Source organism: Pseudoalteromonas sp. S3260 (assembly GCF_005886925.1).
In the GTDB taxonomy this organism is placed as follows: Bacteria; Pseudomonadota; Gammaproteobacteria; order Enterobacterales; family Alteromonadaceae; genus Pseudoalteromonas; species Pseudoalteromonas tetraodonis.
Genome location: NZ_PNCV01000031.1, coordinates 1 through 40,597, shown reverse-complemented (window position 1 = coordinate 40,597; position 40,597 = coordinate 1). Strand labels below are relative to the sequence as shown.

Sequence of the window (40,597 nt, the reverse complement as noted above, 5' to 3'; positions counted from 1 at the left end):
CCCCCCCCCCCCCCCCCCCCCCCCCCCCCGCACCCCCCCGCCGCACACTGATTTTTGCAAGCTGACCGCTGACCGCTGACGCTGACCGCTGACCGCTGACCGCTGACCGCTGACCGCTGACCGCTGACCGCTGACCGCTTTAGCTTTGTGGCGTTCCATAAATTTGCTCTGCTCGATTAAACAAAACCCATGAGGTTAAAATATACTTATCGTTTGATACTGGCTTATTGCCTCTATGTGTATGCGTAAAGTAGCCTGGGGCAATTACCATGCTGCCTTTTTTAGGGGCTATTTTACGATTTTGATAATAAAACTCGGTTTCTCCGCCTTCTTCAACATCATTTAAATAAAACATAAATAACAACACCCGATGCAGTGCTTCATTATGCTGTAGCTGCGGATACACCTCACTGTGCCAATACGGATAACCGCCTTTATTTACTTCGTATTTTTGCGCTTGAATATTACCGAGTCTAAAAATTTGCTGCACCAATAAGGGGAGTTGTGGTTTACCTACCTCGTCATAGTTGGCGTGAGTTAAATCTACCGGCTGGCCTGTTTTTGGGTGATACACTTTTAAACCAAATGCCCCAATCATCATAAAAATATGTTCTTCGATGTATTTAAAAACATACTGTGCAGTGGTTTGTTGAATATGTTTTAATTGATCTGCGTATTCAGGATGATTGTTTAAGTGCAGGTCGTGGCTATCTTTTTTATTAAGGTCAACGCCGCCCGATGTCATCCCTTGTTTAATATGCGGGCTTTGAGAAAAGGTAGTGATAAAGTTATCACAAAAGTCACTGCTGAGCGCGTTGTCATACACGCGGATAAAGTCCGTCATGAGTTACCTGTTTAATTATTATTGGATTATTATGTTTACTGAAAAAGTGATACCGCGTTTTAGCGAAACGGATGCACTCGGACACATCAACAATACCGTACTCCCCGTATGGTTTGAAGCGGCCCGAGTACCTATTTTTAAATTTTTTACGCCAGATCTAAATCCACACAACTGGAAGTTAATCATTGCTAAAGTTGAAGTGTCGTTTGTTGGCGAGCTATTTTATGCTCATGAGGTGACAATTAACACCAGCATAGAGCAGATTGGCAATAGTTCATTTGTGATCCGCCAAGAAGCATTGCAGCAAGATAAGTGCTGCGCCATTGGTAAAACGGTGATGGTACGTTATGACTTTACTAGCAAAACAAAGCAACCACTTTCGACTGATGAAAAAGCCGCATTAACACAGCACCTTGTAGCAGTTAGTTAATCGCAGCTTAACTATGACGAGCTGGATGTTTAGTTAAATATTGCCCCAAGGCAATGACTTGTTTTTCTGAAAAGCGCAGCCCAAGCTTTGTTCGTCGCCAAAGTATATCTGCGCTGGTTCTTGCCCATTCATGGTTTACTAAGTAATCAACTTCTTGCGCATACAGACCATGACCAAAGTGATAACCTAAATCGCCGATTGCTTGGCTGTTCCCCAGTAATTGATAACTAAGCGTGCCATAACTGCGAACCATACGTTTTAAGGTGTCGATTGCCAGCCAAGGGTAGCTGCTTTCTAACTGTGCGCTAAGGTATGCTTGGTTACTAAAGTCACCGCCTGGTAAAGGGGCATCTTTCGTCCATGAGCCACTAATTTGTGGGTAAAAAGGCGCTAACTTATTTACGGCGTTTTCTGCAAGCTTTCGATAGGTAGTAATTTTACCACCAAACACACTTAATAAAGCGGCATGATCGGTGTCGTTGCTTAATATCAGCTTGTAATCACGGGTGACGGCTTGAGCATCTGTTGATTTGTCATCTAATAGTGGCCGCACCCCACTAAAGCTGTGCACAATATCGGCCGCGCTTATAGTGTTTTTAAAGTAATGGTTAGTGATACTGATGAGATACTGTATTTCTTGCTCACTAATTTTTACATCAGCAATATCGCCGGTGTACTCTTCATCAGTGGTGCCAATCAGTGAGTAATCTTGCTCATAAGGAATGACAAATACAATGCGGTTATCTTCATTTTGTAAAATATAGGCAACTGGCTCATTGTGGAGTCGGGGCACTACAATATGACTGCCTTTCACAAGGCGAATAGTGTGCGGTGTGGGCTGGGTAAATACATCTTCAAATAATGACGCGCCCCATGGGCCTGCGGCATTTACAACACTTTTTGCCTTTATATTTAGGTGCAGCTTGCTGGCTTGTTGCTCTAAAATCACATCCCAATAATCTGCGTTACGCGTTGCTTTAATGCAGCGGGTGCGTGTTGCAATGGTGGCGCCTAAATTATGCGCTGCTTGGGCGTTTAAAATCACTAAACGCGCGTCATCAACCCAGCCATCGGCGTATTCAAAGCCATGGGTTATACTGTTGTTAAGTACACTATTGCTGTCAAATTTAATCGCTTTTGAGGCGGGTAAGGTGTCACGTTTCGCTAGGTGATCGTAAATAAGTAACCCCACACGAATCATCCAAGAAGGACGTAAGTGTGCTTGGTGCGGTAGCCTAAAAGAAAGCGGCCACATAATATGCGGCGCTTTTTTTAATAGCACTTCACGTTCACGTAATGCCTCTCTTACCAATCTAAATTGATAATTCTCTAAATAGCGAAGCCCGCCATGAATAAGTTTGCTGCTATTAGAGGAGGTTGCAGAGGCTAAATCGTTCTGCTCACATAAAAGTACTTTTAAGCCACGACCACTAGCATCGGCAGCAATGCCAGCGCCGTTAATGCCGCCGCCAATAATGAGTAAGTCATATTCGTTATCGTGTACGCTCATAGATTCTTAGTCACTCTCGTCGTCAGTGCTATTAGAAAGTCTAACTTGTGCAATGCAATGTAGCCACTTTGCGTATAAATCGTTGCGCTCTTCACTGCTCATGGTTGGTTCAAAGCGACGATCGCTTTTCCACATGTTGGCAAGCTGCGCAGTAGATTCATATACCCCAGTTTGCAGGCCTGCTAAGTAGGCAACCCCCAATGAAGTGGTTTCGGTCAAGGTTGGGCGTTCGACGCTTGCGCCTAAAATGTTAGCTAAAAATGCCATGGCCCAATTATTGTTTGCCATGCCGCCATCAACCCTTAAAATACTAGGGCGAAGTCCGTCACCCTCCATGGCTTTTTGTAAATCTTTGGTTTGATAACCCACCGACTGTAAGGCAGCTGCCACAATAGTACTAATGCCTGAATCTCGGGTTAGGCCTAAAATAGCGCCTCTTGCATTTGCATCCCAATAGGGCGCTCCTAAGCCAGTAAACGAGGGCACTAAAAACACCCCATGATCTAAGGGAACACCTTTGACAAGGGCTTCACTCTCACCTGCGTTTTCTAATAGTTTTAGGCCTTCTACTATCCATTGCATGGTGGCACCAGCCATAAAAATGCTGCCTTCAATCGCATAGGTGGGTTTGCCGTTGAGCCGATATGCAAGAGTGGTTAATAAACGATTATTTGATTTTAGTGCTTTATCACCAGTGTTAAGCATTAAAAAGCAGCCCGTGCCGTAGGTGCTTTTTGCCATACCTTCTTCAAAACAGGCTTGACCAATTAAAGCCGCTTGCTGATCGCCAGCAATACCACAAATAGGAATTTCACTACCGAACAACTCGCTGTTTGTTAACCCAAAATCAGCCGCTGAGTCCATTACCTCAGGTAACATAGCCAGTGGAATATCAAATAAAGCCAGTAATTCTTCATCCCAGCATTGCTGATGAATATTAAACAGTAAAGTTCGTGAGGCATTAGTGGCATCGGTTTTGTGCACTTTACCGTCGGTTAATTGCCACAATAAGTAGGTATCTACCGTGCCAAATGCTAGTTCACCTGCTTGTGCTTGCTCTTTAGCGCCAGTGACGTTATCTAAAATCCAACGAACTTTGGTTGCAGAAAAATAAGGGTCGAGTACTAAACCGGTTTTATCATTCACCATTTTCGTATGCCCAGCATGGCGTAAACTATCGCAATATTCACTGGTGCGTCGGTCTTGCCATACAATCGCGTTATAAATAGGTTGCCCAGTTTTTTTATTCCACACTAAAGTGGTTTCTCGCTGATTAGCAATGCCGATGGCAATTATGTCGGCGGCAGTTACTTGTTGCTGCGCTAAGAGGTTTTTGACGCTGGTTAATACAGTTTGCCAAATATCTACAGGATCGTGTTCAACCCAACCATTTTTTACAAAATGCTGAGGGAAGGTTTGTTGAGCACTCCCTATCATCTGTGCATCTTTGCTATATAAAATAGCCCGAGAGCTTGTCGTTCCTTGATCAATCGAGAGTAAGTATTTAGCCATAAAAAATAACGTTGTTTAATTTAGATAAAGCTAGCTTGTCTTTAAGCTAAACGAATAGCAATGCTTTTGCACCATAATGGTTAAAATTATAGATTAGCAGAGGGTAGGCGAGGGAAGTGATAATTAAATTTTGGCGCCTATTTAATAGACGCCAAGCAATAGTGATTAATTAGTACTCGTTAATTGTTGATGTAACCAATCTTTTAATACCATTCTGTCGTGCTTTAGCTGCTGCATAGCTTCGTCATCGATAGGTGAGTCTAGTAGTTCAAGTACCCGAATTTCTTTATCGATTTCATTGTATTTTTTTGCTTTAGTAGCAAAGTTTTCATCATTTGCATTGAGTTTTGCAATTGTTTGCGTGTAATCAGGAAAGTCTTTAGTTAATGAATGGTCTTCGCCTAACATAGGTTACTCCTTGTTTATACGTATTTAATGCGCTGTTGGATAATGCAGGTCACTTTACTGATAGACAGTTTATAACTACTGAATTACTCATATAATAGAGCTTGGGCTGATTTAAAATAAATCAACCATTGCTGATTGTAAGCGAGCTATTTGTATTAGCTGAGCTGCAAAACACTGACACCTGCAAAGCCTTCAGTTAGAATATGCATGCAATAACCATCCGCCTAATTACTTTGAGTACTTTAATACATGCTTTTAATGATCGATAACTACGACTCGTTTACCTACAATTTGGTACAGTATTTTCAACGATTAGATCAAGAAGTGGTGGTAAAACGTAACGACCAAATAACGCTGAGCGAAATTAAACAGTTAAACCCCGATCATATTGTGATTTCTCCAGGCCCTAAAAGCCCAAGTGAAGCGGGAGTGTCGTTATCTGTTGTAGAGCAATTTAAAGGAACTTATCCTATATTAGGTATTTGTTTGGGGCACCAAACCATTGCTCAGGTGCTAGGTGGTAAGGTGGTGCGCGCTAAACAGGTTATGCATGGAAAAACATCGCCAATTTATCACCAGCATCAAGGTATGTTTAAAGGTTTACCCAACCCGCTGACTGTGTGCCGCTACCATTCTTTAATTGTTGAAGCACACTCATTGCCTAAGGAACTAGAAGTAACAGCATGGACACAAAGTAAAACTGGGCTGCGTGATGAAATTATGGGATTGTTGCATAACGAGCTCGCACTTGAAGGCGTGCAGTTTCACCCTGAAGCAATTTTGACCGAGCAAGGCTTAGCCTTACTTGATAACTTTTTAACGCGCTTCTAGGCTTATACCTGTAAGCTATTTTCCTTTTTTGCCTTAAGATAGAGTTTATGACCGATACATTGCAGCAACAGCGAATTGTTAACGTGCTACACCAACGAGCGCATGATTTGCTACTGGGTCATAGTTTTGCTAATCAGCAAATAGGCTTTATTCATACCTTAGACTTCAATGACGGTAAACCCGTTAAAAAGCGTACCTTATTAGAAGTTGAAGTGGCCGCTCAGCAAAAGCGTCAACAAAAAAGTACTTCACATCAAAAGTTACAGGCAAAAACCAGTCAAAAATTACATACGGTTATTGAAACCGTGATTGCTAAACGTCTTGAAGACATCGATTTTGTGATTAAAGACACCATTGGCATAGAAGATAACGTGTGCGCCATACTCGATATACTGGCTACTCGCGCCGCCTCGGTTGGCCGTTTAGAGCCGCTAATTAACGATTTAAGTTGGTTGGGGCGAGAGCTGGTTACCTTAGTTAATTTACCTTTTTATCGTAAGCAACGCAGTAAAGGCACCTCAGTCAAAGTAGATACCCCAGCGTTGGCATTACGTTATTTGGGCTTAGACAACCTGCAACTGGTAGTGCCTACTTTTGCAGTGCGTCATTGGATGCCACATAGCACAGAACCATTCACGTTATTAAAACGCAGGTTAAAAGACAACACCATGTCGTGTGCCATTGCAGCGCAAACGCTTGCCCAGCTTAATGGGTTAAATCCCATGCATGCATTTACCTTAGGCATGTTATTAAATGTGGGGCAAATTGCCTTAGTGCGCTTATACTTAAAAGTGTTTGAGCAAGTATGGCAACGCAAAGTACAGCGTGCTCGTGAAGAAGGTGACAAAAACCTACACACTGCGTTGTTAGAGTTAAAACCTGACCCGCTATTTTTAACGACATTGCTGAATGAAAAATCACTGCTTGTTAGCGCCAAGGTGATTGAAACCATGTCATTTAAATACTTACCCTTTAACACTGTTATGCAGCAGTTAGTGAATGGGACAGAAAAAGGTGATAGCTTATTGCCATTATCACAAGTAATTTTAAAGGCTCGCTGCTACTCTCAGTACTTAAATTTAAAAGAGCACCAGCTTATTGAAGACGATGAATTACAAAGCTGGTTTAGCTATTATAAGTTTACAAAAAAAGAGTTAGAGACCTTACAAACAGCTAATTTTACTAATTTGGCACTTCAAATCGATTAAATCTGTTAATTTTTTTGCGACTATTCATTCACTTTAATTCTACTTATTCATGTGCAGTTGGTTTATAAGCGCTATGCTTTTTCGTTGTAGAGGCGCTGACTAAGGTAAATGCACATCATTATTAGCTCTCAAATAGTTATTCACTATCTATGAAATAATATCTTAAGCCCTTTATTTTAAAGGGGTACATGAAAGTTTTTGAAGAGACATAACCCTAAATTTCTGAAATAATGAGCGTCTGAAAATTGAACCACAACGTAGTTTCAGGCAAATACATAGCTATTATTTTTTGCCGACACATTTGGTTATTAACAATAATCACACCCCTATTCTACTGCTTTGTGATGCACACAATTAAGAGGAAATAAAATGACAGTCAATCGCGAATTATTTGATCACGTAATGGTTCCTAACTACGCACCTTCAAGCGTAATTCCAGTTCGAGGCGAAGGTTCTCGTGTATGGGATCAACAAGGACGAGAGTTTATCGACTTTGCTGGTGGTATTGCCGTTAACTGTCTTGGCCACTGCCATCCTGCATTAGTGGGTGCATTAAAAGAGCAGGGCGAAAAAATTTGGCATTTATCAAATGTAATGACCAATGAGCCAGCGCTTCGCTTAGCTAAAAAAATGGTTGATGCGACTTTTGCAGAAAAAGTTTACTTTGCAAACTCAGGCGCAGAAGCAAACGAAGCGGCACTTAAATTAGCGCGTCGTTTTGCGCTTGATAAATTTGGTGCAGAAAAGTCACAAATTATCGCCTTTAATAAAGGTTTCCATGGTCGTACCTTCTTCACGGTTACTGTAGGCGGTCAAGCGGCTTACTCTGACGGTTTTGGTCCTAAGCCAGGCGACATTGTTCATTGTGACTACAATGACCTTGCCGCATTTGAAGCGTTGATTAGTGATAACACCTGTGCGGTAATGATGGAGCCAATTCAAGGTGAAGGCGGTATTATTTCGCCAACTGACGAATTTGCACAGGGCGTTCGCGATTTATGTACTAAACACAACGCATTGCTAATTTTTGATGAAGTGCAATCAGGTGTTGGTCGTACGGGTGAGCTATACGCATACCAAGGCTTAAACGTAGTACCTGACATTTTAACTTCAGCTAAAGCACTTGGTGGCGGTTTTCCAATTGGCGCTATGCTAACAACCACTGAGATTGCACAGCATCTTAAAGTAGGTACTCATGGTTCTACTTACGGCGGTAACCCACTAGCCTGTGCAGTTGCAGAAGCTGCATTTGATACAGTGAACAATCCAGAAGTATTAGCGGGCGTTAAAGCAAAAGCGGCGTTATTTACCGAGCTACTTAATGCGATTAACGAAAAGTACCATGTATTTAGTGAAATTCGTGGCCAAGGTTTATTAATCGGTGCCGTAGTTAATGAGCAGTACAAAGGGCGCGCTAAAGAGTTTTTAGTTGCAGGTACTGAGCATGGCTTAATGTCACTTGTAGCGGGTGCTGATGTGGTTCGTTTCACTCCATCTTTAGTAATACCAGAAGCTGATATTCGCGAAGGTATGGCACGCTTTGAAAAAGCAGTAGCCCACGTTGTAAATGCGTAATTGCTAATTCAACTTCTTTAGGGGCAAACGTAGTTTGCCCTGCAGTTCCTATTTACCGTTATATATAAGGGAGTAAGCGGATTCATGATGATCCTTCGCCCAATCCAAAAAAGTGATTATGCAGCTTTAGTAACCATTGCCGACGAGTCGGGACATGGCTTTACTTCTTTACCTAATAATGAAGAGTTATTACAAAAGAAGATTGCACATTCAGTTAACTCATTTACAAAAACCACGTCACAACCTGGTGATGAAGGGTACTTATTTGTTCTTGAAGATACTGAAACTGGTGAAGTAGTTGGTACTTCAGGTATTGAAGCGGCAGTTGGCTTAGATGACGCATTTTATCACTATCATTTGAGTAAAGTGATTCACTCTTCGCGCACGCTAGATGTGTATAAAGCGGTAGATATTCTCACCCTTTGTAATGACTACACTGGGGCGACAGAGCTGTGCACACTGTTTTTAAAAGACGGTTATCGTAAAAATTGTAACGGTAAGCTGCTTTCAAAAGCACGCTTTATGTTTATAAAACAGCACCAGCAACGCTTTGCACAAACCGTTATCGCAGAAATGCGTGGCGTATCTGACGAAAACGGCAGTAGCCCGTTTTGGCAGTGGCTTGAAGAGCACTTTTTCTCTATGGACTTCCCAACGGCAGATTATCTGACGGGAATAGGGCAAAAAGTATTTATTGCTGAGCTTATGCCTAAATACCCAATTTACGTCAACTTATTGAGTAAAGACGCGCAAGCGGTTATAGGTCAAGTGCATGACAATACGCGCCCTGCAATTCAACTATTAAAAAGTGAAGGTTTTACTTTTAATGGTTACGTTGACATTTTTGATGCGGGCCCAACCGTTGAAGCAAAAGTAGATAACATTGCTACTGTACGTAATGCACAAAACTTTAGTGTTGAAATTGGCGAAATGACAGGCGATACCATGGTGTTGTTAGCCAATGACAAGCTTGAAGATTTTAGAGCAACCGTTGTTCCTATGACATTTGATTCGCGATCAAACAGCCTAGTGCTTACGCAAGAACTTGCTGATGCATTACATTTGAAATCGGGCGATTTTGTTACTGCTACCCCAGTTTAATTTAGGAGAAAGTATATGACTCATCCTGCACAATTTATTAATGGTCAATGGTCACCAGGCCAAGGCACCGAATTTAACTCAGTTAACCCTGCAAATAACGACGTTATTTGGCTGGCATCAGCTGCAAGCGCTGAGCAAGTAGATAGCGCCGTAGCCTCTGCGCGTGAAGCATTTTATAGCTGGGCTGATAAAAGCTTTAGCGAGCGTTTAGAGATTGTAAAAACTTTTGCTGCAACGTTAAAAGAGCATAGCGAAGAGTTGGCTGTGGCAATAGCTCAAGAAACAGGTAAGCCACTTTGGGAAACGCGTACTGAAGCGGGTGCCATGGTCGGAAAAATTGCCATTGCTGAAAAAGCATTTTTAGAGCGTACCGGCGACGTTGAAAACGCGATGCCGCAAGGCCGTGCGATGATCCGCCATAAGCCACACGGTGTTGTTGCTGTATTTGGTCCTTACAACTTCCCTGGGCATTTACCAAATGGCCACATTGTACCTGCACTTTTAGCTGGTAATACCGTGGTATTTAAACCCTCTGAACTAACACCTATGGTGGCTGAGCTAACCCTTAAACTATGGGAAAAAGCCGGTTTACCAGCAGGGGTTATTAACCTTGTACAAGGTGAAGTTGAAACAGGTAAAGCACTGGCGTCACACAAAGGCATTGATGGTTTATTCTTTACAGGTTCTTCTCGTACGGGTCATATTTTACATGAGCAGTTCGCAGGTCAACCAGGTAAGATTTTAGCGCTTGAAATGGGTGGTAATAATCCGCTAATCGTTAAAGATGCAGAAGATACGCTTGCTGTTGTGCACGATATTGTGCAATCTGCGTTTATCTCAAGCGGCCAACGCTGTACGTGTGCGCGTAAATTGTTTTTACCAACAGGTGCTAAAGGCGATGAAATTTTAGCACGCCTAATTACAGCCACTAAAGCAATCAAAGTTGGTAATTATGACGATGCTGACCAACCATTTATGGGCTCTATGATTTCAACGGCCGCTGCCGCTGGAATGGTTAAAGCACAAGATGAGTTAAAGGCCATGGGTGGTGACGTGTTAGTTGAACTTGAGCATACAGCTAACACCGGTTTTGTTACACCGGGTATTATTGAGTGCACAAATATTAAAGACTTCCCAGATGAAGAGCACTTTGGTCCACTTTTAAAAGTATTCCGCTTTGACGATTTTGACCAAGCGATTGATAAAGCAAACGACACTAGCTTTGGTTTATCAGCAGGTTTATTAAGTGATAACCAAGCTGATTACGATCATTTCTTACGTCGTATTCGTGCGGGTATTGTTAACTGGAACCGTCCAATTACAGGCGCCTCAAGTGCTGCGCCGTTTGGTGGTATTGGTGCCTCAGGTAATCACAGGGCGAGCGCTTATTACGCCGCCGATTACTGTGCATACCCTGTTGCTTCTGTGGAACTTGAAAAAGTAACCATGCCAGCAACACTAAGCCCAGGCTTAAAAATAGATTAAGTACTCTGAACAATAGTTAAGTACGACTTAATTAGTATAAAAGCAGCTTCGGCTGCTTTTTTTGTATTGCAATCCCACAAAGCTAGCAATTATTAGTGCTTTCTGCTTAAATTAAGCAATCAGTATTTTTGAGGTAAATAAACGATGGTTTTAAACAGGCAAGGGTACGATGACTTAATAATGTACCTAACTCAGAACTTAGCGTTGTTTGAAAAACCAGGCGAAATAAAGCCAGGTGCGCCAACCGTTATTGAGTTAATTGAAGATGTAATTGCCGAAAATGTCATACGCATTTGTCAACAACACCCAGACCTTTCTACAGAGCAGCGTAGTCAAATTGTACGCGAAGTTGATGGCATTGTTTACGATTTACAAGAAGTACTCAGCAGTGTGACTTCTCACACTGTTACAGTCGAACAGCATGCTTTTATTGATGAGTTTGCAGGGCTAGTCAAAAACTTATTTGATAACGCTATTAGTTAATATTTCCCCCTTTAAAACCACGCTTTATTCGCTATTTAATTTTAAATGCGCGTGAGTGTCTGCGTGTAATGAATATAAATTATTGAGATAAAACAATGCAAGCAAATGTAAAATGGGTTGAAGGTAATACTTACATCGGTCGCTCTAACAGCAATCATAATGTCGTGTTTGATGCGGGCAGTGACGGAGCAGCACCTAGCCCAATGGAAATGGTATTGATGTCGGTTGGTGGTTGTTCATCGGTTGATGTGGTGAGTATTTTAAAAAAAACTAAGCAAGAGTTCTCATCAGTAGATGTGCAGTTAACCGCTGAACGAGCAGAAACAGCCCCGCGCGTGTTCACCAAAATTAATTTACACTTTGTTGTAACCGGTAATAATGTGTCTGAAAAGCACCTAGAAAGAGCGGTTTCGCTTTCGGCAGAAAAGTATTGTTCAGTTGCATTAATGCTTGATAAAACAGTAGAAATTACCCACAGCCATGAAGTTGTTCAAGATCAGGGAAAATAACGCTTTTTCCGTGAGTAAAATTCGTATAAAATCCGCGAACTTTTCATTCTGCAGGTGCAGATTTCACTAATTTATAGGTTGGTTTATATGAACAAACCCTTCGATAAACTTAAACTTCATGGCTTTAATAATTTAACTAAAAGCCTAAGCTTTAGTATTTACGATATTTGCTATGCAAAAACAGAGCAACAACGTAAAGAATATATAGAATATATCGATGAGCAGTATAGTGCAGATAGACTAACCGACATTTTAGGTGATGTGGTTGATATTATTGGTGCCAATATTTTAAATATTGCACGTCAAGATTACGAGCCACAAGGTGCCAGCGTCACTATTTTAGTTTCAGAAGAGCCGGTAGAAGAGCAGCAAAATTATGATGCTGACGAAGCGCCAGGGCCATTACCTGACTCAGTGGTTGCACACCTTGATAAAAGCCACATTTGTGTTCACACGTACCCTGAAGCACACCCTGATGATGGTATTTGTACTTTCCGTGCTGATATTGAAGTATCAACCTGTGGCATTATTTCGCCGCTTAAAGCGTTAAACTTCTTAATCCATAGCCTTGAGTCAGATGTGGTTACAATTGACTACCGTGTACGTGGCTTTACCCGCGATATTAACGGCGTTAAACATTACATTGACCATGCAATTAACTCGATTCAAAACTTCATGACAGAAGATACTAAAGAAGCGTACCAAATGATGGACGTGAACGTGTATCAAGAAAATCTGTTCCATACCAAAATGATGTTAAAAGAAACCGACTTAAATACGTATTTATTTGGTTTATCTACTGATGATTTGTCAGATGACGAAGAAGAAGAGATTCGCTCAAAACTAACACGTGAAATGCAAGAAATATTCTATGGCCGTAACCTGCCAGATACAGAATAATACCAATTGCATTAAATAAAAATGGCGCTCATTGAGCGCCATTTCAGATTGACGATAAACCCTGCTTTTTTGCAGGGTTTATTATTTTTGAGCAGCCGAAGGCTGCGATCGCGATATTTTTCTGTTGCTATTATTATTCTTTGAATTTTAGTGCTGATGTGACTTTTCTTGAATTTACCGCCGTATGACAGGGTTTTAGAGGGCTTTTGAGACTTATTACGCTCATCTTGGGCTATGCTGCCTTCATTAACGCCATTTTCTTCATGTTCTGACAGGCCGCTGCCAATAAGCATTGCGCACTGACATTCTTTATTCCTCTGTATCTACAATAACGATGCCCGTGATGTTGCTTTGCATCCGCGAAACTTCTTTCGACTGTTTCACCTCGTCGTTTGTATCGTTTTTTACCCCCATTCGCTCAGCCGTATTTCATTTGCAGCCTCTACACTTGCTTGCCACACATGCCGTGTAATTACTTTGATATGGTTTTTACTGTTTGTGCATTGCGACCGCACTGGACAGTCTTTACATGTCTTCGGGGTTGAGTGGTATTGCCGATAACCTAGTCTATTCGTGGTGTTATAAATCAGTATTTCGCCTTGTGGGCATGTGTATGTATCGGTGTCTGCGTCGTAGCTGTATTCTCGCTTTGCGAAATAGCCTTTCTTTTTGTTTGGCCGTCGATAACCCAGGACACCAATGAGTTGTCGTTCTTCTAAATTATGGCACACTGCGGCTGTAAAATACCCTGCATCTAATCCTACGGCAATGGGGTTGAGTTCAAACGTATCAAGTACGCGGTCTAAGCGTTGTATGATTGGTTGACTGTCATGCACATTACCTGCTGTGGCATGTGTATCAACGATAATTCCGTGTTTGCCATCCACAACCCTATGGTCTAAATAGAAAAATCCTTTTGGCTTTTCATCACGCACCATAAACCCACTGTCTGGGTCAGTTCGGCTTACTTTGGTTGGTTTTGTACAAGGCTCCTTTTCCTCATACTTCAGGGGCTTTTTTCCTTCGGCTTCTCTGTCATTTATCACTGCTTTATTAAGCTGCTCAACATACACTGAGGGGCTGACTTTTAAGTCTTCAATGTCATAACGGCGCTTATTGGCATTGGCTTTTAAATGGGTGCTGTCTGCAAATAAACTATGCCCACCAATGAGCCCTTGCTTCATCGCTTGACGAACTATATTGTCGAAAATCGATTGATAAATATTGCTGTCTTTAAAGCGCTTTACACGGCTCTGGCTCAGTGTCGAATGATGGATAACGTCATCGGTGAGCCCTAAACCTAAGAACCAGCGGTATGCAACATTCACTTGCACTTCTTTAATAAGGCGGCGCTCACTTTGAATACCAAACAAGTAACCTAAGAAAAGGTATTTAAAAAAGCGGACAGGGTCTACGGCTGGTCGACCATTATTTTTGCAATATAAGTGGGCGACTTCATCACGTATGAATTCAAAGTCGATAGCTAAGTCTACGAGTCGTACTAAGTGGTCTTGTGGAACAAGGTGGTCAATTGCGACCATTTCTAATTCATGTTGTTGCGGGGTTTTATCTCTAAGCATAATGAACTCTCCAAATTCACTCTGCTTATTAGATCAAAGGGCTCGAGCTGTGTCTAGCCCTTTTTCAACAGTCTGAAATGGCGCTCATTGAGCGCCATTTTTGTATGTCTGAGAAAGCTCAAGTAAATGAGCTGGGCTTTTGTAATACATACTTACTTAGCTAAGCATGCTGTACAGTAACGCACACACTGCTAATGAACCGACAGCCAGTACAAATAAGGTACTTAAACGATTACGGTACTTTTGTAAGCTAGGCACTTTGTAAACTGCAATCATTGGCATAATGAATAAAATCATCGCAATGATTGGGCCTGATAACTGATCCATCATATCTAGTATGCTTGGGTTTTTAACCGCGCAGAACCAAATAGCGAAAAACATCAGTACCGCACCCACTTTGTCAGCCACTTTAGGCCTCATGCTTGAGTGTTTAGTCACTAACCCAGTAAAGCTTTCGCGTGCCCCTAAAAAGTGACCTAAAAACGACGACATAATCGCAATAAAGGCAACCAAAGGTCCCAGCGTTGCAATGAATGAGTTTTCTGTAATATTAGCCAAGTAAGATAAAACAGAGACGTTTGCCGCTTTTGCTTCAGCCATTTGGTCACCGGTAAGCGATAACACGCATGAGAAAACAAATAACAAAACAAAGGTAATCAATAATAAGCTAGTGCGCTTTAAAATAGCCTCTGACTTAGAGGTTGCTAGGTCACCATAGTGGCTGCGTTGTTTATTAACAAAGCTTGAAATAGCCGCTGCATGGCTAAATGAAAACACAATAATAGGAATCGATAACCAAAGTGTTTTACTAAAGCTACCTAGCCCAGGCATAGTTGTATCGGGCATTTGCCAGCTTGGGATTAAATACAGAGATAAAAAGAATAAAATACCTACTAGCGGGTACACTAAAATAGCAAAGGCGCGTAGCATTAAGCGTTCACCGCCCATCATTAAGCCAATCATAACAGCAACAAGTACACCTGAAAGCACAACGCGTGACGGCGACTCCATTCCTAATTGATTGACCATAAAGCTGTCTACCGTATTGGTTAAACCCACACCGTAAATGAGCAAAATAGGAAAAATTGATAAAAAGTATAACAAAGAGATCAGTCGGCCCGCGTTTACGCCAAAGTGTTCTTCTACCACATCGGTAAAATCAGCCTCTTTATTTTTTGATGATAATACAAAACGCGCCAAACCACGGTGCGCTAAAAAGGTCATAGGAAAGGCTAAACACGCCATAATAATCAGCGGCCAAAAACCACCAATACCAATATTAATCGGTAAAAATAAAATACCAGCACCCACTGCGGTGCCAAAAAGGCTAAGTGTCCACTGCGTATCATGCAGGTTCCATTTTGATTTAGACGTGTGTGCGTCTTGTGTTGGTGCATTTGAAAGCGTCGCACCTTGAGATGTTGTCATGTGTGTGTATCCATTATTTATCATAATAATTGCGCCGAAGAATATAGTTTTTAACCACACATTTCATGTGTTCTTATGTCTTGGATATAAATTTGTTGTAGCGTATTAGTTACTGACTGTCACGAATATGAAACAGTGTTTAAAAGCTGCGCAATTAGTGCAGGAATGTGCCGCGAAATGCGTGAATAATCATCACTTTTGGAGTTAAGAGTGTGAGGAAAATATTTATATGTATTTGTTAAAGTGCTAAGTGCTTGTTGGATTTCGGCTCGCTCAACTAAACCTGCGGTGTTTAAATTGTCACTGAGATGCTCGCGACTCTAAGCCCGTAGCCCGTAATTTAAGATGCTTGTTGGGTTTTGCTTCGCTCAACCCAACTTACGCTCAACTACCTTTATTCTTCGAGTGCTGATACCACAAAAAATGGATTCAAATACTCATCTTTGGTGTTGTACAAAAGCGGGCTGCCATCAAGTTGAGTGACTTTTGCACCGGCTATTTCGGCGATGGCGTGGCCTGCTCCGGTATCCCATTCACAAGTTGGGCCTAAGCGCGGGTATATGTCGGCACTGCCTTCGGCGACTAAACACAGTTTGAGTGAGCTGCCTTTTGACACCATTTCAACCTCATCAAAGCGTTTTACAAATTCAGCTAAATCAGGAGAGGGGTGCGAGCGGCTACCTACAACACGAATAAGGCCTTTGTTAGGCTTGGTGGTAACTTTAAGCTCGATGCGCTCATCGCCTTTGTCTTTAAAAGCACCAATGGCTTCGGCGGCTATGTACGATACACCTAGCGCAGGGGCATCAACCACAGCTAAAACTGGTTTGCCATTTTCGATTAGGGCAATATTAACGGTAAATTCACCGTTCTTTTTAATAAATTCTTTGGTGCCATCAATTGGGTCAACCAGCCAATAGCTGTTCCATGTTTGGCGTACGTCCCAACCAATGTCGGCACTTTCTTCACTCAATACAGGAATATCGGGAGTGAGCTTTTTGAGCCCTGCACTAATGATTTTATGAGCTGCTAAGTCGGCGTCGGTTACGGGGCTTTCATCAGCTTTGTATTCAACGTTAAAGTCTTTGTTGTAAATACCCATAATCGCGCTTCCCGCTTTGCGGGCGAGAATAAGGGTTTCTTCTAGCAGTTCAGTTTGGTTCATTAGATGGGCCTATAGTATATGCTGATGTTTTAGATACGTTATCAGTTGAGCTACCGATTGGTCTAGGGTGTTTTTACTGGTATCTAAAATTATTTCAGGATTAACCGGCGGCTGGTAAGTTGAATCAATCCCGGTAAAGTGTTTAATTTCACCGGCGCGCGCCTTTTTATATAAGCCTTTTGGGTCGCGACTTTCACACACCTCAAGAGGGGTGTCGATGAATACCTCGATAAATTCACCCTCATCAACTAACTCACGAACCATGTCGCGCTCAGCTTTAAAAGGAGATATAAACGCAGTAAGGACTAACAAACCAGCGTCAACCATTAGCTTGGCGGTTTCGCCTACGCGGCGGATATTTTCAACGCGATCGGCATCACTAAAGCCTAAATCTTTACATAAACCATGGCGTACATTGTCGCCATCAAGTAGGTACGTGTGCGCACCTTGCTGATTGAGTGCTGCTTCTAGTGCATTCGCAACGGTACTTTTACCTGAGCCAGAAAAACCAGTAAACCATAAAATAGCCGGCTTATGCTTTTTTTGTTCGCTGCGCTGTACTTTAGTGGTGGCGTAATTATGCCAAACAATATTGTTATCCATTTGCTGTGTCTCTTTATGCTATAAACGCGGGCATTAAAACGGAAATACCAGCGGGATCAAAGTCAGTACGGTGATTGAATAAATAATAGAAAGCGGTAGCCCCATCATTACATAGTCTTTTAGTCGGTAGTTACCCGCGCTATAAACCATTAGATTAGTTTGATAACCAAAAGGTGAAATAAAGCTGGCTGAAGCGCCAAATGCAACTGCCATAATAAACGGCAAAGGTTCTACGTTAAAGCCAATGGCTAGTGAGTAGGCAACCGGAAACGATAGCGCTGCAGCAGCATTATTAGTGATTAATTCGGTAAATAATACGGTCATTAAAAAGATAGCGATAAACGCGCCATAAGGGCCAAAGTCGCCCAGCACTACAAACATGGCGTCTGATATTTGCCCTGCAAGGCCGGTGCCTATCATCAGCTTAGCTAAACCTATAGCACTGCCCACGACAGCAAGTAACTCAATAGGAAAGCGGCGCTTTATTTCGCTTAGTTTGATAGTACCACACAGCATTAGGCCAATAAGTAACACTAACAAGCCTTTAACCAGCGGTACTGCACCTAAAATACTTAATCCCAGCACACCCGCAAAGCTTAACAATACAATATTTGATTGCTTTGCACTGAGGTGGGTTTGTAAATCAAGCCCTGAAATATACACAAACTCGCGCTTTAAGTTAGTTAAGTCATAAAAGCTTTTACCAGGGGCGAGAATGAGTGAATCACCCGCTTGTAATCGCACTTGCCCAAGCCCGCCTTGTAAACGGTCATGCCCACGGCGAATAGCAATAACGGCCGCATGAAATTGCTCTCTAAAGCGGGCTTCTTTTACCGTTTTGCCAATTAATTTAGACGACTGACTAACGACAACTTCAACGAGGTGTTCAATGTCTTTTTCGTGTTTGTCGTGCACCACTTTTAAGCCATCAAAGCGAGTAAGCAAAGGCACTGACTTTATGTCGCCCACAAACAGCAGTATGTCGTCTTGTTGAATAATATGTTGGGGGGTCACGGCGCAAATACGGTTGCCATCACGAATAATTTCAGCCAGAAACAAGTCTTTTAAGTCGCGTAAACCATTTTCTTCTACAGTACGATTTATTAGTTTAGAACCAGTTTGCACTTTCCCTTCTAGATAAAAAGGCACCACCTCTTGGCTATTTTTACCATTGTCGGGCAGGCATTTTAGCATCACCAAAATAGTAATTAAGCCCACACTAAGTGCGCCCAAACCCACCAAGGTAAAATCAAAAAAGCCCAGTGGCGCCATGCCCGCATCTACTGCAAAGCCATTTACGATTAAGTTAGTAGAGGTGCCAATAAGCGTAATAGTACCCCCTAAAATCGCGGTGTACGACAAGGGTAGCAATAGCTTTGAGGGAGAGTGGTTTGGGTTATCCTTTATGGCGGTAATTAATGAGGCAACTACCGCGGTATTGTTAGTAAAGGAAGACAAAAACGCTGTAGACAGCCCTAATTTAGTTACTGACTTAACTAAACTACCATTGGATAACGATTTGGCTAAACGCTGAATAAGCGTGGTTTTTTCTATCGCTATCGACACTAAAATTAATAACACTAAAGTAATTAATGATGAGTTAGTGTAATTAACCAGCATGTTTTCTAAATCTATTAACCCAGTTAGATAGCTTGTGCCTATGGCACTTACAAATAACCATGCAGGATTAATACGGGTGCCAAAAAGGCACCCGACTAAAAGCAACATAATGCCTGTTAAAATGAGCTGTTCTACCATGCTTTAAATGTTCCTAACAGGCGTTCATTAACGTTATAGCTTTGAAATATCAAGCGCTTGCCAATGCGGGAAGTGCTTGCGTACGAGGGCGTTAAATTCAACTTCAAAGTCGCTGTATTGTCCTGCGTTTTCTTCACTTTGCAGTACCTGTTCTATCATTCCTGCTGCAACCGTTAAGTTTGATAAGCGATCAATAAGAATAAATGAACCGGTTTCATGATTATGATGGTACTGGTCGGCTAAAATAGTCTCGGTCAGCTCCAGTGTCACAATCGCAATCTCGTTTAACTGCAATGAATCTGCACTGCCATGCTCTAGCGTGTTTACATCAATAGTGTGATCAATTTTTGTGACCGTGGCCGAGGTGTTTTTGCTGCAAAGTTTAAGGTTGTAGCTTTTACCAAGCACCAATGGCGACTCGTGCATCCACACAATTTTAGCCTGTAATTGGTTGGTTACTTGAGCTTGCGAATTTGCAGGCACAATAACGTCTCCTCGGCTAATATCTATTTCAGTATTAAGAGTAACCGTAATTGCTTGGCCAGCTTGTGCAGTATCTAGGTTGCCATCAAAAGTAACAATTTCTTTAATATGTGATGTTTTACCTGAAGGCAGTACCTTTACTTCATCACCTACACGTAATTTACCCGATGTAAGCGTGCCTTGAAAACCACGGAAGTTTAGATTAGGGCGTACCACGTATTGCACCGGAAGACGCGCTTCAAAACCGGTGTCGATTTCAGCGGCTGGTGAATCTTCTAACAGCTCAAGCAATGGTTTGTCGGTGTAATAAGGAGTGTGCGCAGAGCGAGTTACTACGTTATCGCCTTTAAGCGCCGACATAGGCACAAACTTAATATTTGATACGTTAAGTTGCTCAGCAAATTTTAAATAATCGGCTTTAATTTTTTCATAAACGGTTTCGTCAAAATCAACAATATCCATTTTGTTAACCGCAACCACGAACTGCTTAATGCCTAATGAGTCACAAATAAAGCTATGGCGCTTAGTTTGTACCTGCACGCCATAGCGCGCATCCACTAAAATAATGGCAACATCACTAGTTGAAGCGCCAGTAACCATGTTTCGGGTATACTGCTCATGCCCTGGGGTGTCGGCTATAATAAACTTACGTTTAGCGGTTGAAAAGTAGCGGTACGCTACGTCAATTGTTATACCTTGCTCACGCTCAGCTTGTAGGCCATCTACTAACAGTGCTAAATCAAGATCTTCACCGGCGTTACCCACTTTTTCGTTATCTTTATGAAGCGCGGCTAGCTGATCTTCATAAATTTGGTGACTATCATGCAGTAGGCGGCCAATTAAGGTTGATTTACCGTCATCCACACTGCCACAAGTCAGCATACGCAATAAGCTTTTATCTTGTTGACGTGCTAGGTAAGCGTCTATACCAATTTCTTTTACTTCATTAAATGTATCGTTATTTAGGTTAGACATTAGAAATACCCCTCACGTTTTTTCTTCTCCATAGAGCCTGCTGAATCATGATCAATCACTCGACCTTCACGTTCAGATGACGATGAAAGCAGCATTTCTTCAATAATTTCGGTTAGATTGCTGGCGGTAGATTCAACTGCACCTGTTAGTGGATAACAGCCTAATGTTCTAAAGCGAACCGACTTCATTTGCGGTACTTCACCTTCATTAAGTGGCATGCGCTCGTCATCAACCATAATTAAAGTACCATCGCGCTCTACTACAGGGCGCTCTTTAGCAAGGTAAAGTGGCACCATTTCGATGTTTTCTTGATATATGTATTGCCAAATATCTAGTTCAGTCCAGTTAGATAATGGGAATACACGAATACTTTCTCCTGGGTTCACTTGGCTGTTATAGGTATTCCAAAGCTCAGGACGTTGGTTTTTAGGATCCCAGCGATGGTGTTTATCACGAAATGAGTAAACACGCTCTTTAGCCCGTGATTTCTCTTCATCACGACGTGCGCCACCAAATGCGGCATCAAAACCGTATTTATTAAGCGCTTGCTTTAGCCCTTGAGTTTTCATGATATCGGTATGTTTACCCGAGCCATGTGTAAACGGGCCTATACCCATTTCGATACCTTCAGGGTTTTTGTGTACGATTAAATCAAAGCCGTACTCTTTAGCTAAACGGTCTCGAAACTCAATCATTTCACGAAACTTCCAGTTGGTGTCTACGTGTAATAACGGAAACGGAATCTTCGCAGGATAAAATGCTTTACGAGCTAGATGCAAAAGCACCGATGAGTCTTTACCGATTGAGTAAAGCATAACTGGGTTCTCAAACTCAGCGGCGACTTCGCGCATGATTTTGATACTTTCAGCTTCAAGTTGCTGAAGGTGAGTTAAAGCCATTGTTGGTCGTCCTACTAAAATGATTAAATTAAAATCTGTTAAATTACGCTACGTCTGTCAGTGGTTGAGCAAAGCTACTGATCTGCGCTTTTTCACCAAACCAGTGTAATTGGTCATGTAGTGAGGCCACTTCACCTATAATGAGTAACGCGGGCGAAATTATTTGATGCTGCTCAATAAGCTGCGCTAATTGGTCTAACTGTCCGGTAACTACGCGTTGATTTTTACGTGTGCCGTTTTCAATAATTGCCACTGGTGTTGTTGCTTCTCGCCCATGTTTTAATAGCTCGGCTTGAATATGCGGCGATTTAATCACCCCCATATAAATAGCCAGTGTTTGGTTTTTTTGTGCAAGCGACTGCCAATTAAGCTCTTGGCCTCCCTTTTTACAGTGACCAGTAACAAATTGAATAGCTTGAGCATGATCACGATGCGTTAAAGGAATACCTGCATAGGCACTACAGCCTGCGGCCGCCGTTATACCTGGCACTATTTGGTAATTTACGTTATTGGCTGCCAGTACTTGTACTTCTTCGCCACCACGACCATAAATAAATGGGTCGCCGCCTTTAATACGACATACTTTTTTACCTTGTTGCGCTAAATCAACTAGCATCTGGTTAGTGTCTTCTTGGGCTACGCTATGATCGCCTAAGCGCTTACCCACACAAATTAAATCGGCATCGCGGCGTACTAATTCCATAATTTCGTCGGAAACTAAATAATCATATACCACCACGTCGGCTTGTTGCATTAGCTGCAATGCTTTTAGGGTGAGTAACTCTGGATCCCCAGGGCCTGCACCTACTACGTATACTTCACCTTCTGGCTCTACTTTGGCATCTAGCATTTTCTCTAGTTGTTGTTCAGCGCCATGGGTATCACCGGTTTGAACTTTGCTTACTACTGATGAATCAAACACGCCTTCCCAAAATTGGCGACGATCAGCAAAATGTTTAAAGCGTTGCTTTACTTTATGGCGAAAGCCACCGACCAAGTTAGCGAGTGGGCCGATATGCTGCGGAATAAGTGCTTCGAGCTTTTCACGTAAGCGCCTTGCTAAAACCGGCGCGGTACCTGCACTTGAAATCGCAATGGTAATTGGGTTGCGATCAACAATAGAGGGGAAAATAAAGGTACATTTAGGTTGATCATCCACCACGTTTACAAACACATTACGCGCATTGGCGAGTTCAAATACGGTGTTGTTTACTTCATCGTTGTCGGTGGCGGCAATAATCAAAATTTTGCCATCAAGATGCGTCTCTTCAAAATAGGCATCTATTAATGTTACTTCATCATTATGCGCATGTTCTTTTAATTCTTCGCAAAACCAAGGAGCAACTAGCGTTACATCGGCGCGTGCTTTTAAAAACGCACGGCATTTTCGCAAGGCAACCTCTCCACCGCCAACAACCAATACGGGTTTGTTGTCGAGTTTGGTAAAGATAGGTAAATATTGCACTGAATAACGCCCCTAAAAATAATAAAGTGTTTAACTGAGAAGCAGAATATAGTGGCTATTGATAAGTAAAAAATAATTAAATCTTAGTTGATATTCTTAAAAGTTATATCAATCATGTTTTTTAGGTCTAAATCGTATTTAGTAAGGGGTAGAGTGACATTTAGTATAAAAAACGCGCTTATAGTGTTTGGTTATGAGCTATAGCAAGTTTAAGCTATGATGCTCTTATATAGGTTAAGGTCACACAATTTCATAGGCATAAAATGACAAACAATACTCAAAACGCCACGCTAGCCGTTAGCTTAATGGACTTAACCAGTTTAAACACTGATGATAGTCAAGCCAGTATTAACGCATTAGTAAACAGTATAAACCCTAAGCTAGGCACGCCTGCTGCGCTTTGTGTGTTTAGTGAATTTGTTGATGACGCTAAAATAGCACTTGCTAATCGCTTATTGAGCCATGTAAAAGTGGCCACCGTAACTAACTTTCCCTCTGGTGATGCGCCACTCAATGAAGTACTCAATGAAACCCTGATAGCCATAGAGCGGGGGGCCGATGAAATTGACTTAGTCATTCCTTATAAAGCGCTTTTAAAAGGTGAAGCAGATACCGTGCTGGAATACGTGAGTGAGAGTAAAAAGGTATGTGGCAGCCGTGCTAAGCTCAAAGTGATCATTGAAACTGGCGAGCTAAAAACGGCAGCATTTATTACTCAAGCAACCGAACTTGCCATCCAAGGCGGAGCTGATTTTGTAAAAACCAGTACAGGAAAAGTAGCTGTGAATGCCACGCTTGAAGCGACTGAAATAATGCTTAAAGCCATCAAAAAATCATCAAAGCGAGTTGGTTTTAAGGCTGCTGGTGGAGTCAAGACCGCAGTAGATGCAAATGCTTATTTGCAACTAGCAACCGAGATTATGGGGCATGATTATTTAGCACCAGAAACATTTAGGTTTGGCGCTTCATCGCTGTTAAATGACGTTTATAAGGTGTTGAATGAAGCGCAGCAGTGATGCCGAAAAACAACAATTAGAGCACGATGCGGCCAAATTGTTTTTGCGATGTTATGAACAACAAACGGGAATTCACATGCGCCATATTTGGCACAATGAACCGAATAGACCCGATGTAAGCTGTTATCAAGAAAATCAGCAACTCGATATAGAGGTGGCGCATTTATACGCCAGTGAAACGGAAGCCATGGCCGTGTTAGGCCGGCCACTGTCGATACAAATGCAGCGTGATTTAGCCGACATGGCGCAACAACCAAGCGAACACCGGTTGCAATCCGCGTTGGAGCGCTTATTAAAGCAAAAAGCGACTAAGCGTTATTATTCAAAGCGTACGTGGTTGTTAATTCGTAACGCTAGTACTATTTGGCATAAGAGCGACTTTGAAGCGGCAGTCAAAAAAGTATGTTTTCCAAATACCCATCAATTTGAACAAATATGGTTACTGTGTGATTTTTATCGCGGTGAGTTATTACGAGTAGATCATTAAAAAAGTGATTTGACTAATACGTATTAAATGTTTCTAAACGGATGAAAGCCACAGGATTAATTTGATTATCAGGTCTATAAACTTATTAACAGTGAAGATTTTATCAGATGACTATCTTTACTCTTGTGTTAATGAATTGCGTAAGTATAATAGGCATCCACTTTGCAGGGGCGTAGTTCCAATTGGTAGAACAGCGGTCTCCAAAACCGACGGTTGGGAGTTCGAATCTCTCCGCCCCTGCCAATTTTTACAAAGTGAATAAAGTCTAGAACTAAAAATCGGTTTGAGAAAGCTTGTTTTTAAGTTTAGATTTTAATGGATTAACCCTGTCGACGTGCAGGGTTGTTGTGTCTGTAGTTAAGGTAATAATATTATGAGCACGAATATAGAAACACCATCAAGTGGGATGGAGTCAGTAAAGTGGTTAGTAGCAATTGCGCTACTTGCAGGCGCAGTCGTTGGTAATCATATGTTTGCAGATCAGTCTGTATTACTACGTGCTATTGGCGTTGTGGTTGCAATAGCGGCGGGTTTAGCTATTGCTTCGCAAACTTTTAAGGGACGTACCTTCCTTGCTTTTGCTAAAGAAGCGCGTATTGAAGTACGCAAAGTAATTTGGCCAACGCGTCAAGAAACAACGCACACGACATTAATCGTAATGGTTGCAACAGTGATTATGGCACTTATCCTTTGGGGATTAGATGGCATTTTATTTCGCGCTGTAGGCTTTTTAACTGGATTGGAGATCTGATCCCATGTCGGATGACAATAACGAAAAGAAACTACGTTGGTACGTAGTACAAGCTTTCTCAGGTTATGAGAAGCGTGTTGCTCAAACATTATTAGAGCACATTAAAATCAAAGGCCTAGAAGATAGCTTTGGTGAAGTATTAGTTCCTACTGAAGAAGTAGTTGAGATGCGTGCTGGTCAAAAGCGTAAGTCTGAGCGTAAATTCTTCCCAGGTTACGTACTAGTACAAATGGATATGAACGATGCAAGCTGGCACTTAGTAAATAGCACTGAACGTGTTATGGGCTTTATTGGTGGTACATCAGACCGTCCTGCACCAATTAGTTCTAAAGAAGCTGATCGCATTCTTAATCGCCTACAAGAAAACGCTGAAGCGCCTAAACCAGCAACATTATTTGAGCCGGGTGAAGTGGTTCGTGTTACTGATGGTCCATTTGCAGACTTTAGTGGTGTGGTTGAAGAAGTTGACTACGAAAAGAGCCGCGTTAAAGTGTCGGTACTTATTTTTGGTCGTTCTACGCCAGTTGAACTTGAATTTGGTCAAGTTGAACAAGATAAGTAATTGATTTAAAGCGTCGCGTTAAAAACTTTTAAATTTTTGGCACGAAGCTTGAAAAAGGCCGCTGATTAACTTATAATCAGCGGCCTTTTTGTATTCAGGGAAAACGGTTGTTTAACTGTTTGCAGAAAGTGAGAAACCAATTTTTAAACTGGGAAGCCGCTAGAGTACGCGTCCTCGCGCGCACAAGGCTAAGACCCACCTAATGAGGTATTTATAATGGCTAAGAAAGTTGAAGCTCTAATCAAGCTACAAGTTGCTGCTGGTATGGCTAACCCTAGTCCTCCAGTAGGTCCAGCACTAGGTCAACACGGTGTAAACATCATGGAATTCTGTAAAGCGTTTAACGCACGTACAGAATCTATCGAGAAAGGCGCTCCAGTTCCTGTAGTGATCTCTGTTTACGGCGACCGTTCATTTACGTTCGACATGAAAACGCCACCGGCTGCTTACTTACTTAAGAAAGCTGCAGGTATCAAATCTGGTTCAGGCCGTCCTAACACTGAAAAAGTAGGCACAGTAACTCGTGCTCAACTTGAAGAAATCGTTGAGACAAAGAAACCAGACCTTACAGCTTCTGATTTAGAAGCTGCGGTTCGCACTATCGCAGGTTCTGCGCGTGCGATGGGCTTGAACGTAGAGGACTAAGATAATGGCTAAATTAACTAAACGTATGCGTACTATCCGCGAAAAAGTGGAAGTAACTAAAGATTACGAAATTAACGAAGCAGTTGCTCTTTTAAAAGAATTAGCGACAGCTAAATTCGTAGAAAGTGTTGACGTTGCTGTTAACCTTGGTATCGATGCTCGTAAATCTGATCAAAACGTTCGTGGTGCGACTGTACTACCTAACGGTACTGGTCGTGACGTTCGTGTTGCTGTATTCACTCAAGGCGCTAATGCAGAAGCTGCAAAAGAAGCCGGTGCTGAATTAGTAGGCATGGAAGATCTTGCTGAACTAGTTAAGAAAGGCGAGATGAATTTTGACGTTGTTGTTGCATCACCAGACGCTATGCGTGTTGTTGGTCAACTAGGTCAAATCTTAGGCCCACGTGGTCTAATGCCAAACCCTAAAACTGGTACTGTAACACCTAACGTTGCAGAAGCAGTTAAAAATGCGAAAGCAGGTCAAGTGCGTTACCGCAATGACAAAAATGGTATCATCCATACTACGATTGGTAAGGTTGATTTCACTGCTGAGCAGTTACAACAAAACCTTGAAGCTCTAATTGTTGCGCTTAAGAAGGCTAAACCTTCTCAAGCTAAAGGTGTTTACTTGAAGAAAGTAACTATCTCTACAACAATGGGCGCAGGTGTTTCTGTTGACCAAAGCACTTTAAGCACAGTTGTTGCTTAATTGAGTGTTTACATGGCGTGAAATTTGTACTATAATTTTGCGCCATTTTGCTGATTAATTTAGTTAATCGCAAAGTAAAGAATTCGGGTTGAAGTCCATAATTTCGAAGCGCCTTCGGGCAACGCGATAAATTGGGCTTCCGTCCAAGACCGTAGGCGGCTTCGGCCTTAATACTACCTACGTAGACGGTGTGAATCCCCAGATAGATTTTTCCTAATCTTCTGGCTCTCGCCGTAAAAAGCATCTCCACCTTTATTGGTGGGGAAGAGTAAAACAGGGAAGCCGATGTACGGTAACCCATTAAACCAGGAGTAACACCCATGGCTTTAAATCTTCAAGGCAAAAAGGCAATTGTTGCTGAAGTCAACGAAGCAGCCACTGGTGCTCTATCTGCAGTAGTTGCAGATTCTCGTGGTGTAACAGTTGGTGCAATCACTGCCCTTCGTAAAGAAGCTCGTGCAAATGGTGTTTGGATGAAAGTTGTCCGTAACACTCTAGCTAAACGTGCTCTTGAAGGAACAGACTTTGAATGCCTATCTGATTCATTTGTTGGTCCAAGCTTAATCGCTTTCTCATCAGAGCACCCAGGTGCTGCTGCGCGTATCTTTTCAGACTTCGCGAAAAAGAATGAGAAATTTGAGCTTAAAACGGCCGCTTTTGAAGGTAATGTAGTAGATGCAGCTATGCTTGCAACTCTACCTACATACGACGAAGCTGTTGCACGCTTAATGAGCGCTATGAAAGAAGCGTCTGCTGGTAAATTGTGTAAAACAATTGAAGCAGTACGTGTACAGAAAGAAGAGCAAGCTGCTTAATTTTAAGCTGTTTAATCCCTTTCGGTGTAAATTTATTTGGACCTTAGAGTCCGTTAATTATTAGGAAATTTGTAATGTCTGTAACTAAAGACCAAATCCTTGACGCAATTGCTGAAATGTCAGTAATGGACGTTGTTGCTCTAGTTGAAGCAATGGAAGAAAAATTCGGCGTAACTGCTGCAGCTGCTATGGTAGCAGGTCCTGCTGCTGAAGCTGCTGAAGAGAAAACAGAATTTGACGTAATCCTTACTGGCGCTGGCGCTAATAAAGTTGCGGCAATCAAAGCTGTTCGTGGCGCAACTGGTCTTGGCTTAAAAGAAGCTAAAGCACTTGTTGAAGCTGCTCCAACTCCAGTTAAAGAAGGTATTTCTAAGGAAGAAGCTGAAGCTCTTGCTAAAGAACTTACTGAAGCTGGTGCTGAAGTTGAGGTTAAGTAATCTAGCTTTTGCTAGGTTCGCTGCCTGAGAAATCAGGCAAGGGCTGGTGATTATTTAATCACCGGCCTTTTTGCGCTATAGAGCGACTATTCTTATAGCGCAAATAAAATCTGATTTATTCTTTAATTTCAACGCTTTATAGTTTGCTAGTGTTGAGGTGGGATTAAGTTGGAACAACAGTTAAATGTTGTACATCTTGGCATAGATGCCAGTTAAGTCTGTTCTTACAAGAACAGGTCGGGTCAAAGATCAGCAAGCTGAGGAACCCCATGGCTTACTCTTATTCTGAAAAGAAACGTATCCGTAAGGATTTTGGTAAACGTCCACAAGTTTTGGATATACCTTTCTTACTGTCGACGCAGTTAGAATCGTTTAAAAAATTCTTAGTCCCGGACGCTGATGGCGATCATGGTTTGGAAGCTGCCTTCCGTTCTGTGTTCCCAATTAAAAGCTACTCGGGAAATTCTGAGCTTCAATACGTAAGTTATCGTATTGGTGAGCCAGTATTCGATGTAAAAGAATGTCAAATTCGCGGTGTGACTTATTCTGCTCCACTTCGCGTGAAACTGCGTCTTGTAGTAATGGACAAAGAAGCTCCAGGCACAGTTAAAGACATTAAAGAGCAAGAAGTTTACATGGGCGAAATTCCGCTCATGACCGATACCGGTACTTTTGTAATCAATGGTACAGAGCGTGTTATCGTTTCTCAGCTACACCGTAGCCCTGGTGTATTCTTTGATAACGACCGCGGTAAAACTCACTCGTCAGGTAAAGTGCTTTATAACGCACGCGTAATTCCTTACCGTGGTTCATGGTTAGACTTCGAATTTGATGCAAAAGATAACTTATATGTACGTATTGACCGTCGTCGTAAATTACCGGCGTCTATCATCTTACGTGCACTTGAGTACACGAGTGAAGAAATCCTAGATATCTTCTTCGATACTACTGCGTTTGAAATTGCTGACGGTAAAGTTCTTATGGAACTTGTACCTTCACGTTTACGTGGTGAAACTGCCGCTTTTGATATCAAGAGCGAAGACGGTGAAGTCCTTGTTGAAAGCGGTCGTCGTGTTACGGCTCGCCACATCAAGAGCATCGAGAAAAAAGGCATTAATCAATTAGAAGTACCACATGAGTACATCATTGGCCGTGTATTAGCGAAGAACTATGTTGATGAGTCAACAGGTGAAATCATCGCGACTGCAAATGACGAGCTAACGCTTGAAATGATGGCTGAATTGGTTAAAGCAGGTCACACTACTATTGATACATTATATATCAATGAAGTGGACAGCGGCGCTTACATGTCAAATACATTAAACATTGACTCGTCAAGCAACCGTTTAGAAGCACTAGTAGAAATTTATCGCATGATGCGCCCAGGCGAGCCACCGACGAAAGACGCGGCTGAAGCCTTATTTGAGAACTTATTCTTCTCAGAAGAACGCTATGACTTATCAACAGTAGGTCGTATGAAGTTCAATAGCCGTGTTGGTTACGATTCAGACACAGGCCCTGGCACATTAAGCAAAGAAGACATCGTAGCGGTTATGAAAGTATTGATTGCTATTCGTAACGGTGTTGGCGATGTTGATGATATAGACCACTTAGGCAACCGTCGTATACGTAGTGTTGGCGAAATGGCTGAGAACCAATTCCGTGTAGGTTTAGTACGTGTAGAACGTGCTGTACGTGAGCGTTTAAGCTTAGGTGACCTAGACGCGATCATGCCACAAGATCTTATTAATGCTAAGCCTATTTCGGCAGCAGTTAAAGAGTTCTTCGGCTCGTCTCAGTTATCACAGTTTATGGACCAAAATAACCCGCTATCAGAAGTAACGCACAAGCGTCGTATTTCTGCATTAGGTCCGGGCGGTCTAACTCGTGAGCGTGCTGGCTTTGAAGTACGTGACGTTCACGTAACTCACTACGGTCGTGTATGTCCAATCGAGACTCCTGAGGGTCCAAACATCGGTCTAATTAACTCATTGTCTACGTATGCACGTACCAATGACTACGGTTTCTTAGAAACACCTTACCGCAAAGTGGTAGACGGTGTAGTAACTGATGAAGTTGATTACCTATCAGCCATTGAAGAAGGTCAGTTTGTTATCGCACAGGCGAACTCAAACTTAACTGAAACCAATGAGTTTGTAGATGAACTTATTCCATGTCGTCACAAAGGTGAATCAACCTTTATGGGTCGCATGGACCAACAATATATGGATGTATCACCACAACAGGTGATCTCTGTAGCGGCCGCACTTATCCCGTTCCTAGAACACGATGATGCTAACCGTGCATTGATGGGTTCAAACATGCAACGTCAAGCAGTACCAACATTGAAAGCGGACAAACCGTTAGTAGGTACTGGTATTGAGTTAACACTAGCGAAAGACTCTGGTGTAACGATTGTTGCAAAACGTGGTGGTGAAGTAATGTATGCCGACGCAAGTCGCATCGTTGTTAATGTACATGAAGAAGAACGCATTCCTGGTGAAGCGGGCATCGACATCTACAACTTAACCAAGTACACACGTTCTAACCAAAATACATGTATTAACCAAAAACCAACATGCATGGTTGGTGAACCGGTTACTCGTGGCGATGTGTTAGCAGATGGTCCTTCGACTGACTTAGGTGACTTAGCCCTTGGTCAAAACCTTCGCGTGGCATTCATGCCATGGAACGGTTACAACTTCGAGGATTCAATCTTACTATCAGAGCGCGTAGTTGAAGAAGATCGTCTAACGACTATTCATATTCAAGAACTACAGTGTATTGCCCGTGATACTAAATTAGGCTCAGAAGAGATCACAGCAGATATCCCGAACGTGGGTGAATCTGCACTAGGCAAGCTTGATGAATCAGGTGTTGTATATATTGGTGCTGAAGTTAAAGGCGGCGATATCCTAGTAGGTAAAGTGACTCCGAAAGGCGAAACGCAATTAACACCAGAAGAAAAGCTACTACGTGCTATCTTCGGTGAGAAAGCGTCTGACGTTAAAGACAGCTCTTTACGTGTACCAAACTCCGTAACCGGTACTGTAATCGACGTACAAGTTTTCACCCGTGATGGTGTTGAAAAAGATAAACGTGCGTTAGAAGTTGAAGACATGCAGCTTCGCGAAGCGAAGAAAGACTTCAACGAAGAGTTCCGTATTTTAGAAGCCGGTGTTTTAGACCGTGCACGCAAGTTACTTGTGGCAGCTGGTTTCGATGAAGACAACTTAGCGTCACTGAATGCTGAAAAGTTACTAACTCAAAGCCTTGCTGAAGAAGACAAGCAAGCTGAACTTGAGCAACTAGCTGCACAGTACGATGAGCTTAAAGCTGAATACGATAAGAAGTTTGAAAACAAACGTCGTAAAATTACCCAAGGTGATGACTTAGCACCAGGCGTACTTAAGATTGTTAAAGTATACCTAGCTGTTAAACGTCGTATCCAACCGGGTGATAAAATGGCGGGTCGTCACGGTAACAAAGGTGTTATCTCGACTATCGTACCAGTAGAAGATATGCCATACGATGACAAAGGTCGTACGGTAGATATCGTACTAAATCCACTAGGTGTACCATCACGTATGAACATCGGTCAGATCCTTGAAACACATATGGGTCTAGCTGCACGTGGTATTGGTGAGCGCTTAGAAGAAATGATGAAAGAGCAACGCGAGCTTCATGAGCTACGCGAATTCATCAAACAAGCTTATGAGATCGGTGAATCTCGTCAGGTTGTGGATATTGCTAGTTTCTCTGATGACGAAATTCGTCGTTTAGCTGAAAACTTGAAAGGTGGTTTACCGATTGCTACTCCTGCATTTGATGGCGCGAAAGAAAGCGAAATCAAAGACATGCTAGAGCTAGGCGGCTACCCTAGAAGTGGTCAGGTTACACTTTATGATGGCCGTACTGGCGATCAGTTTGAACGTCAAGTAACTGTAGGTTACATGTACATGCTTAAACTTAACCACTTGGTTGACGATAAGATGCACGCACGTTCTACTGGTTCTTACAGCCTTGTTACTCAGCAGCCGCTGGGTGGTAAAGCACAGTTCGGTGGCCAGCGTTTTGGTGAGATGGAAGTATGGGCACTTGAAGCTTACGGTGCTGCTTACACGCTACAAGAAATGCTAACAGTGAAATCGGATGACGTGAACGGTCGTACTAAGATGTATAAAAACATCGTTGATGGTAACCATAAAATGGAACCAGGTATGCCAGAATCGTTCAACGTATTGTTGAAAGAAATCCGCTCACTGGGTATCAACATCGAGTTGGAAGAAAATTAAGTCAATTAGATGCTGCAGTTAGCGCTGCAGCATCTGTTATGGCTGAATAGAATGTAGGGACGAGAACATCCGTCCTCAAGATTAACTCCGACAGGAGAGCTAAGGTGAAAGACTTACTTAAGTTTCTGAAGCAACAAAATAAGACCGAAGAATTCGATGCAATTCGCATTGGTCTTGCTTCACCAGACATGGTTCGCTCATGGTCATACGGTGAAGTAAAGAAACCTGAGACTATTAACTACCGTACTTTCAAGCCTGAGCGCGATGGCTTATTCTGTGCCCGTATTTTCGGCCCAGTGAAAGATTATGAGTGTTTATGTGGTAAATATAAACGCCTTAAACACCGTGGTGTGATCTGTGAAAAGTGTGGCGTTGAAGTAACACTCACTAAAGTGCGTCGTGACCGTATGGGTCATATAGAACTGGCAAGTCCAGTTGCGCATATATGGTTTTTAAAATCATTACCGTCACGTATCGGCTTAATGCTTGATATGACGCTTCGTGATATTGAACGTGTTCTTTACTTCGAATCATTCGTAGTAACTGAGCCTGGCATGACAACGCTTGAGCGTGGTCAGCTATTAGGTGAAGAAGAATACCTAGATGCACTTGAAGAGCACGGCGATGAGTTTGAAGCGAAGATGGGTGCTGAAGCAGTATTAGACTTGCTTCGTGAACTCGATCTTGCTCAATTAATTGCAGAGATGCGTGAAGAGTTACCAACAATTAACTCTGAAACTAAGCGTAAAAAGATCACTAAACGTCTTAAGTTAATGGAATCGTTCCACCAATCAGGTAATAACCCTGAGTGGATGATCATGACAGTACTTCCAGTATTGCCACCTGACTTACGTCCATTAGTACCACTAGACGGTGGCCGCTTTGCGACATCTGATCTAAATGACCTTTACCGTCGTGTTATTAACCGTAATAACCGTCTTAAGCGTCTACTAGATTTAGCTGCACCAGATATTATCGTACGCAACGAAAAACGTATGTTACAAGAAGCGGTTGATGCGCTACTTGATAACGGTCGTCGTGGTCGTGCAATTACAGGTTCTAACAAACGTCCACTTAAATCGCTTGCTGATATGATCAAAGGTAAGCAAGGTCGTTTCCGTCAGAACTTACTTGGTAAGCGTGTAGATTATTCTGGCCGTTCTGTAATCACGGTTGGTCCTACACTTAAGCTTCATCAGTGTGGTCTTCCTAAGAAGATGGCATTAGAGCTTTTCAAACCATTCATCTATGGCAAATTAGAACGTCGCGGCATGGCTACGACAATCAAAGCAGCTAAAAAGATGGTTGAGCGTGAAGTAGCGGAAGTATGGGATGTACTAGACGAAGTAATTCGTGAACATCCAGTATTACTTAACCGTGCACCAACACTTCACCGTTTGGGTATCCAAGCGTTTGAACCTGTGCTTATCGAAGGTAAAGCGATTCATTTGCATCCATTAGTATGTGCGGCCTACAACGCCGACTTCGATGGTGACCAAATGGCGGTACACGTACCGCTAACAATTGAAGCGCAGCTAGAAGCTCGTGCGTTAATGATGTCTACAAACAACATCTTATCGCCTGCTAATGGTGAGCCAATCATCGTTCCTTCACAGGACGTTGTATTAGGTCTTTATTACATGACGCGTGACCGCATTAACGCGAAAGGCGAAGGCACCGTATTTAAAGACCCAAAAGAAGCAGAAAAAGCATACCGTAGTGGTAATGCCGACCTTCACGCAAAAGTGAAAGTACGTATTAGCCAATCAGTAGCTAATGAAGATGGTGTTGTAGAAGATACAATTACTATCATTGATACTACAGTGGGTCGTGCAATTCTGTCTCTTATTTTACCTAAGGGTATGCCGTTTGAGTCAATCAACCAAGCCCTAGGTAAAAAGCAAATTTCTAGCTTATTAAATGAGTGTTACCGTCGTCTTGGTTTAAAAGACACTGTTGTGTTTGCTGACCAAGTTATGTACACCGGTTTCCACTACGCAATGAAGTCAGGTGTTTCAATTGGTATCGATGACTTAGTTATCCCACCAGTGAAAGCATCAATCATTGAATCAGCTGAAGCTGAAGTAACTGAAATCAACCAACAGTTCCAATCGGGTCTTGTTACGGCTGGTGAAAAGTACAACAAAGTTATCGATATCTGGTCACGTGTAAATGAAAACTTATCACGTGAAATGATGGCGAACTTGTCAAAAGACACCGTAGTGAATGCGCAAGGTGAAGAAGAAGAGCAACCGTCATTTAACTCAGTGTTTATGATGGCCGACTCAGGTGCTCGTGGTAGTGCCGCTCAGATCCGTCAGCTAGCAGGTATGCGTGGTCTAATGGCACGTCCAGATGGTTCAATCATCGAGACGCCAATCACGGCTAACTTCCGTGAAGGTCTAAACGTACTTCAGTACTTCATCTCAACGCACGGTGCGCGTAAAGGTCTTGCCGATACAGCACTGAAAACAGCGAACTCGGGTTACCTAACGCGTCGTCTAGTAGACGTTGCACAAGATTTGGTAATCAATGAAGACGATTGTGGCACAGAAGATGGCTTAACAATGAAACCGCTTATTGAAGGTGGTGACGTTGTAGAAGCACTTCGCGAACGTGTACTAGGTCGTGTTGTTGCTGAGCCTGTTGTTATCCCTGGTACTAATACAGTACTTGTAGAACGTAACATCATGCTTGACGAAAAACTGTGTGACCTTTTAGAAGAGCACTCAGTTGATGAAGTTCGTGTACGTTCAGTTATCACCTGTGATAACGACTTTGGTGTTTGTGCTAAGTGTTATGGTCGTGACCTTGCACGTGGTCATATCATCAACGCGGGTGAATCAGTAGGTGTTATCGCGGCACAATCAATCGGTGAGCCGGGTACACAGCTTACGATGCGTACATTCCACATCGGTGGTGCGGCATCAAGAGCGTCTGCTGAGAATAATGTACAAGTTAAAACTAACGGTACATTAAAACTTCACAACGCTAAGTATGTATTAAATACAGACGATAAGATTGTTATTACCTCACGTTCTACAGAAATCACTATCATTGATAGCTATGGTCGTGAGAAAGAGCGTTATAAAGTACCTTACGGTGCGGTATTAACAGTGCAAGACAATGCAGAAGTTCAAGGTAACGACATCGTTGCTACTTGGGACCCGCATAGTCACCCAATCGTTCTTGAGCATAAATCAAAAGTATCGTTCAGCGATATCGATGATTCAAACACTGAAGCACAGACCGACGAACTAACGGGTTTAACTCGTGTAGTTGTTAAAGATCTTGCTAAAGCGAATGCGAAAGAGCCGAAACTTATCATTGAAAGTGATGAGCGTGGCTTGCAAGAAACGCGTCTTCCTTCATTCACTACGATTGAAGTAACAGACGGCGCGACTGCAAACCCAGGTGACGTATTAGCACGTATTCCGCAAGAAGGTTCGAAAACTCGTGATATCACGGGTGGTCTACCACGCGTAGCCGACTTATTTGAAGCACGTAAGCCGAAAGATCCAGCTATCTTAGCTGAAATCACCGGTACGATTAGCTTCGGTAAAGAGACTAAAGGTAAGAAACGTTTAGTTATTACTCCAGCTGAAGGCGATCATTACGAAGAAATGATCCCTAAGTGGCGTCAACTTAACGTGTTTGAAGGTGAGCAAGTGTCTAAAGGTGAAGTTATCGCCGATGGTCCAGAATCACCGCATGACATCTTACGCCTACGTGGTGTGACTCATGTTGCTAACTACATTGTTAACGAAGTGCAAGAGGTTTACCGTTTGCAGGGCGTTAAGATCAATGATAAGCACATTGAAACTATTATTCGTCAAATGCTACGTAAATGTATCATTCTAGACGGTGGTGATACTGAGTTCTTAGCCGGTGAGCAAATTGAAGTGGCACGCGTTAATATCGCAAACCGCGACCTTGAAGCTCAAGGTAAGATCCCAGCTAAGTTTGAAATCCAGTTAATGGGTATCACTAAAGCATCACTAGCGACAGAATCTTTCATCTCAGCAGCCTCGTTCCAGGAGACAACTCGTGTCCTAACAGAAGCCGCTGTAAATGGTAAGAGCGATGAACTACGCGGTCTGAAAGAAAACGTAATTGTGGGTCGATTGATCCCAGCCGGTACCGGTTTTGCGTATCATCAAGATCGTATAGCTCGTCGTAAGCAAAAAGACGTTGTTGAAGAGCAAACGGTAAGTGCAGAAGAGGCGACTCAAGCACTGACTGATGCCTTAAACGCGGATTTATCTGGAAATCAATAAACCGAATCTAATCAATAGATTAGAGTTTAGCAAGGTAGTTATCTACTGCCTTGCGAGCGGTTTAGGTTGACAGGTCAATCTTTGCTCATTAAAATTCCGCCACCCATTTACTTGCACGTTTAATACATGCTGGTAAAACAAGGGCGGATTTTTTATTTTTTTCAGTAGTAATTTTAATTTCAGGAGCTATTTAAATGGCAACTATTAACCAGCTAGTGCGTAAGCCACGTCGTAGCAAGGTTACTAAAAGTAACTCAGCTGCGCTTAAAGCGTGTCCGCAAAAGCGTGGTGTATGTACTCGCGTATATACAACTACACCTAAGAAACCAAACTCGGCGTTACGTAAAGTAGCTCGTGTACGTTTAACTAACGGTTTCGAAGTAACTTCATACATCGGTGGTGAAGGTCATAACCTTCAAGAGCACAGTGTAATCCTAATCCGTGGTGGTCGTGTTAAAGATTTACCAGGTGTGCGTTTCCACACTGTACGTGGTGCACTTGACTGTGCAGGCGTAAGCGACCGTCGTCAAGCTCGTTCTAAATACGGTGCAAAACGCCCTAAAGGCTAATTGTATTCCGTTAGTAAGGCCAAGCACTAAATATTATTAATTATTGTTTTGGGTTATTGTTCCAAAAGGACAAACCTGAATAAACCGGAGATACAAAATGCCTAGAAGACGCGTAATAGGTCAACGTAAAATTCTTCCAGATCCTAAGTTCGGATCGGAACTTCTTGCAAAATTCGTTAACATCGTAATGTTAGACGGCAAGAAATCTACTGCTGAAAAAATCGTTTATGGTGCGCTAGACGTGGCTGCTGAGAAATCAGGCAAGTCGCACCTAGAAATCTTTGAAACTGCACTTGATAACATCCGTCCACAGGTAGAGGTTAAATCTCGCCGTGTTGGTGGTTCAACTTATCAAGTACCAGTTGAAGTACGTCCAGTACGTCGCAACGCATTAGGTATGCGTTGGTTAGTAGACGCTGCACGTAAGCGTGGCGAAAAATCTATGGGCTTACGTTTAGCTCAAGAAATCGTTGACGCTGCTGATAACAAAGGCACTGCGGTTAAGAAACGTGAAGACGTTCACCGTATGGCTGAAGCGAATAAAGCATTCGCTCATTACCGTTGGTAATCTGTCCTTAACCTTTAAGAGGATTTTATGGCACGTACAACTCCACTTGAGCGTTACCGCAATATCGGTATTTGTGCTCACGTAGATGCAGGCAAAACCACCACAACAGAACGTGTTCTGTTCTACACAGGTCTTTCTCATAAGATCGGTGAAGTGCATGATGGCGCTGCAACTATGGATTGGATGGAGCAGGAACAAGAGCGTGGTATCACAATCACTTCTGCTGCAACAACGTGTTTCTGGAAAGGGATGGACGCGCAATTTGACGACCATCGCATCAATATTATTGATACCCCAGGACACGTAGATTTCACTATCGAAGTAGAGCGTTCTTTACGTGTACTAGATGGTGCGGTAGTTGTTCTTTGTGCTTCATCGGGTGTACAGCCGCAAACTGAGACAGTTTGGCGTCAAGCGAACAAATACGAAGTTCCGAGAATGATCTTCGTAAATAAAATGGATCGCACGGGCGCTGACTTTTTAACGGTTGTAAGTCAGGTGAAATCTCGTCTTGGAGCAACGCCTGTTCCAGTCCAGCTGCCTATTGGCGCTGAAGACGACTTTAAAGGTGTTATTGACCTTATTAAAATGAAAGCCATTAACTGGAATGATAAAGACCAGGGTATGACTTTCTCTTATGAGGCAATACCGGCAGAACTTCAGGAATTAGCCGAAGAATGGCGCTCTCATTTAGTTGAAAGCGCTGCTGAAGCCTCTGAAGAACTAATGGATAAATACTTAGAAGGTGAAGAGTTAAGCGAAGCAGAAATTAAAAATGCTTTGCGTCAACGCACATTAGCGAACGAAATTGTTCCCATGACCTGTGGTAGTGCATTTAAAAACAAAGGTGTTCAAGCTGTGCTTGATTGCGTTGTTGAATATATGCCATCACCAACACAAGTGAAACAAATCCAAGGTATCTTAGAAAATGGTACTGAGGAAGAGCGTCCTGCTGATGATAAAGCGCCGTTTTCTGCTCTTGCATTCAAGATTGCAACAGACCCGTTTGTTGGCACTTTAACCTTTTTCCGTGTTTACTCTGGTACTGTTAAACAGGGTGACGCGGTATATAACCCAGTAAAAAGTAAGCGTGAGCGTCTTGGTCGTATCGTTCAGATGCATTCAAACTCACGTGAAGAGATCAAAGAAGTCCACGCAGGCGACATCGCGGCGGCTATTGGTCTCAAAGACGTAACAACAGGTGAAACACTGTGTGATCCGAACTCTATTATTACGCTTGAGCGTATGGAGTTCCCAGAACCAGTTATCTCTGTTGCGGTTGAGCCTCGCACAATCGCTGACCAGGATAAAATGGGTATCGCGCTAGGTAAACTAGCGGCAGAAGATCCATCTTTCCGCGTACAAACTGACGAAGAATCAGGCCAGACGATTATCTCTGGCATGGGTGAACTTCACCTTGATATAATTGTCGACCGTATGAAACGTGAATTCAGTGTTGAATGTAACGTTGGTAAGCCGCAGGTTGCATACCGAGAAGCTATTCGTTCAACTGTTGAAGTTGAAGGGAAGTTTATACGTCAATCAGGTGGTCGTGGTCAATATGGTCACGTCTGGCTTAAACTTGAACCGATGGATATTTCGGATGATGAAGCCCCAATTTACGAGTTCGTTAACGAAACCGTAGGTGGGTCAGTTCCGAAAGAATACATCCCTGCGGTAGACAAAGGTATCCAAGAGCAAATGGCTCAAGGTGTACTGGCAGGCTACCCATTACTTGGCGTGAAAGCGACTTTATATGATGGTTCATTCCATGATGTAGATTCGAATGAAATGGCATTTAAAATAGCAGGTTCACTCGCCATGAAGCAAGGTGCGCTAGATGCAAACCCTGCTTTATTAGAGCCAGTAATGAAGGTTGAAGTACTCACTCCTGAAGCAAACATGGGTGATGTAGTTGGCGACCTAAACCGTCGTCGCGGCATGATCGAAGGTATGGAAGATGCACTTGGTGGACTTAAGCAAATTAATGCTGTGGTACCATTATCTGAAATGTTCGGTTATGCGACTGCTTTACGATCTGCAACACAGGGCCGTGCCTCATACTCTATGGAGTTTTTGAAGTACGCTGAAGCCTCTAAACAGGTTGCAGATACAATAATTTCAGCTCGCGCTGTTATATGATTTTAGCTTGTCTGGCTCAATACTGAGTCAGGCTTTAATTTCTTTATTAGGAATTTTTTAAGATGGCAAAAGAAAAGTTTGAACGCGTAAAACCGCACGTAAACGTTGGTACAATCGGCCACGTTGACCACGGTAAAACTACACTAACTGCAGCAATCACTAACGTACTTGC

General features: G+C 42.5%; 36 protein-coding genes and 1 tRNA gene. 24 read left to right on the top strand and 13 right to left on the bottom strand.

The window, feature by feature from the left end; genetic code table 11:
- Nucleotides 1–139: 139 nt before the first annotated feature.
- On the bottom strand, nucleotides 140–844 hold the full coding sequence (locus tag CWC14_RS05335; protein WP_138561713.1) for a 2OG-Fe(II) oxygenase: 705 nt from the start codon (nucleotides 842–844) through the stop codon (nucleotides 140–142).
- Between the two features lie 31 nt (nucleotides 845–875).
- On the opposite strand from CWC14_RS05335, the gene CWC14_RS05330 reads away from it, so the two are divergent.
- Nucleotides 876–1,274, top strand: coding sequence for an acyl-CoA thioesterase (locus CWC14_RS05330; RefSeq protein ID WP_138561711.1), 399 nt, complete (start codon nucleotides 876–878; stop codon nucleotides 1,272–1,274).
- A gap of 7 nt (nucleotides 1,275–1,281) precedes the next feature.
- On the opposite strand, the gene glpD is transcribed toward CWC14_RS05330, so the two are convergent.
- The 3 genes from glpD to CWC14_RS05315 form a co-directional block, all read right to left on the bottom strand.
- The gene (gene glpD / locus CWC14_RS05325; RefSeq protein WP_138561709.1) at nucleotides 1,282–2,784 is read right to left on the bottom strand and encodes a glycerol-3-phosphate dehydrogenase; all 1,503 of its coding nucleotides are present in this window, start codon (nucleotides 2,782–2,784) and stop codon (nucleotides 1,282–1,284) included.
- 6 nt (nucleotides 2,785–2,790) lie between these two features.
- On the bottom strand, nucleotides 2,791–4,296 hold the full coding sequence (glpK, locus tag CWC14_RS05320; RefSeq protein ID WP_138561707.1) for a glycerol kinase GlpK: 1,506 nt from the start codon (nucleotides 4,294–4,296) through the stop codon (nucleotides 2,791–2,793).
- A 165-nt stretch (nucleotides 4,297–4,461) separates the two neighbouring features.
- Nucleotides 4,462–4,704 (bottom strand): HP1242/YdcH family protein, encoded by a 243-nt coding sequence (locus tag CWC14_RS05315; protein ID WP_138561705.1) that lies wholly within the window; start codon nucleotides 4,702–4,704, stop codon nucleotides 4,462–4,464.
- A 249-nt stretch (nucleotides 4,705–4,953) separates the two neighbouring features.
- Here CWC14_RS05315 and CWC14_RS05310 point away from each other — a divergent pair, with 249 nt between their 5' ends.
- The 8 genes from CWC14_RS05310 (at nucleotide 4,954) to speD (ending at nucleotide 12,796) form a co-directional block, all read left to right on the top strand.
- On the top strand, nucleotides 4,954–5,535 hold the full coding sequence (locus CWC14_RS05310) for an anthranilate synthase component II (RefSeq protein ID WP_109875692.1): 582 nt from the start codon (nucleotides 4,954–4,956) through the stop codon (nucleotides 5,533–5,535).
- Between the two features lie 47 nt (nucleotides 5,536–5,582).
- On the top strand, nucleotides 5,583–6,743 hold the full coding sequence (locus CWC14_RS05305) for an HDOD domain-containing protein (protein ID WP_138561703.1): 1,161 nt from the start codon (nucleotides 5,583–5,585) through the stop codon (nucleotides 6,741–6,743).
- Nucleotides 6,744–7,112: 369 nt separating this feature from the next.
- Complete coding sequence (locus tag CWC14_RS05300) at nucleotides 7,113–8,318, top strand: aspartate aminotransferase family protein (protein WP_008108435.1); 1,206 nt, start codon at nucleotides 7,113–7,115, stop codon at nucleotides 8,316–8,318.
- 84 nt (nucleotides 8,319–8,402) lie between these two features.
- The gene (gene astA / locus CWC14_RS05295; RefSeq protein WP_138561701.1) at nucleotides 8,403–9,419 is read left to right on the top strand and encodes an arginine N-succinyltransferase; all 1,017 of its coding nucleotides are present in this window, start codon (nucleotides 8,403–8,405) and stop codon (nucleotides 9,417–9,419) included.
- 15 nt (nucleotides 9,420–9,434) lie between these two features.
- On the top strand, nucleotides 9,435–10,904 hold the full coding sequence (gene astD, locus CWC14_RS05290; RefSeq protein WP_138561699.1) for a succinylglutamate-semialdehyde dehydrogenase: 1,470 nt from the start codon (nucleotides 9,435–9,437) through the stop codon (nucleotides 10,902–10,904).
- 144 nt (nucleotides 10,905–11,048) lie between these two features.
- Entirely contained in the window at nucleotides 11,049–11,387 is a 339-nt protein-coding gene (locus CWC14_RS05285) for a DUF3802 family protein (protein WP_013463829.1), read from the top strand.
- A 95-nt stretch (nucleotides 11,388–11,482) separates the two neighbouring features.
- On the top strand, nucleotides 11,483–11,896 hold the full coding sequence (locus CWC14_RS05280) for an OsmC family protein (protein ID WP_013463830.1): 414 nt from the start codon (nucleotides 11,483–11,485) through the stop codon (nucleotides 11,894–11,896).
- A gap of 87 nt (nucleotides 11,897–11,983) precedes the next feature.
- Nucleotides 11,984–12,796, top strand: coding sequence for an adenosylmethionine decarboxylase (speD, locus tag CWC14_RS05275; protein WP_013463831.1), 813 nt, complete (start codon nucleotides 11,984–11,986; stop codon nucleotides 12,794–12,796).
- 11 nt (nucleotides 12,797–12,807) lie between these two features.
- Here speD and CWC14_RS05270 read toward each other — a convergent pair whose 3' ends face one another.
- From CWC14_RS05270 to cysG, 9 genes are all read right to left on the bottom strand, one after another.
- Nucleotides 12,808–13,089: a hypothetical protein gene (locus CWC14_RS05270; protein ID WP_138561697.1), complete on the bottom strand. Its 282-nt coding sequence runs from the start codon at nucleotides 13,087–13,089 to the stop codon at nucleotides 12,808–12,810.
- A protein-coding gene (locus CWC14_RS05265; protein ID WP_138561695.1) for an IS1182 family transposase occupies nucleotides 13,029–14,376 on the bottom strand; the annotation gives its coding sequence in 2 pieces (ribosomal slippage) (nucleotides 13,029–13,205 and nucleotides 13,207–14,376; 1,347 coding nt in all). Before CWC14_RS05265 ends, CWC14_RS05270 begins: the two co-directional genes overlap by 61 nt.
- A 156-nt stretch (nucleotides 14,377–14,532) precedes the next feature.
- Nucleotides 14,533–15,804 carry an aromatic amino acid transport family protein gene (locus tag CWC14_RS05260; RefSeq protein ID WP_138561693.1) on the bottom strand — a complete coding sequence of 424 codons (1,272 nt, stop codon included), beginning with the start codon at nucleotides 15,802–15,804 and terminating at the stop codon, nucleotides 14,533–14,535.
- A gap of 394 nt (nucleotides 15,805–16,198) precedes the next feature.
- On the bottom strand, nucleotides 16,199–16,969 hold the full coding sequence (gene cysQ / locus CWC14_RS05255) for a 3'(2'),5'-bisphosphate nucleotidase CysQ (RefSeq protein WP_138561691.1): 771 nt from the start codon (nucleotides 16,967–16,969) through the stop codon (nucleotides 16,199–16,201).
- A 9-nt stretch (nucleotides 16,970–16,978) separates the two neighbouring features.
- Nucleotides 16,979–17,572 (bottom strand): adenylyl-sulfate kinase, encoded by a 594-nt coding sequence (gene cysC, locus CWC14_RS05250; RefSeq protein WP_008108444.1) that lies wholly within the window; start codon nucleotides 17,570–17,572, stop codon nucleotides 16,979–16,981.
- A 33-nt stretch (nucleotides 17,573–17,605) separates the two neighbouring features.
- Nucleotides 17,606–19,330: an SLC13 family permease gene (locus CWC14_RS05245; protein WP_138561689.1), complete on the bottom strand. Its 1,725-nt coding sequence runs from the start codon at nucleotides 19,328–19,330 to the stop codon at nucleotides 17,606–17,608.
- 33 nt (nucleotides 19,331–19,363) lie between these two features.
- On the bottom strand, nucleotides 19,364–20,788 hold the full coding sequence (cysN, locus tag CWC14_RS05240; protein ID WP_138561688.1) for a sulfate adenylyltransferase subunit CysN: 1,425 nt from the start codon (nucleotides 20,786–20,788) through the stop codon (nucleotides 19,364–19,366).
- On the bottom strand, nucleotides 20,788–21,687 hold the full coding sequence (cysD, locus tag CWC14_RS05235; protein WP_138561686.1) for a sulfate adenylyltransferase subunit CysD: 900 nt from the start codon (nucleotides 21,685–21,687) through the stop codon (nucleotides 20,788–20,790). Before cysD ends, cysN begins: the two co-directional genes overlap by 1 nt.
- Before the next feature lie 43 nt (nucleotides 21,688–21,730).
- On the bottom strand, nucleotides 21,731–23,152 hold the full coding sequence (cysG, locus tag CWC14_RS05230) for a siroheme synthase CysG (RefSeq protein ID WP_138561684.1): 1,422 nt from the start codon (nucleotides 23,150–23,152) through the stop codon (nucleotides 21,731–21,733).
- A gap of 263 nt (nucleotides 23,153–23,415) precedes the next feature.
- Here cysG and deoC point away from each other — a divergent pair, with 263 nt between their 5' ends.
- The 15 genes from deoC to CWC14_RS05155 all read left to right on the top strand — a co-directional run.
- Complete coding sequence (deoC, locus tag CWC14_RS05225; RefSeq protein WP_028835951.1) at nucleotides 23,416–24,168, top strand: deoxyribose-phosphate aldolase; 753 nt, start codon at nucleotides 23,416–23,418, stop codon at nucleotides 24,166–24,168.
- Complete coding sequence (locus CWC14_RS05220; RefSeq protein WP_064663604.1) at nucleotides 24,152–24,655, top strand: hypothetical protein; 504 nt, start codon at nucleotides 24,152–24,154, stop codon at nucleotides 24,653–24,655. Before deoC ends, CWC14_RS05220 begins: the two co-directional genes overlap by 17 nt.
- Nucleotides 24,656–24,821: 166 nt before the next feature.
- A tRNA-Trp gene (locus CWC14_RS05215) sits at nucleotides 24,822–24,898 on the top strand.
- Between the two features lie 130 nt (nucleotides 24,899–25,028).
- Entirely contained in the window at nucleotides 25,029–25,406 is a 378-nt protein-coding gene (gene secE, locus CWC14_RS05210; RefSeq protein ID WP_013463843.1) for a preprotein translocase subunit SecE, read from the top strand.
- 4 nt (nucleotides 25,407–25,410) lie between these two features.
- Complete coding sequence (nusG, locus tag CWC14_RS05205; protein WP_138561682.1) at nucleotides 25,411–25,968, top strand: transcription termination/antitermination protein NusG; 558 nt, start codon at nucleotides 25,411–25,413, stop codon at nucleotides 25,966–25,968.
- A gap of 216 nt (nucleotides 25,969–26,184) precedes the next feature.
- Complete coding sequence (gene rplK / locus CWC14_RS05200) at nucleotides 26,185–26,613, top strand: 50S ribosomal protein L11 (protein ID WP_008108462.1); 429 nt, start codon at nucleotides 26,185–26,187, stop codon at nucleotides 26,611–26,613.
- A 4-nt stretch (nucleotides 26,614–26,617) separates the two neighbouring features.
- Nucleotides 26,618–27,322 carry a 50S ribosomal protein L1 gene (gene rplA, locus CWC14_RS05195; RefSeq protein WP_013463845.1) on the top strand — a complete coding sequence of 235 codons (705 nt, stop codon included), beginning with the start codon at nucleotides 26,618–26,620 and terminating at the stop codon, nucleotides 27,320–27,322.
- 320 nt (nucleotides 27,323–27,642) lie between these two features.
- Complete coding sequence (gene rplJ / locus CWC14_RS05190) at nucleotides 27,643–28,137, top strand: 50S ribosomal protein L10 (RefSeq protein WP_036981014.1); 495 nt, start codon at nucleotides 27,643–27,645, stop codon at nucleotides 28,135–28,137.
- Nucleotides 28,138–28,211: 74 nt separating this feature from the next.
- Nucleotides 28,212–28,574 carry a 50S ribosomal protein L7/L12 gene (gene rplL, locus CWC14_RS05185; protein ID WP_013463847.1) on the top strand — a complete coding sequence of 121 codons (363 nt, stop codon included), beginning with the start codon at nucleotides 28,212–28,214 and terminating at the stop codon, nucleotides 28,572–28,574.
- Nucleotides 28,575–28,843: 269 nt separating this feature from the next.
- Entirely contained in the window at nucleotides 28,844–32,869 is a 4,026-nt protein-coding gene (rpoB, locus tag CWC14_RS05180) for a DNA-directed RNA polymerase subunit beta (protein ID WP_024602214.1), read from the top strand.
- A 104-nt stretch (nucleotides 32,870–32,973) separates the two neighbouring features.
- Entirely contained in the window at nucleotides 32,974–37,146 is a 4,173-nt protein-coding gene (rpoC, locus tag CWC14_RS05175; protein WP_138561681.1) for a DNA-directed RNA polymerase subunit beta', read from the top strand.
- Between the two features lie 194 nt (nucleotides 37,147–37,340).
- Nucleotides 37,341–37,715 (top strand): 30S ribosomal protein S12, encoded by a 375-nt coding sequence (gene rpsL, locus CWC14_RS05170; protein WP_002958885.1) that lies wholly within the window; start codon nucleotides 37,341–37,343, stop codon nucleotides 37,713–37,715.
- 97 nt (nucleotides 37,716–37,812) lie between these two features.
- Nucleotides 37,813–38,283, top strand: a complete 471-nt coding sequence (gene rpsG, locus CWC14_RS05165) for a 30S ribosomal protein S7 (RefSeq protein ID WP_010392135.1) — start codon at nucleotides 37,813–37,815, stop codon at nucleotides 38,281–38,283.
- A gap of 27 nt (nucleotides 38,284–38,310) precedes the next feature.
- The gene (fusA, locus tag CWC14_RS05160; protein ID WP_138561680.1) at nucleotides 38,311–40,425 is read left to right on the top strand and encodes an elongation factor G; all 2,115 of its coding nucleotides are present in this window, start codon (nucleotides 38,311–38,313) and stop codon (nucleotides 40,423–40,425) included.
- 62 nt (nucleotides 40,426–40,487) lie between these two features.
- A partial coding sequence (locus CWC14_RS05155) for a GTP-binding protein (RefSeq protein WP_138558991.1) occupies nucleotides 40,488–40,597 on the top strand: 110 nt, incomplete at its 3' end.

Excerpts from the sequence above, each read along its gene's own strand:
- cysQ (WP_138561691.1), bottom strand. The coding sequence starts at position 16,969 with ATGAACCAAACTGAACTGCTAGAAGAAACCCTTATTCTCGCCCGCAAA.
- cysD (WP_138561686.1), bottom strand. The coding sequence starts at position 21,687 with ATGGCTTTAACTCACCTTCAGCAACTTGAAGCTGAAAGTATCAAAATC.
- secE (WP_013463843.1), top strand. The coding sequence starts at position 25,029 with ATGAGCACGAATATAGAAACACCATCAAGTGGGATGGAGTCAGTAAAG.
- CWC14_RS05305 (WP_138561703.1), top strand. The coding sequence starts at position 5,583 with ATGACCGATACATTGCAGCAACAGCGAATTGTTAACGTGCTACACCAA.
- rpoB (WP_024602214.1), top strand. The coding sequence starts at position 28,844 with ATGGCTTACTCTTATTCTGAAAAGAAACGTATCCGTAAGGATTTTGGT.
- glpD (WP_138561709.1), bottom strand. The coding sequence starts at position 2,784 with ATGAGCGTACACGATAACGAATATGACTTACTCATTATTGGCGGCGGC.
- fusA (WP_138561680.1), top strand. The coding sequence starts at position 38,311 with ATGGCACGTACAACTCCACTTGAGCGTTACCGCAATATCGGTATTTGT.
- CWC14_RS05260 (WP_138561693.1), bottom strand. The coding sequence starts at position 15,804 with ATGACAACATCTCAAGGTGCGACGCTTTCAAATGCACCAACACAAGAC.
- astA (WP_138561701.1), top strand. The coding sequence starts at position 8,403 with ATGATGATCCTTCGCCCAATCCAAAAAAGTGATTATGCAGCTTTAGTA.
- nusG (WP_138561682.1), top strand. The coding sequence starts at position 25,411 with ATGTCGGATGACAATAACGAAAAGAAACTACGTTGGTACGTAGTACAA.
- CWC14_RS05285 (WP_013463829.1), top strand. The coding sequence starts at position 11,049 with ATGGTTTTAAACAGGCAAGGGTACGATGACTTAATAATGTACCTAACT.
- CWC14_RS05270 (WP_138561697.1), bottom strand. The coding sequence starts at position 13,089 with ATGCTTATTGGCAGCGGCCTGTCAGAACATGAAGAAAATGGCGTTAAT.
- speD (WP_013463831.1), top strand. The coding sequence starts at position 11,984 with ATGAACAAACCCTTCGATAAACTTAAACTTCATGGCTTTAATAATTTA.
- rplA (WP_013463845.1), top strand. The coding sequence starts at position 26,618 with ATGGCTAAATTAACTAAACGTATGCGTACTATCCGCGAAAAAGTGGAA.
- cysN (WP_138561688.1), bottom strand. The coding sequence starts at position 20,788 with ATGTCTAACCTAAATAACGATACATTTAATGAAGTAAAAGAAATTGGT.
- CWC14_RS05245 (WP_138561689.1), bottom strand. The coding sequence starts at position 19,330 with ATGGTAGAACAGCTCATTTTAACAGGCATTATGTTGCTTTTAGTCGGG.
- glpK (WP_138561707.1), bottom strand. The coding sequence starts at position 4,296 with ATGGCTAAATACTTACTCTCGATTGATCAAGGAACGACAAGCTCTCGG.
- rpsG (WP_010392135.1), top strand. The coding sequence starts at position 37,813 with ATGCCTAGAAGACGCGTAATAGGTCAACGTAAAATTCTTCCAGATCCT.
- CWC14_RS05315 (WP_138561705.1), bottom strand. The coding sequence starts at position 4,704 with ATGTTAGGCGAAGACCATTCATTAACTAAAGACTTTCCTGATTACACG.
- CWC14_RS05280 (WP_013463830.1), top strand. The coding sequence starts at position 11,483 with ATGCAAGCAAATGTAAAATGGGTTGAAGGTAATACTTACATCGGTCGC.
- rpsL (WP_002958885.1), top strand. The coding sequence starts at position 37,341 with ATGGCAACTATTAACCAGCTAGTGCGTAAGCCACGTCGTAGCAAGGTT.
- CWC14_RS05335 (WP_138561713.1), bottom strand. The coding sequence starts at position 844 with ATGACGGACTTTATCCGCGTGTATGACAACGCGCTCAGCAGTGACTTT.
- CWC14_RS05300 (WP_008108435.1), top strand. The coding sequence starts at position 7,113 with ATGACAGTCAATCGCGAATTATTTGATCACGTAATGGTTCCTAACTAC.
- CWC14_RS05220 (WP_064663604.1), top strand. The coding sequence starts at position 24,152 with ATGAAGCGCAGCAGTGATGCCGAAAAACAACAATTAGAGCACGATGCG.
- deoC (WP_028835951.1), top strand. The coding sequence starts at position 23,416 with ATGACAAACAATACTCAAAACGCCACGCTAGCCGTTAGCTTAATGGAC.
- rplL (WP_013463847.1), top strand. The coding sequence starts at position 28,212 with ATGTCTGTAACTAAAGACCAAATCCTTGACGCAATTGCTGAAATGTCA.
- astD (WP_138561699.1), top strand. The coding sequence starts at position 9,435 with ATGACTCATCCTGCACAATTTATTAATGGTCAATGGTCACCAGGCCAA.
- rplJ (WP_036981014.1), top strand. The coding sequence starts at position 27,643 with ATGGCTTTAAATCTTCAAGGCAAAAAGGCAATTGTTGCTGAAGTCAAC.
- CWC14_RS05310 (WP_109875692.1), top strand. The coding sequence starts at position 4,954 with ATGCTTTTAATGATCGATAACTACGACTCGTTTACCTACAATTTGGTA.
- CWC14_RS05330 (WP_138561711.1), top strand. The coding sequence starts at position 876 with ATGTTTACTGAAAAAGTGATACCGCGTTTTAGCGAAACGGATGCACTC.
- cysC (WP_008108444.1), bottom strand. The coding sequence starts at position 17,572 with ATGGATAACAATATTGTTTGGCATAATTACGCCACCACTAAAGTACAG.
- rplK (WP_008108462.1), top strand. The coding sequence starts at position 26,185 with ATGGCTAAGAAAGTTGAAGCTCTAATCAAGCTACAAGTTGCTGCTGGT.